52 protein-coding genes and 1 pseudogene (1 of these 53 running past the window's edge) are annotated in these 56,330 nt (G+C 67.7%); 28 read left to right on the top strand and 25 right to left on the bottom strand.

Going from position 1 to position 56,330, the window contains the following annotated elements; translation table 11 throughout:
- The 3 genes from VGR67_02240 to VGR67_02230 form a co-directional block, all read right to left on the bottom strand.
- Positions 1-435, bottom strand: the 5' end (the start) of a protein-coding gene (locus VGR67_02240; protein HEV8335220.1) for a zinc-binding dehydrogenase. It extends 594 nt beyond the left edge of the window; the window shows 435 of its 1,029 coding nt (coding positions 1-435); its start codon is at positions 433-435; its stop codon lies off the left edge, out of view.
- 83 nt (positions 436-518) lie between these two features.
- Positions 519-1,655 carry a GT4 family glycosyltransferase PelF gene (gene pelF, locus VGR67_02235; protein ID HEV8335219.1) on the bottom strand — a complete coding sequence of 379 codons (1,137 nt, stop codon included), beginning with the start codon at positions 1,653-1,655 and terminating at the stop codon, positions 519-521.
- 78 nt (positions 1,656-1,733) lie between these two features.
- The gene (locus tag VGR67_02230; protein ID HEV8335218.1) at positions 1,734-2,522 is read right to left on the bottom strand and encodes an enoyl-CoA hydratase/isomerase family protein; all 789 of its coding nucleotides are present in this window, start codon (positions 2,520-2,522) and stop codon (positions 1,734-1,736) included.
- A 149-nt stretch (positions 2,523-2,671) separates the two neighbouring features.
- Between VGR67_02230 and mutY the strand changes: the two genes are divergently transcribed.
- Positions 2,672-3,817, top strand: a complete 1,146-nt coding sequence (gene mutY, locus VGR67_02225; protein ID HEV8335217.1) for an A/G-specific adenine glycosylase — start codon at positions 2,672-2,674, stop codon at positions 3,815-3,817.
- A gap of 53 nt (positions 3,818-3,870) precedes the next feature.
- On the opposite strand, the gene VGR67_02220 is transcribed toward mutY, so the two are convergent.
- A complete protein-coding gene (locus VGR67_02220) occupies positions 3,871-5,226 on the bottom strand; it encodes a glycosyltransferase family 4 protein (protein ID HEV8335216.1) in 1,356 nt (451 codons plus the stop codon).
- A complete protein-coding gene (locus VGR67_02215) occupies positions 5,223-6,482 on the bottom strand; it encodes a glycosyltransferase family 4 protein (protein ID HEV8335215.1) in 1,260 nt (419 codons plus the stop codon). Before VGR67_02215 ends, VGR67_02220 begins: the two co-directional genes overlap by 4 nt.
- 259 nt (positions 6,483-6,741) lie before the next feature.
- Between VGR67_02215 and VGR67_02210 the strand changes: the two genes are divergently transcribed.
- On the top strand, positions 6,742-7,554 hold the full coding sequence (locus tag VGR67_02210) for an alpha/beta fold hydrolase (protein HEV8335214.1): 813 nt from the start codon (positions 6,742-6,744) through the stop codon (positions 7,552-7,554).
- 97 nt (positions 7,555-7,651) lie between these two features.
- On the opposite strand, the pseudogene VGR67_02205 reads toward VGR67_02210, so the two are convergent.
- Positions 7,652-8,212 (bottom strand): annotated as a pseudogene (locus tag VGR67_02205) (sigma-70 family RNA polymerase sigma factor).
- A 172-nt stretch (positions 8,213-8,384) separates the two neighbouring features.
- Here VGR67_02205 and VGR67_02200 point away from each other — a divergent pair.
- A complete protein-coding gene (locus tag VGR67_02200) occupies positions 8,385-8,960 on the top strand; it encodes a glutathione S-transferase family protein (protein ID HEV8335213.1) in 576 nt (191 codons plus the stop codon).
- Between the two features lie 34 nt (positions 8,961-8,994).
- On the opposite strand, the gene dusB is transcribed toward VGR67_02200, so the two are convergent.
- The gene (dusB, locus tag VGR67_02195) at positions 8,995-9,978 is read right to left on the bottom strand and encodes a tRNA dihydrouridine synthase DusB (GenBank protein ID HEV8335212.1); all 984 of its coding nucleotides are present in this window, start codon (positions 9,976-9,978) and stop codon (positions 8,995-8,997) included.
- Positions 9,979-10,203: 225 nt separating this feature from the next.
- Here dusB and VGR67_02190 point away from each other — a divergent pair, with 225 nt between their 5' ends.
- The 7 genes from VGR67_02190 (at position 10,204) to VGR67_02160 (ending at position 19,321) form a co-directional block, all read left to right on the top strand.
- Complete coding sequence (locus VGR67_02190; GenBank protein HEV8335211.1) at positions 10,204-11,379, top strand: M24 family metallopeptidase; 1,176 nt, start codon at positions 10,204-10,206, stop codon at positions 11,377-11,379.
- A gap of 243 nt (positions 11,380-11,622) precedes the next feature.
- Positions 11,623-13,653 carry an Rne/Rng family ribonuclease gene (locus VGR67_02185; protein ID HEV8335210.1) on the top strand — a complete coding sequence of 677 codons (2,031 nt, stop codon included), beginning with the start codon at positions 11,623-11,625 and terminating at the stop codon, positions 13,651-13,653.
- A gap of 347 nt (positions 13,654-14,000) precedes the next feature.
- Positions 14,001-14,729, top strand: a complete 729-nt coding sequence (locus tag VGR67_02180; GenBank protein ID HEV8335209.1) for a Yip1 family protein — start codon at positions 14,001-14,003, stop codon at positions 14,727-14,729.
- Between the two features lie 31 nt (positions 14,730-14,760).
- On the top strand, positions 14,761-16,161 hold the full coding sequence (locus VGR67_02175; GenBank protein HEV8335208.1) for an efflux RND transporter periplasmic adaptor subunit: 1,401 nt from the start codon (positions 14,761-14,763) through the stop codon (positions 16,159-16,161).
- Between the two features lie 4 nt (positions 16,162-16,165).
- Positions 16,166-16,849, top strand: a complete 684-nt coding sequence (locus tag VGR67_02170) for an ABC transporter ATP-binding protein (GenBank protein HEV8335207.1) — start codon at positions 16,166-16,168, stop codon at positions 16,847-16,849.
- A gap of 2 nt (positions 16,850-16,851) precedes the next feature.
- The gene (locus VGR67_02165; protein HEV8335206.1) at positions 16,852-18,072 is read left to right on the top strand and encodes an ABC transporter permease; all 1,221 of its coding nucleotides are present in this window, start codon (positions 16,852-16,854) and stop codon (positions 18,070-18,072) included.
- Positions 18,065-19,321 carry an ABC transporter permease gene (locus VGR67_02160; GenBank protein HEV8335205.1) on the top strand — a complete coding sequence of 419 codons (1,257 nt, stop codon included), beginning with the start codon at positions 18,065-18,067 and terminating at the stop codon, positions 19,319-19,321. Before VGR67_02165 ends, VGR67_02160 begins: the two co-directional genes overlap by 8 nt.
- Positions 19,322-19,504: 183 nt before the next feature.
- On the opposite strand, the gene VGR67_02155 is transcribed toward VGR67_02160, so the two are convergent.
- Both VGR67_02155 and betB read right to left on the bottom strand, forming a co-directional pair.
- Positions 19,505-20,374: an enoyl-CoA hydratase-related protein gene (locus VGR67_02155; protein ID HEV8335204.1), complete on the bottom strand. Its 870-nt coding sequence runs from the start codon at positions 20,372-20,374 to the stop codon at positions 19,505-19,507.
- Positions 20,371-21,840, bottom strand: a complete 1,470-nt coding sequence (betB, locus tag VGR67_02150; protein ID HEV8335203.1) for a betaine-aldehyde dehydrogenase — start codon at positions 21,838-21,840, stop codon at positions 20,371-20,373. The genes VGR67_02155 and betB overlap by 4 nt, the downstream gene beginning before the upstream one ends.
- A 478-nt stretch (positions 21,841-22,318) precedes the next feature.
- On the opposite strand from betB, the gene VGR67_02145 reads away from it, so the two are divergent.
- From VGR67_02145 to VGR67_02120, 6 genes are read left to right on the top strand one after another with little or no spacing between them, the layout of a single operon-like run.
- Positions 22,319-22,885, top strand: coding sequence for a TlpA disulfide reductase family protein (locus VGR67_02145; GenBank protein ID HEV8335202.1), 567 nt, complete (start codon positions 22,319-22,321; stop codon positions 22,883-22,885).
- Entirely contained in the window at positions 22,882-23,736 is an 855-nt protein-coding gene (locus tag VGR67_02140) for an amidohydrolase family protein (GenBank protein ID HEV8335201.1), read from the top strand. Before VGR67_02145 ends, VGR67_02140 begins: the two co-directional genes overlap by 4 nt.
- A 9-nt stretch (positions 23,737-23,745) precedes the next feature.
- Entirely contained in the window at positions 23,746-24,123 is a 378-nt protein-coding gene (locus VGR67_02135; GenBank protein HEV8335200.1) for a DUF309 domain-containing protein, read from the top strand.
- Positions 24,124-24,162: 39 nt separating this feature from the next.
- A complete protein-coding gene (thiO, locus tag VGR67_02130) occupies positions 24,163-25,329 on the top strand; it encodes a glycine oxidase ThiO (GenBank protein ID HEV8335199.1) in 1,167 nt (388 codons plus the stop codon).
- Positions 25,323-26,195 (top strand): DoxX family protein, encoded by an 873-nt coding sequence (locus VGR67_02125; GenBank protein HEV8335198.1) that lies wholly within the window; start codon positions 25,323-25,325, stop codon positions 26,193-26,195. Before thiO ends, VGR67_02125 begins: the two co-directional genes overlap by 7 nt.
- Positions 26,195-26,998 (top strand): thioredoxin family protein, encoded by an 804-nt coding sequence (locus VGR67_02120; protein ID HEV8335197.1) that lies wholly within the window; start codon positions 26,195-26,197, stop codon positions 26,996-26,998. The genes VGR67_02125 and VGR67_02120 overlap by 1 nt, the downstream gene beginning before the upstream one ends.
- A 25-nt stretch (positions 26,999-27,023) precedes the next feature.
- Here VGR67_02120 and VGR67_02115 read toward each other — a convergent pair whose 3' ends face one another.
- The 6 genes from VGR67_02115 to VGR67_02090 all read right to left on the bottom strand — a co-directional run bounded on the left by VGR67_02115 (position 27,024) and on the right by VGR67_02090 (position 33,647).
- On the bottom strand, positions 27,024-28,253 hold the full coding sequence (locus VGR67_02115; GenBank protein ID HEV8335196.1) for a DegT/DnrJ/EryC1/StrS family aminotransferase: 1,230 nt from the start codon (positions 28,251-28,253) through the stop codon (positions 27,024-27,026).
- Complete coding sequence (locus tag VGR67_02110; GenBank protein ID HEV8335195.1) at positions 28,250-29,374, bottom strand: GNAT family N-acetyltransferase; 1,125 nt, start codon at positions 29,372-29,374, stop codon at positions 28,250-28,252. Before VGR67_02110 ends, VGR67_02115 begins: the two co-directional genes overlap by 4 nt.
- 3 nt (positions 29,375-29,377) lie before the next feature.
- On the bottom strand, positions 29,378-30,583 hold the full coding sequence (locus tag VGR67_02105; GenBank protein ID HEV8335194.1) for a GNAT family N-acetyltransferase: 1,206 nt from the start codon (positions 30,581-30,583) through the stop codon (positions 29,378-29,380).
- Positions 30,584-30,713: 130 nt separating this feature from the next.
- A complete protein-coding gene (locus tag VGR67_02100; GenBank protein HEV8335193.1) occupies positions 30,714-31,247 on the bottom strand; it encodes a ferritin-like domain-containing protein in 534 nt (177 codons plus the stop codon).
- Between the two features lie 152 nt (positions 31,248-31,399).
- Positions 31,400-32,377, bottom strand: a complete 978-nt coding sequence (add, locus tag VGR67_02095; GenBank protein ID HEV8335192.1) for an adenosine deaminase — start codon at positions 32,375-32,377, stop codon at positions 31,400-31,402.
- 103 nt (positions 32,378-32,480) lie between these two features.
- The gene (locus tag VGR67_02090) at positions 32,481-33,647 is read right to left on the bottom strand and encodes an MFS transporter (protein ID HEV8335191.1); all 1,167 of its coding nucleotides are present in this window, start codon (positions 33,645-33,647) and stop codon (positions 32,481-32,483) included.
- A 96-nt stretch (positions 33,648-33,743) separates the two neighbouring features.
- Between VGR67_02090 and VGR67_02085 the strand changes: the two genes are divergently transcribed.
- Genes VGR67_02085 through VGR67_02060 form a run of 6 tightly spaced genes read left to right on the top strand, consistent with a single transcriptional unit; the run spans position 33,744 to position 38,629 of the window.
- Positions 33,744-34,463, top strand: a complete 720-nt coding sequence (locus tag VGR67_02085) for a transglutaminase-like domain-containing protein (protein HEV8335190.1) — start codon at positions 33,744-33,746, stop codon at positions 34,461-34,463.
- A 16-nt stretch (positions 34,464-34,479) separates the two neighbouring features.
- Positions 34,480-35,943, top strand: a complete 1,464-nt coding sequence (gene pyk / locus VGR67_02080) for a pyruvate kinase (GenBank protein ID HEV8335189.1) — start codon at positions 34,480-34,482, stop codon at positions 35,941-35,943.
- 8 nt (positions 35,944-35,951) lie between these two features.
- Complete coding sequence (locus VGR67_02075; protein HEV8335188.1) at positions 35,952-37,058, top strand: LIM domain-containing protein; 1,107 nt, start codon at positions 35,952-35,954, stop codon at positions 37,056-37,058.
- Positions 37,059-37,102: 44 nt separating this feature from the next.
- A complete protein-coding gene (locus VGR67_02070; GenBank protein ID HEV8335187.1) occupies positions 37,103-37,591 on the top strand; it encodes a hypothetical protein in 489 nt (162 codons plus the stop codon).
- Positions 37,588-38,019: a (deoxy)nucleoside triphosphate pyrophosphohydrolase gene (locus VGR67_02065; GenBank protein HEV8335186.1), complete on the top strand. Its 432-nt coding sequence runs from the start codon at positions 37,588-37,590 to the stop codon at positions 38,017-38,019. The genes VGR67_02070 and VGR67_02065 overlap by 4 nt, the downstream gene beginning before the upstream one ends.
- Before the next feature lie 19 nt (positions 38,020-38,038).
- Entirely contained in the window at positions 38,039-38,629 is a 591-nt protein-coding gene (locus tag VGR67_02060; GenBank protein HEV8335185.1) for a flavin reductase family protein, read from the top strand.
- A gap of 15 nt (positions 38,630-38,644) precedes the next feature.
- On the opposite strand, the gene VGR67_02055 is transcribed toward VGR67_02060, so the two are convergent.
- The 4 genes from VGR67_02055 to VGR67_02040 all read right to left on the bottom strand — a co-directional run bounded on the left by VGR67_02055 (position 38,645) and on the right by VGR67_02040 (position 42,068).
- On the bottom strand, positions 38,645-39,718 hold the full coding sequence (locus VGR67_02055; GenBank protein HEV8335184.1) for a HEAT repeat domain-containing protein: 1,074 nt from the start codon (positions 39,716-39,718) through the stop codon (positions 38,645-38,647).
- A gap of 1 nt (position 39,719) precedes the next feature.
- Complete coding sequence (locus tag VGR67_02050) at positions 39,720-40,046, bottom strand: (2Fe-2S) ferredoxin domain-containing protein (protein ID HEV8335183.1); 327 nt, start codon at positions 40,044-40,046, stop codon at positions 39,720-39,722.
- Complete coding sequence (locus VGR67_02045; protein HEV8335182.1) at positions 40,046-41,050, bottom strand: M24 family metallopeptidase; 1,005 nt, start codon at positions 41,048-41,050, stop codon at positions 40,046-40,048. Before VGR67_02045 ends, VGR67_02050 begins: the two co-directional genes overlap by 1 nt.
- Positions 41,051-41,180: 130 nt before the next feature.
- Complete coding sequence (locus VGR67_02040) at positions 41,181-42,068, bottom strand: glycosyltransferase family 2 protein (protein ID HEV8335181.1); 888 nt, start codon at positions 42,066-42,068, stop codon at positions 41,181-41,183.
- Between the two features lie 206 nt (positions 42,069-42,274).
- Between VGR67_02040 and VGR67_02035 the strand changes: the two genes are divergently transcribed.
- Complete coding sequence (locus VGR67_02035) at positions 42,275-43,387, top strand: nucleotidyltransferase family protein (protein HEV8335180.1); 1,113 nt, start codon at positions 42,275-42,277, stop codon at positions 43,385-43,387.
- On the opposite strand, the gene VGR67_02030 is transcribed toward VGR67_02035, so the two are convergent.
- On the bottom strand, positions 43,377-44,099 hold the full coding sequence (locus tag VGR67_02030) for a metal-dependent hydrolase (GenBank protein HEV8335179.1): 723 nt from the start codon (positions 44,097-44,099) through the stop codon (positions 43,377-43,379). The genes VGR67_02035 and VGR67_02030 overlap by 11 nt on opposite strands.
- Before the next feature lie 214 nt (positions 44,100-44,313).
- Here VGR67_02030 and VGR67_02025 point away from each other — a divergent pair, with 214 nt between their 5' ends.
- The 3 genes from VGR67_02025 to VGR67_02015 are packed head-to-tail and all read left to right on the top strand — an operon-like array spanning position 44,314 to position 46,720.
- Positions 44,314-45,531 carry a hypothetical protein gene (locus VGR67_02025; GenBank protein ID HEV8335178.1) on the top strand — a complete coding sequence of 406 codons (1,218 nt, stop codon included), beginning with the start codon at positions 44,314-44,316 and terminating at the stop codon, positions 45,529-45,531.
- Complete coding sequence (locus VGR67_02020) at positions 45,528-45,851, top strand: hypothetical protein (GenBank protein HEV8335177.1); 324 nt, start codon at positions 45,528-45,530, stop codon at positions 45,849-45,851. Before VGR67_02025 ends, VGR67_02020 begins: the two co-directional genes overlap by 4 nt.
- Positions 45,848-46,720 (top strand): hypothetical protein, encoded by an 873-nt coding sequence (locus tag VGR67_02015; GenBank protein ID HEV8335176.1) that lies wholly within the window; start codon positions 45,848-45,850, stop codon positions 46,718-46,720. Before VGR67_02020 ends, VGR67_02015 begins: the two co-directional genes overlap by 4 nt.
- 55 nt (positions 46,721-46,775) lie before the next feature.
- On the opposite strand, the gene VGR67_02010 is transcribed toward VGR67_02015, so the two are convergent.
- From VGR67_02010 to speY, 5 genes are all read right to left on the bottom strand, one after another.
- Positions 46,776-47,786, bottom strand: a complete 1,011-nt coding sequence (locus VGR67_02010) for an isocitrate/isopropylmalate dehydrogenase family protein (protein ID HEV8335175.1) — start codon at positions 47,784-47,786, stop codon at positions 46,776-46,778.
- 17 nt (positions 47,787-47,803) lie between these two features.
- Positions 47,804-49,198, bottom strand: coding sequence for a hypothetical protein (locus VGR67_02005; protein ID HEV8335174.1), 1,395 nt, complete (start codon positions 49,196-49,198; stop codon positions 47,804-47,806).
- Between the two features lie 4 nt (positions 49,199-49,202).
- The gene (locus tag VGR67_02000) at positions 49,203-49,409 is read right to left on the bottom strand and encodes a dodecin (protein HEV8335173.1); all 207 of its coding nucleotides are present in this window, start codon (positions 49,407-49,409) and stop codon (positions 49,203-49,205) included.
- Between the two features lie 305 nt (positions 49,410-49,714).
- Positions 49,715-52,519 (bottom strand): vitamin B12-dependent ribonucleotide reductase, encoded by a 2,805-nt coding sequence (locus VGR67_01995; GenBank protein HEV8335172.1) that lies wholly within the window; start codon positions 52,517-52,519, stop codon positions 49,715-49,717.
- Between the two features lie 265 nt (positions 52,520-52,784).
- Positions 52,785-53,882: a deoxyhypusine synthase gene (gene speY, locus VGR67_01990; protein HEV8335171.1), complete on the bottom strand. Its 1,098-nt coding sequence runs from the start codon at positions 53,880-53,882 to the stop codon at positions 52,785-52,787.
- 186 nt (positions 53,883-54,068) lie between these two features.
- Between speY and VGR67_01985 the strand changes: the two genes are divergently transcribed.
- Together VGR67_01985 and VGR67_01980 are read left to right on the top strand one after the other, a co-directional pair.
- Positions 54,069-55,439, top strand: a complete 1,371-nt coding sequence (locus tag VGR67_01985; GenBank protein HEV8335170.1) for a dipeptidase — start codon at positions 54,069-54,071, stop codon at positions 55,437-55,439.
- Positions 55,440-55,449: 10 nt separating this feature from the next.
- A partial coding sequence (locus tag VGR67_01980) for an FAD-binding protein (GenBank protein HEV8335169.1) occupies positions 55,450-56,330 on the top strand: 881 nt, incomplete at its 3' end.

The following is a 56,330-nucleotide window of genomic DNA, read 5'->3' as shown; positions in this document are numbered from 1 at the left end:
GGCCGCCTCCTCGAAAGAGATCTTGCCAGGAAGCGGAATCAGGTTCCGGGCAGGGAGAGCGATCTCCTCCGCGAACGTCCCGTCGCGGTGCTCGCCGAGGATGCCGTATTCCCGGCAGAGATTGTCGCGGCCCGCCAGGCAGGCCTCGCAGACTCCGCAGGAGACTCCGGGGGCCAGGGCCACGCGATCCCCCGCCGAGAATCGGCTCACGCCGGCGCCGGCCTCCGCGACCACGCCCGCCCCGTCGCAGCCGGGAATCAGGGGAAGCGGATAACGCACCCCGGGAATCCCGCGCCTCACCCACAAATCGAGGTGGTTGAGCGAGGCGGCCCGAAGGCGGACCCGCACCTCACCGGGACCGGGCGCTGGAGAAGGCGCTTCCTCGAAGAGAAGGCGGTCGGGGCCGCCGTGCTCGTGGATTCGGACGACTTTCACGGAGGTCTCCCTGGGCGGACCGAAGAAGTCTAGGGGGAGCGCACGAGCAGGTCAAGGCCGCCGGGGCCGCGCCGCCGTCGCCTTCAGCCTGGCGATCGCCGGGCGGCCTGGGCGTGGACCTCCTGGAACAGATCGCGGAACTTCGCGGCCATCGCGTCGACTCCGAACTCCCCGACGGCCCGGCGGTGCCCCGCCTCTCCGATCGCCCGGCCCCGGTCGGGGAGGAGCAGCACCCGGAGGATGGCCGCGGCGAGGGCCTCGGAGTCCCGCCGCGCGACGAGATGTCCCGTGACCCCTTCGGCGACCAGCTCGCGGCACGCTCCGACGTCCGTCGCGACCACCGGTTTGCGCGCCGCCATCGCCTCCAGGATCACGTTCGGAAGTCCCTCGTCGTCGCTGCACAGGACCAGCAGATCGAGCGCCGCGAGCAGATCCGGAACGTCGTCGCGGCCTCCCGTGAAGATCGCCAGGTCGTCAAGACCCAGCTGGCTCGTCTTCCGCCGCATCGCCTCCATCAGCTCGCCCTTGCCGACGATCAGGAAGCGCGCGCCGGGGAGCTTCTCGGAGACGCGACGCGCCGCTTCCAGGAAGATGTCGACGCGCTTCTGCGCGGTGATCCGGCCGATCAAGCCGACCAGCGGCGCGCCGGGGGGAATGCCCAGCTCCGGCCGGATCGCGGCGGGGAAGAGCGGTGGGGTGAAGCGGGCCGCATCGACCCCGTTCGGGATGACCTTGATCCGCTCGGGCGGGACCCTGAAATGCTCGGCCGTGAATGCCTTCCCCGTCTCGGAGTTGACGACCACCCGGGCGGAGCGCCGGAGCGCCAGGCCGTTGATCCAGCTCACCGGCCCGGCGCCGCCGGGGACGTAGTAGCGGTTGGAGGCGATCAGCCGGCCGGGCCGGCCTCGGAGCGCCAGGTACGCGTAAAGGTTCGCGTGGAACGACAAGGAGTGGACGAGATCGAGGTGATCCTGGCGGAACAGGCGCGCCAGGGCCCGGACCCGCCGCAGCTCCATCCTCCGGCGGCGGGGGATGAAGCGCAGCGGCACGCCGGCCGCGGTGAGCATCGGACCGTACGGCTCGAGGACCTGGGAGAAGCAATAGACGTAAGGGCTGCAGGGGCCGCCGGTGAGGCGCGTGGCCAGCTCGTAAAGCTGCCGCTCGGTCCCGCCGCGGTGGAGCTGGCCGATGATGAAGCCGACGCGGATCGCCTCGGTCATCGAGGCCGACTCTTGCGGACTCCCCGGCGAGGCCTCTGCGTCTCTGATCTCGTCGGACGGGGAGGAGGAGCCGCGCCTTCACCGGGCGGTGAATTTCGCTTCACGTTTCTCCAGATAGGCTTGGATTCCTTCCCGGGCGTCGTCGCTTTCGAAAAGCTGCTGCTGCAGCTCCCGCTCGAGAGCCAGCCCCTCGGCGAAGGAGGCCTCCGCGCCGGAATGCACGGCGCGCTTGATCTTCCCGACCGCCAGCGAGGCCTTGCGGGGGGGGCAGAACTCCCTGGCGAACTCCAGGACGCGGGGGAAGAAATCCTCCGGCTCGAACAGGCGGCTCACGAGGCCGTGGCGCAGCGCCTCGTCGAAGTCGAAAGTCCCTCCGGTCGCCATCAGCTCCAGGGCGCGCGCCTTTCCCAGGAGCCGGACGAGGCGCTGGGTGCCGCCCGTGCCGGGGAGCACGCCCAGCGAGACCTCGGGGAGGCCGATCTTGCCTCCCCCGCGCCGGGCGATCCGGAAGTCGGCGGCCAGCGCAATCTCCAGTCCGCCTCCGACGGCGTGGCCGTTGAGAGCCGCGATCACCAGCTTCGGAGTCTGCTCGAGGCGCGCCAACGTCTCGTTGGCATGGAGGCAGAAGTAGTACTTGAAGCGCGGCGTGGCTGAGGCGAGCATCCGGATGTCGGCGCCCGCCGAAAAGAACTTCTCTCCGGCGCCGCGCAGGACCAGGACGTGCACCGAGTCGTCGAACCGGGCCTGGAGGATGGCGTCGTCCAGCTGCCGCATCATCTCGTGCGTGTAAGTGTTGGCGGGAGGATCGTTCATCTCCACGACGGCGATGCCGCCCTCCACGCGGTAGTCAACCAGTCTCGCGGGCATGTGGGATTCTCCTTGCAGTTGCGGCGGATCGCCGAGTCCGCCGAAAATCCTACCGGTCGGCGGCGGGACTGTCAAAGACCCCGGGAATGGCGCCGGCGCGCCTGCCGGGCTATCCTTCCGCCGGATTCCGATCCTCCGAGGGGCATCAAATGGCACCGCCGACAGGCTCCCGGCGCCGCCTTCCGGCGGCGGCGGGCCCGCGCCTCCTTCTCTGGTACCGCAGGAACGGCAGAGATCTTCCATGGAGAAGGACGGACGATCCTTACCGGATCTGGGTCTCGGAGATCATGCTCCAGCAGACTCAGGTCGGGACGGTCATTCCCTATTACGCGCGCTTCCTGAGACGGTTTCCGACGCTGCGGTCGCTGGCGCGCGCGGCGCTCCCGGAGGTTCTCGCGGCATGGTCGGGGCTGGGCTACTACCGGCGCGCCCGCCACCTGCACGCCGCCGCGCGGCAGGTCATGGAGCGGCTCGGTGGAGCGATCCCGTGCGAGGCCGCGCAGCTGCGCCGGCTGCCGGGGGTGGGCCGGTACACCGCCGGCGCGCTCGCCAGCATCGCCTTCGCCCGGCCCGAGCCGGCGCTCGATGGAAACGGGATGAGAGTCCTGAGCCGGATGCTGGCGCTTCGAGGCCATCCGGAAAGCTCCCCGAATCGCCAAGTCCTGGAGCGCGCGGCCCGCTCCCTTCTGGCGGCGGGGCCGCCGGGGGAGGTGAACCAGGCCCTGATGGATCTTGGCGCCTTGGTGTGCACCCCGCTCGCCCCGAGCTGCGCGCGCTGCCCCGCGAAGCGCGGCTGTCGCGCCCGGGCGGCCGGCCTCGAGGCGGTTCTTCCGGAGCTCCGGCGAGGCCGCGCTCCGATCGAGCTCCAGGCGGCCGTGGCGGTGATCCGCCGCGGCGACGCCTGTCTCCTGGTGCAACGGGCCGACCGCGATCTCATGAAAGGGCTGTGGGAGTTTCCGGGGGGATTTCTGCAGGCGGGAGAGCGGCCCGCCGAGGCTCTGGCGCGGCTGGGCCGCGATTGCCTTGGAGTCGCGCTGCGGGCGGGCGAGAGAATCGCCGAGCTCCGGCAATCGATCACCTACCGGCGCGTCCGGGTAGGCGCCTACGCCGCGATCCTCTCCGAGCCTCTGCCGCGCCGCGCCGGGAGGAGTGCGACGAAGAGGAGATGGGTCCGGCCGTCCGATCTCGTGCGTCTTCCCCACGGATCCGCGACGCGGCGGATCTTCGAGAAACTCGAAAGACCATCCTCCCGATCCGCCTCATCTCCGGCGCGCGGGAGGCGCGCCGGTCGATGACTCGACGCCGCCGGGTGTCTCGACAACCCCGACGTCATTTCCGCGACGCGAGGCTAGCGATGCGGGAGGCCCAGCCGCCAATCGGGATCCACCGTCGGGGGGGGCGTGGCCGGCTCCTCCGGCGGAGGTTGGGAGATGAATCCGGAGCGCCGCCGCAGCAGGACGGCGTAGTAGCGGCCAACGGTCGCCAGCCAGCTGGCGAAGAGGCCCAGACGCGCCAGGCGTCCGGCCGGCCACCGGGCCAAAGCCTCCCGGTACAGGCGCTCGTAGGCCGCGGCCGCCGTCTGGATCAGCAGATGCTCGCGCGCGTAGCTCTCCGAGAACCGGCCGAGCTCCCGGCGGAGCGCCTCGTCCGCCAGCAGCCGGAGCACGCAATCGACCAGGATTTCCCGGCCGGCCAAAGGATTTCCGGAAAGGCGTCCCTTGTCGAAGTTGAACCGGCGGAATCCCTCGATCGTCTCCTCTGAAAGCACCCCGCAGAAGCCGTTCGGCCCGACCGAGATCACCGGCCGGGCGCAAGCCATCCCCTCGAGGGCGGAGCGGGCGCCGTTGGCCGCTACCAGATGGGCCATGGCGAACGCTTCTGGCGTCCGGTGGGAGCTCCCTGGGGCGAGGATGAATTCGCCGCCGGCGAGACGGTGAATCTCGTCGATCCTCGCCAGGATCTCGGCGTGGGCGTTGCCGTCCCCGAACAGGACGATGCGCGCTCGCGGCTCACGGCGGTGAATCTCGGCGGCGGCGTCGAGCAGCGTCAGCACCCCGTCCCGCTTCAGCCGATCGTGGCGGCACACCATGACCAGGACCTTCTGATCGGCGGAGATTCCGAGATCCGCCCGCAGCGTGGCGCCGGAGACCTCGGGCGAAAAGCGCTGCTGGTCGATCCGGGCGATTATGTGACGGAAAGAATCCCGATTCCAGCCGTAACGCGCGACCAGGTCGGCCATCAGCTCGTGGCTGAAGACGTTGACCAGCGGCAGCCGGGGGTGCGGATAGGGGAGATTGAACATGCCGCCGTAGGTGGGGAGCACCGGGCAGCCGGTGAGCAGCCCGGCCGGCACCGCGTCGAGCGTGCAATCGAATCCGTTGGGGCAAAGCAGGGTGATCTGGAAGCGCCTAATCGCCGACATCAGCCGGCGCGCCGCGGCGGGCGAAGGATGCCGGACGTCGGTGTCGACGCGGACGTGGACGATTCCGGCCTCCTGGAGCTGGCCCAGCAGCGGCCCTTCCTGGCTCGCAAAGACGACCAGATGCCCGCGGGCCTGCATCTGACGGGCCACGGTCACCGTCGTCTGCATCGATCCGCCGACGCCGAGAGACTCGACGTAATACAGGATCCGCAGGCGCTCGGCGGCGCTCTTGCCGGACCCGGCGGCGGCCGCGCCGGCGGGAGGCCCGAAAGGCCCGTTCATGCTCCTCCCCGTCGGGCCAGCCGGCGGTAAAGGTCCAGATACTGCGACGCGATGAGGCTCATCGAGAAGCGGCGCTGAATCGTGTCCCGCGCTGCGCGGCCCATGGCGAGCCGCTTCTCCTCGCTCGAAAGCACATCGGCCAGGGCCGCCGTGAGGGCGGCGAGATCGCGGGAAGCGGCGATGCGGCCGTTTCGACCGTCGTCGACGACGTAGTCGAAGACTCCGGGGATGGGGGCGAGGACCGGCGGAACGGCGCAGGCCATCGCCTCGAGAACCACGAGGCCGAGACCTTCATGCTCCGAGAAGAGCGCCAGAAGATCGGAAGCATGCAGGACCTCCCGCTTGCGCTCCGCTTGATCGATTCTTCCCAGAAACACGACGTGGCCCCGGAGATCCGGCGAGAGACTGCGGCGCTTTAGATCGTGCACGTAGGCCTCGTCCATGCCGAAGTCCTCCTCGCGGCTCTTGGGTCCCATCAGGACCAGAACGGCCGACGGATGCTGCGGGAGCAACAGCCGGAAGGCCTCGACGAGGAGGTCCACTTTCTTTCTCGGGGACAGGGTGCCGATGAAAAGCAGCACCGGTCCTTCGTCGTCCCGGCCGGCGAGCTTCCTGAGCTCCCTCCGGCAGCCGGCGTTGCGGCCCGGGACGTAGTAATCGTCGTCGATGCCGCAGGTCAGCTCCACAAGCCGATCGGCGCGGTAGCCGGCCGCGGCGAAAAGCTCCACTTGCCGTGTCGTGGAGGCCGTGATGGCGCGGTAGGAGCGCATCAGCCGCGTCTTCAGCCAACCGAGCGACTGCTCGCGAATCGACCAGGCGTCATCCGAACCCATCAGCGTGCTGGTGTACATCGCCGGAATCCCGCGGGCCCGGGATGCCAGGGGAACCAGGAAGCAAGCCCATCCCGGACTGATGGCGTGGATCAGATCGAACCTCCCCCCCCGGAGCAGGAGATAGCCAAACACTTCGATCGTGAAGGCCAGCCGCGACAGCCGGCCGCCGCCCCTTCCGAGACGAAGAATGCGCACGCCGTCCAGAGTCTCCTGCCGGGACAGCCCTTGAAGGCGCAACGTCAGGACCGTGCCCTCCACGCCCTGCCCGCCCAGCCGGCGCAGCACGTCGTGCTCCTGCTGCGCCGCTCCCGAGTAGACCGGAAGGTAGCGAGTGCCGACCACCAGGACCCGAATGCGGCGGGGCGCGCACCCGCCCGGTTCGCTGGCGCGCAGTGAGCCGTCTCGCGCTGGTTCCTTCACCATCACGAATCCCGATCCCGTTGGTGTGGCCTTGGATCACCCTGCGTTCGAGGGCAGAGACGCGCTTGCCGTGCGGCGGCGTCCGGCGCGCTTACCCTATCATACGCGCCCGCCGCCTCGCCGCCAGGCTCCGCGCAGCCGTCTCGGCGATCCGTGGACCGGCGGTCGTCGAGAATCGACGCCTTTGCCGGCCGGGAAGCTCGCGCCCGGCGGCCGATCGAGGGAGAGGCGGGCAGGATCGAGGTGCGCGGAAGGAAACTGGATGGAGCGACGCCGCGTCCTGTTCCCGGAGCGCTCCGCCGGCGTCGCCACCGCCGGCGTCGCGTATCATGTGCGGCAAGCGTGCCGCTTCAAGGCGGAGGAATTCTCATGCATCGGGTTGGAAAAGACAACCGTGACCGAGGAAAAGCCTGACAGAAAGCCGCCGGCGAGGGGCCGGGGCGTGCCACGGATCGAGACATTGAGCCTCGCCGGTCCCGCGGGGAGCCTCGAGGCAGTGTTTCGGGTGCCGGCGGGCGAGCCGGCTCGAGCGGCGCTGGTGTGCCATCCCCATCCCCTGTACGGAGGCTCGATGCACAACCCCGTCGTCTTTCGGGCGGCCCGGGCGCTCCACCGGCGCGGCTTCGCCACGCTGCGCTTCAATTTCCGCGGCGTCGGAAGATCGGCCGGGAGCTTCGATGGGGGAAAAGGGGAGAGGGGGGACGCCCGCGCCGCGCTCGAGGCGCTCGCCTCGAGGCTTCCCGGCCTGCCCGTCACGCTGCTCGGCTATTCGTTCGGAGCCTGGGTCGGTTTCGAGGCGGCGGCTGCCGATTCGCGCGTCGCCGATCTGATCGGCATCGGCATCCCGCTCACGCTGTGGCCCTTCAGTTTTCTCAAGCGCACCGACAAGCCGGTGCTCGTGGTCCAGGGCTCGGAGGACGCTTTCGGACCGCTTCCGGCGGTGCGACGCCTGATCGCGGAGATCGGTCCGCGGGCGCGGCTGGCGGTCGTGGACGGAGCCGGACATTCCTTCGAAGGGGAGCTCGGAAGCCTCGAGGAGACGCTCGCGGCGGAGCTCCGACCGGCTCCGGCTTAGCCGCAGAGACGTGGGGGAGGCGGGAGGCGCCCGTGGCCTCGAGGGCCGCTCTGCCGACAAGGTGGCGGCGGGCGGCGTAATCGTGGAGCCGTTCCTGGAGGATTCGCCGGCCCCGGTGCAGGCGGGACATCACGGTGCCGATCGGAATCTTCATCGTCCGGGCGATCTCCTTGTAGCTCATCTCCTCCGACAGGGCCATCATCACCACCGGGCGATATTCGGGAGGCAGGATCGCCAGCGCCTCCTCCACCTCGCCGGCGGTGACCGAATCCATCACCTCTTGCTCCGGAGTGCGCGCGACGGAATGGGGGAACGCCGATTCCAGCACGGCGCGGGACTCGGCCGCCTCCGAAAGATCGCCCATCGCCCGGGCTCCCTTCTCCTGCTGGAGTCGGTTCAGGAATTGGTTCTTCAGGATCCGGTACAGCCAGGCGCGGACGTTCGTGCCCGGCTCGAAATGGTGATAGAAGCGATAGGCGCGCAGGTAGGTGTCCTGGACCAGATCCTCCGCGTCCTTCTCGTTGCGGGTGAGCCGCATCGCCAGCCTGAGCAGCGCCCCCAGATGAGGCAGCGCCTGGGACTCGAACTCGTCCCGGCGATCCGGCGCGGCCGGAAAGGCGAGCGGGGCAGGGCGTGACTTGAGCGACGCTTTCAGCATTGAAGACTCCCGGCGAGCATGGCGCCGTCCGACGAGCTTGAGATGCTGCGGCCCCGGCGATAGGTGCAGGCTTTTTGGCGAGCGCGGGGGACGGCCGCGGTTGACCGCCCGTTCCACCATCGACGATAATGCCGTCCCGACCCCTTCTTGATCCGCCCTTCCGGAGATCGGCATGCCGTTGAAACTCTTCCACTTCGAGGCCTGTCCGTACTGCGAGAAAGTCCGCTACGCCATGCGCCGGCTGGATCTTCGCTATGAGAGCGTCGAAATTGATCCGGCCGATCGGTCGGCGGTCAAGGGCGTTTCCGGCCAGGAGAAGGTCCCGGTCCTGGTGGACGGAGAGGTCGTGGTGCACGATTCCACCCGCATCCTCCGCTACCTTGTCCGCACCTACGGGGGGGGGAGGCTGCTGCCCGACGATCCGCGCTCACGCGCGCTGGCCTGGATTCTGGAGGAATACGCCGATGAAGTCCTGGGACCGCTGCTGCACCGGTCGAGACGCGGGATAGACGCCGACGGGCAGCCTGTCGACGAAGCGGGAAAGGCGGCTTTGAAAGCCGACCTGAGCCATCACTTCGAGGCGCTCGAGCAGCTTTTCCTCGGAGACGAGCACGCCCTGGGCTCCCGCGTGACCCTCGCCGACATCGCCCTCTACGCCTTCCTGTCGCGTCTCGAGCTCTACAGCCCCCGCGGCATCCCCGCCGATTACCCCCGGATCAAGGCCTGGTACGCCCGCATGAAGGTCTGAGCGGGGCGGCGCCGGCGTCGCTGGGTTCGCAGAATCAGGCGGCGAGGCTGTCCGGGAAGGCGTCGAAGAAGGCCTCGACCTCGGAGAGGAACGCGTCGACGGTCGCAAGCGAAGAGATTCGTTGCCGGAGGTGCTTGCCGTTCGGCAGGCCGTGCGTGTACCAGCCCGTGAAGGTCCGGATCTTGTGAAGCGCGAAGCGCTCCTCCTCCTGCTCGCGCAGGAGGCGGAAGTGCCCCAGGATCATCTCCCGCCGGTCCTTGATGGTCACCGGCATGGCCTGCGCGCCCTCCAGGACGGCGGCGGTCTGCCGGAAGATCCAGGGATTCTGCAGCGCTCCCCGGCCGATCATCACCCCATCGCAGAGAGTCTCCCGCCGCAACGACAGAGCATCGGACGGGGTCAGGATGTCGCCGTTGCCGCTCACGGGGATCGACACCGTCTCCTTGAGCCGGCGGATCGCGTCCCAGTCGGCACGGCCGGTGAACATCTGGCGGGCGGTGCGGGCGTGCAGGGCGATGGCGTTCACGCCGTTCGTCTCGCAAATTCGCCCCATCTCCAGATAGTTTCTCCGGGCGTCGTCGAGACCGAGGCGGAACTTCACGGTGAGCGGAATCCGGATCCGGTTGCGGCACGCCCGGATGATGATCTCCGCGACCTTCAGATCACCCATCAGCGCCGCGCCGGCGCATCCCTTCAGGATCTTGTTGGCCGGACAGCCCATGTTGATGTCCACGATGTCGGCGCCGATCGCCTCGACGTATTCGGCGGCGTCGGACATCCGCGCGGCGTCGGAGCCGTAGATCTGGATTGCCAGGGGCCTCTCCTCCTCGTGAAACTTCATCATCGCCCGGGTCCGCTCGCTGCCACGCGTGAGGGCCTCGGAGGAGATGAACTCCATGCTCACGACCCCCAGGCCTCCGAGACGTTTGAGGATCCGGCGGAAGTACTGGTCGGTGATCCCGGCCATCGGAGCGAGGATCAGGGGAGGATCGATCGGGACGCTGCCGATCTGGAACATGCTGCGAGTCTCCGTGAAGGCGGTCGCCATCCCGCGCCGGCTCACTATACCGTGAAATCGCCCGCGGAGTCTGCCCCGCCCGCGTGGTTTCCCCGGGCTGCGAGCTTGCTAATAATATGATGGGAGCAAGACGCCGGGAGCTGGCGGGGCGTCATATTCTTCAAGGGTCCGGCGGGGCCCGGTGCTAAGATAGGGCCATCCGTCGTGACGCATGGGGGAACTCCGATGAACGTTTCCGAGATCCAGAAGGCGCTCACTCAAGCCGAGCTGGACGCGTGGCTGCTGTTCGATTTCCACGGGATCAACCCGATCGCCTCTCGAGTGGCCGGCCTCGCCGCAGGTCACATGATCACGCGGCGGTGGTTCGGCCTCCTGCCGGTCCAGGGCGATCCGGTCTGGCTCCACAGCGCCATCGAGGGGCAGGCTTTCGCCGAGTTGCCGGGAACGAAGATCTCGTACGTGGGATGGCGCCAGCTCGAGGAGAAGCTCAGGGAGCTCGTCGGCGGGAGGAAGCGGATCGCCATGGAATACTCCCCGGGCGGGGCGATCCCGTACGTCTCGCGGGTCGACGCCGGGACGTTCGAGATGGTGCGCGCCTGCGGCGTGGAAGTCGTGACCTCGGCCGACCTCGTCCAGTTCTTCGAGGCGCGCTGGAGTCCCGGGGCGCTCGCCTCGCACCGGCGGGCCGCCCGGCACCTGGACGAGATCGTCGTGCGCACCTTCGGCGAGGTGGCCCGGATCGTCGGGGGAGGACGGACCCCGACGGAATACGAGATTCAGCAGTTCATGACGGAGGCTTTCCGGGAGCGGGATCTGGTCACGGAGCCGCCCATCGTGGCGGTCAACGCCAACGCCGGAAATCCCCACTACGAGCCGTCCGCGCAGCACAGCGCCGCGATCCGGAGCGGCGACCTCCTGCTGCTGGATCTCTGGTGCCGGGAAAAGGGCTCGGAGGCGGTCTACGCCGACATCACCTGGATGGGCTTCGTCGGCAAGAGCGTCCCCGGACGCTACGACGACGTCTGGCAGGCGGTGGCCGGGGCCCGAGACGCGGCGATCCGCCACGTGCTGGAGGGATCGAAGGAAGGGGGGCTTTTGCGGGGGTGCGACGTCGACGACGTGGCGCGCGCCTTCATCCGCGACCGGGGCTACGAACGGTTCTTCATCCATCGCACGGGGCACAACGTCGGGCGCGAGGTCCACGGCAACGGGGCGCACCTCGACAATCTCGAGACGCGCGACGAGCGGCGCCTCATTCCGGGGACGGGATTCACCATCGAGCCGGGGATCTACCTTCCCGAATACGGCATCCGCAGCGAGGTCAACCTCTATATATCCGGAAACGGCGCGGAAGTGACCACCTCGGTGCAGGATCGGATCACCCCCATCCTGTCCAGCTGATTTCCACGCCGTAGCGGCGGGCGGGGGAATCGGATATACTCCGCCCCGGCCGGGCGAGCGCCTGAGGACCGGTCGAGGAGAAGATGCAGGGAGCGGGCCGCCCGTGACCGGAAGCCGGCCGCTCCCCCGAACCACGATGAGGCTCCCGCCCGACTCCCGGGCCCGAGGAGCCGCGACGACGTGACGGAGCGCCCCGCAGGACACCGAAGCCGGAGTCCGCGGAGCAGCGCTCCCAGGAGATTCATGGCAAAAGCGATGTTGATCAACGTGACCCACGCGGAAGAGAGCCGCGTGGCGATCGTGGAAAATGGTGTGCTCGACACCTTCGAAATCGAGACTCTCAACCGCGAGAGCATCAAAGGGAACGTCTACAACGGCGTCGTCGAGGGGATCAACACCACCCTCAACGCCGCGTTCGTCCGCTACGGCAACGACCGCCCCGGCTTTCTGCCCATGGACGAGATCAACTTCAAAAACGTCCCGCTCCTGCGGGGGCGGGACGACAACGGCCACCGCCACCAGATCCGGGACCGCCTCGATCGCGGGCAAAGGATCCTGGTGCAGGTGATCAAGGACGGTTTTTCGACGAAGCCCGCCAGCCTGACGACCTATTACTCACTGCCCGGGCGCTACCTCGTCCTGATGCCGGGTTCGGACAGCTCCGGAATCTCCCGGAAGATCGAGGACGCCGAGCAGCGCGAGCGCCTTCGCAAGATCGTCGAGGAGCTGGAGCCGCCGGAAGGGTTCGGGCTGATCGTGCGGACGGCGGGCTTCGACGTGTCGCGCGCCGAGCTCCAGCGCGATCTCAAGTACCTCCTGAAGCTCTGGGAGACGGTCGTCAAGACGGCGAACGATCAACCCGCCCCGTCGATGGTCTACCAGGAGCGCGATCTCGTGATCCGGACCATCCGGGACTACTTCACCCACGACATCGGCGAAATCTTCATCGACAGCAAGGAGATGTTCGAAAAGGCGCGCCTCTTCTTCCAGGAGGTCATGCCTTCCCGCCGGAAGATCCTGAAGCTCTACACCGAGGACCGCCCGATCTTCACCCGCTACAACCTGGAAGAGCAGATCGAGAGCATCTACAAGCGCCGCGTCCTGCTGCGGTCGGGCGGAGAGATCGTCATCGACGGGACCGAGGCGCTCACGGCCATCGACGTCAACTCGGCCAAGTCGCGCCGCGAGTCGAACATCGAGGAGCTCGCGACGGCCACCAACCTCGAGGCGGCGGAGGAGATCGCGCGCCAGCTGCGCATCCGCGACATCGGCGGCCTGATCGTCATCGATTTCATCGACATGCGCTCCCAGAAGAACGTCCGCGAAGTGGAGCGCGCGCTGAAGGAGGCGATGAAGCGGGACAAGGCGAAATACGACGTGACGCGGATCTCCAAGCTCGGCCTCATGGAAATCTCCCGCCAGCGCCTGAAGAGCCAGAAGGCGGCGGGCAGCTACGTGTCGTGCCCCGTGTGCGGCGGGCACGGGCTGGTGCGCACCACCGAGTCGGCCGCGCTCGCCGTCCTGCGGAAGATTCACGCCCGCGTGCCGCGCGGCGACCTCTCGGCCGTGAAGGTCGAGCTTCCCCCGGAGGTCGCCATCTACCTGCTCAACAACAAGCGGGAGGATCTCGCCGGACTGGAGAGGCGCTACAAGACGAAGATCTCGGTCGTCCCCACTCCGGGGATGAGGCCCCACCAATCGGAAATCGAGCTGCTCACGAAAGAAGGAGAGGCGGGCCGGTTCGAGGAGCCGAAGGTGGTCCACGCCCATGAGCGTCGCCCCGCGCGCTCCGATCGCCCGGTCCTTCAGCTCGCCGCTCCGGCCGCGGAGGCCGCCGCGCCGGCGCCGTCTCCGGAGAAAGAGCCCGGAGAACCCGTGCCGGCCGCTTCGCCAGCGACCGCGCCCGCGGAAGGGGAAGTGCGCAAGAGGCGGCGACGCCGCCGTCGACGCCGATCGCGCCACGGTCACGATCGGCAGGACGCGGCGACGGGTCCGGCGCCGCCTGCCGAGGGCCAAGTCTCGGAGCCGGAGCCGCCAGAGGCGACGATTCGCTTTCGCGAGGATTCCGGGGGGGCCGGGCGGAGCGGGCACACCGCCGCGCCCGAGAGCGCGGAGGATACGCCCGCGGAGCCGCGGCCGGAGGCTTCGGCGGCCTCGGGCGACGAGGACAAGCCCCTTAAAAGGGCGAGGCGGCTCTGGTGGCGCAAGAGGAACCTTCGATCCAAGGCTCCGGCGGCAGGGTCCGGCGGGACCGGGGGAGAGGACGCGACTTAGGTGTCGCGTCTCCGAAATCGCGCTACATGAGACGGGTTGACCCGCGGCGGGTTCCCGCCGCCGGGTCCAAACCGGCCCTAATTCGGCAGGCGATGCATCCCGGCTCGCCGCGTTGCGCCTCGTTTGCGTACCGCGTTGGGTACGCGGTACTTCGGCGCGTCTTGCGATCCGGTCGCCTCGGCGGCCTCGATGTTAACGCCATTTCGGAGTCACAAGTCTGGCGCCGCCGGCGAAACCCTGCCGTAAATTCCTGTGAAACAGCGCCGATCTTCCCGCGTACATTTGCACGAGTGGCTCTCCGGTAACGGCCGGTGCCGCGGGAGAGGCCGGCCCGAGGGAGGAGGGAGATGACGGACGTCCAGGTGCAGGCCGCGGCCGAAACCGAGCCGCGCCAGGCGATGAGCTTCCCGGCGAGGGCCGTCGGAATCTTCACGGCGCCATCCCGAGTCTTCGAGGAGATGAAGCGGCGGCCGGCGTGGCTGGCTCCGCTTCTCGTCGTCACGTTGCTGCTCGCGGGCCTCTACGGCGTCCTCTTCGTGACCCCGGAGGGCGCAACGGCGCTTCGCCAGCAGATGCAGGAGGCGAATGAGAAGGCGGGCCGGCAAATCCCTCCGGAAACCGTCGACAAGCAGGTGGCCGTCACGCGCTACTTTTGGCCGGCGAGCATCGTGGTCTTCACGCCCGTCGCCACGCTCCTGCTGGCCGGGCTCGTCTACCTGATCTTCAGCATCGGCCTGGGGGGGGAGGGGACCTTCAAGCAGACCTTCGCCGCCTACTGTCACGTCGGACTGATCGGCCTGATCGGAGGGCTGGTCACGGTGGCCGTGATCTATCTAAAGCAGAGCGTCAGGGCCTCCACCACGCTGACGGCGTTCCTGCCCTTCCTGGACGAGGCCTCCTTCGCGTACAAGTTCTTCCGGTGCATCGACGTCTTCGTGCTGTGGCAGCTGGGAGTTCTTTCGATCGGCATGGGAATCCTGAACAACCTGAGCACAAAGAAGTCGGCAACGGTGCTCTTTTCCCTCTATCTGTCCATCTCCCTGATCATCGCCGTCATCTGGCAGGTGCTGTCCTGAAAGGACGCACCCGTCCTTACAGCGAGGAACGATGTCAGGAAAAACGAAGATCGCCATCGCCGCGGGCGTCGTCCTGGTGGTCGGGGCCCTCGTCGTGGTCAACCTCAAGTTCGATCGGAAGAAGAAGGTCACCGTCCAGACGGAGAAGATCGAATACCGCCGCTTGAAGTCGATCGTCACCGCCTCGGGGAAGATCAAGCCGAAGAAGCAGGTGAACATCAGCGCCAGCACGATCGGCAAGGTGACGAAGCTGGCGGTCGCCGAGGGAGACCTGGTCACCGAAGGCCAGTTTCTCCTGCAGATCGATCCGGCGCCCCTGGCCGCCGAGGTCGCGGCACTGAAGGCTTCGATCGCCGCGGGGAACGCGGCCCTGGCTCAGTCGCACGCCAGCCTGGACCAGTCGCAGCTGGAGCTGCGGCGGCTCACCGAGCTGAAGAAGCACGACCTGGCCACCGACCAGGACATCGATCGGGCGAAGACCAGCGTCCAGGTGGAGACGGCGCGCACCCACGCCGCCGAGCGGGAGGTCGAGAGGCTGGAGGCCAATCTGAGAAGCGCGAGCCACATGCTCTCGCAGGTCACGTTCCGCTCACCTCTGGCAGGACTCATCACCGTCATGAACATCGAGGAAGGGGAGAACGTCGTGACCGGGACGATGAACAACCCCGGGACCGTCCTGATGACGATCGCCGATCTCTCCGAGATCGAGGCGGAGATCGACGTGGACGAGACCGACGTGGTGGGGATCCGGATCGGCCAGCCGGCGACCGTGTCGATCGACGCCTTTCCCGGCAAAAAATTCAAGGCCGAGGTGGTCAAGGTGGGAAACAGCGCCGTGGCCGCCTCGAGCGCCGCCGCGACGGAACAGACGACGAACTTCCGCGTGACCCTGGCGCTGCGCGAGAAGGTGCCGGGGATCAAGCCGGCCCTTTCCTGCTCGGCCGACATCGTCACCGCCGTCCGGGATCGCAGCCTGGCGGTCCCGATCCAATCGATGACGATCCGGACGCTGCCGAAGGAGAAGGCGGCGGCCGGCGCCGGCGGGGATGCCGGCGGCGTGCGCGCCGCTTCCGGTCCGGGTTCCCCGAAGCCGGCGCGGCAGACCGCCGGCTCGTCCTCGGGCGCTTCCGCCGATGCTTCAGCCGACGAGGCTTCCTCCGACGCTTCCGCCGATGCTTCGGATGAAGAGAAATCACGCGGCGAGCTCGAAAAGGAGGGGGCCTTCGTGGTCCGCGACGGGGTGGCTCATTTCGTCACGGTGAAGACGGGCATCAGCGGAGAGCGGTTCTTCGAGGTCCTGGACGGCCTGAAGGCAGGAGACGAGGTGATCACCGGAACCTACCAGGCGATCCGGGACCTCAAGGACGGGGACCCCGTGAAAGTCGACAACACCCCCAAGAAGAAGGAAGGGGAAGAGACCCGGAAAGGGTGAGCCGGTGCTGATCCAGACCCGCGAGCTGACGAAACGCTACGAGGTGGGCGGAGAGGAGATCTACGCCCTCAGGGACGTCGATCTGGAGATCGGCCGCAACGAGTACATGGCGATCACCGGCCCTTCGGGCTCGGGGAAGACGACCTTGATGAACCTCCTCGGCTGCCTCGACTCCCCGACGCGCGGCACCTACCTCTTGAACGACCAGGAGGTGAGCCGCCTCGGCGACGATCGTCTCGCCGAGATCCGCAACCGGGAGATCGGCTTTGTCTTCCAGACCTTCAACCTCCTGCCGAGGGCCACGGCGCTCCACAACGTCGAGCTGCCGCTGGTCTACAGCGGCGTGGGGGCGGAGGAGCGCCACGAGCGGGCCCTCCAGGCCCTGCGCGGCGTGGAGATGGAGGATCGCGCCACCCACCGCCCCAACGAGCTGTCGGGAGGGCAGCGCCAGCGCGTCGCCATCGCCCGCGCCCTGATCAACAACCCCTCGCTGATCCTCGCCGACGAGCCGACGGGCAACCTGGACAGCAAGACGGGGGAGGAGATCCTGCGCCTCTTCGAGCGGCTCCACGCCGGAGGCCAGACGATCATCGTGGTCACCCACGAGAAGACGATCGCCGAAAGGGCCCACCGGGTCGTCTCCATCCACGACGGAAAGATCGCCTCGGACGTCCGCCAGAAAGCCTGACCATGCCCTTTTCGGAAGGCCTCCTCATCGCCCTGAAGGCCCTTTGGGCGAACAAGCTCCGCTCCTTCCTGACCGTCCTGGGGAACATCATCGCCATCACCTCGATCGTGGCGGTTGTCTCCGTGATCCAGGGGATGAACAGTTACGTGGAGGAGAAGGTCGCGGGACTCGGTGCGAACCTGTTTGTGCTCCGGAAAGGGCCCTTCATCATCACGAGCCACGAGGCGGCGGATCAAATCCGCAAACGCCGGCGGATCACGCTGGAGGACCAGGAGGAGGTCCGGAGGTCGGTCGTCTCCGCCCGCTTCATCGGGGCGCACGTCTCCTCCCCGCACAAGGTCCGGTTCCGCGAGCGCTACATCGATGAAGTCGAGATCCAGGGTCAAGGGCTGCCGGTGCTGATCCCCGCCGATTTCGAGGTGGAGCGGGGGAGGCTCTTCTCCACCACCGAGGTGGAGCGGGCGCGGAACGTGGCGGTGCTCGGGTTCGAGGTGGCCGACAAGCTGTTCGCGGGCGCCGACCCGGTCGGCAAGGAAGTGAAGATCGACGAGACCAGCTACACGATCCTGGGCGTCGCCAAGGAGCAGGGCGCGGTGCTCGGAGTGAGCCAGGACAAGATCGTCGCGATTCCCATCTCGGCCTACCAGAAGCAGTTCGGCAACCTCGACTCGGTCGACGTCCCGGTGGAGGGCGCGGACGAAGCGGCCGTCGCCGCGCTCAAGGACGAGATCAGGATGGTGATGCGGGTGCGGCATCACCTGAAGCCCGGCCAGGAGGATGACTTCGCTCTGGAGAGCTCCGAGTCGCTGACCAGCTTCTGGAAGCAGATCTCCGCGGCCATCTTCGGGGCGGCCTCGGGACTCGTGTCGCTGTCGCTGGTCGTCGGCGGGATCGTGATCATGAACATCATGCTGGTCTCCGTCACGGAGAGGACGAAGGAAATCGGCATCCGCAAGGCGCTCGGGGCGAAGCGGCGGCACATCCTCTGGCAGTTCCTGATCGAGTCGATCGCCCTGTCCACCCTGGGGGGAATCCTCGGGGTCCTCGCCGGGTACGGTCTCTGCCTGCTCATCAGGGCGCTCACGCCGCTGCCGACGTCGATGAGCCCCTACTCGATCGTGCTGGCGCTGGGAATCGTCTTCGTCGTGGGCCTGGTCTTCGGGATCTATCCGGCCAACCGAGCCGCGCGGCTCGATCCGATCGAGGCGCTGCGCTATGAGTAGCCCGATCCCGCCGCTCCGGCGGTCTGCCGCCGGCCTGGCCCTCTGGGAGAATTTCCGTATGGCGCTCGCGACGCTGCGGGCGAACAAGCTGCGCTCCGGGCTGACGATCCTCGGCATCGTGATCGGGATCATGGCGGTGGTCGGGATGACTGCGCTCGTGAGGGGGCTCAACACCTCCGTGCAGAGCCTCATCCAGGGCGCCGGGCCGCACATCCTGTTCCTGAGGAAGTTCGAGCCGGCGCTGTTCGTGGGGGGCCTGCCGGAAGAGCTGCGGCACCGCAAGGACTTCAAGGTGGAGGATGCGACGGCGATCCGCGGTCTGCCGTCGATCCGGGAGTCCTGCCCGCTCGTCCCGGCGTTCGGGGTGTTGACGAACGGACGCCGCAAGAGCGAGCCGCTCATCATCATCGGGGCCTCGGAGGCGTTCCTGGACGTCCGTAACGTGCAGATCGCCGACGGGCGGGCGATGACCCGGGAGGACGTTCTGCACCGGCGGAACGTCGCGGTGCTCGCCGAAGGGCCGGTGCTGGCGCTCTTTCCGAACCAGGATCCGATCGGCAGGAAGTTTCGCATCGGCTCCGAGCTGTACACCGTGGTCGGAACGTTCAAGAAATTCCCGAACCCGTTCAGTCGCGATCCGGATCAATACGTGGTGATTCCCTACACGGCCCATCAGAAGCAATTCGGCAAGGGGGAGATCTTCATCGATTCGGTCCCCTGGAGCCCGGCGGTGAAGGACACCGCGATCGAGGAGATCACGCAGCTCATGCGGGTGCGGCGCAAGGTCGGCCTCGGAAAGCCGAACGACTTCTCAGTCCTGACCCAGGAATCCCTCCTGAAGTTCTGGAACGACATCACCAAGGGCCTCTTCGGCGTCATGATCGCCATCTCGTCGATCGCGCTGATGGTGGGCGGCATCGGCGTGATGAACATCATGCTCGTGTCGGTGACGGAGAGGACGCGGGAAATTGGGGTTCGCAAGGCGATCGGCGCACGGCGCCGCGACATCCTCTGGCAGTTCCTCATCGAAGCCTCCATGCTCACCGCGGTCGGCGGAGTCTTCGGAATTTCCCTGGGCGTCGGCCTCGCCTGGGCGGTGGACCTGATCTTCCATTTCCCTGCCTCCACGCCGCTCTGGTCCGTCGTCCTGGCGTTCGTCTCGTCGACCAGCATCGGGCTGTTCTTCGGGATCTATCCCGCCAACCGGGCGGCGCGGCTCGACCCGATCGAGGCGCTGCGGTACGAATAGCCGGAAAGCGAGCCGGGTTGGACCCGACGGCCGTAAATCCGGCCGCGGGTCAACCCGACTCGTGTAATGGGATTCTGGAGACGCGAGCCTTGGCCGTCGGCGCCGGGTTCCGCCAGTACGTCCTCGAGCAGATGGAGCGGATCGCCCCCGTGAACGCCCGCGGCGTGGCGGGAAGAGGAATCGCTAGCGGTCGCTGAATCGGGGAGGTCGCTTCTCCTGAAAGGCGCGGATGCCCTCGGCGGAGTCCGGCGATCCCCAGCAGAGCTCCTGCGCCTGGCGCTCGAAGAGCAGCATGGCGGGCAGCGAGCTGGTGAGGCTGCGGCGCAGCGCCTCGCGGGCGGCCAGGAACGAGCGGCGCGGCAGCGTGGCCAACTGCCGGGCGAACGCCCGCGTCTCGGCCGCAAGCTCTTCCCGGGGGACGACGCGGGTGACCAGGCCGATGGCGAGCGCCTCCGCCGCCGCCACCATCCTTCCGGTGGCGCAGAGATCGAGAGCCCGCCCCGCTCCCACGAGACGGGGCAGGAAGTAGGTCCCGCCCCAGTCGGGATGCAGCCCGATCCGGGCGAACGTCTCGCCGAGGCTGGCGCTCGCCGCGGCGAGACGGAAGTCGCAGGCGAGCGCCAGGTTGCAGCCGGCTCCCGCGGCCGCTCCGGGGAGGCTGGCCAAAGAGGGCTTTGGCAGGGCGGCCAGGGCGGCGGCGATCCGGCCGCCGATCTCCATCAGGCGTCCGAGCCCTTCGAACCCTTCCCCCTCCTCCTTCATCGCGGCCATCACCGACAGGTCCCCGCCCGCGCAGAACGAATCGCCCGCTCCCGTGAGCACCAGGCAACGGACGTCGGCAGCCCCGCCGGCTTCGAGGATCTTCTCGAGCAGATCCTCGCGCATCCGCCCGGAAAGGGCGTTGCTGCGCTCGGGCCGGTTCAGGGTGAGCCAGGCGACGCCCTCTTCGACCCGGTAGACGACGGTCTCGGAGGGGCGAGCGGCGGAAGCGCTCCGGCGGCCGCCCTGTCCGCGGGCTCGCCGCCCAGCCCCCCGCCCAGCCTTTGTCTTCATTCCACGTCGACCCAGACGCTCTTGATCTGCGTGTAGGCCTCCAGGGCGGCGGAGCCCAGCTCGCGGCCGTAGCCGCTGCGCTTGTAGCCGCCGAACGGCAGCGCCGGGTCGTAGCGGTTGTAGGTGTTGATCCAGACCGTCCCGGCCTTCAGGGCCCGGGCGACCCGGTGCGCCTTGGCGACGTCGCGCGTCCAGATCCCGGCCGCCAGGCCGTACGGAGAGGCGTTCGCCTGCGCGACGGCCTCCTCGGGATCGGAGAACTCCAGGGTGGACAGGACCGGGCCGAAGATCTCCTCGCGGGCTATCCTCATCTCGGGCTTCACCTGATCGAAGATGGTGGGCAGCACGAAGTTGCCATTGAGGCCGGCCACTTCCGTCCGCTCGCCGCCGGCCACCAGCCGCGCCCCTTCCTCTTTGCCCGAGGCGATGTAGCGCAGGACCTTCTCCATCTGGGCCTGGCTCACGAGCGCCCCGAAGCGGGTCTTCGGATCGAGCGGATCGCCCGGGACGGTTTTCTTCGCCCGTCCGGCGAGCTTGTCGAGGAACTCCTCGTGAATCCGCTTCTCGACGAACAGTCGCGAGCCGGCGGCGCAGACCTCCCCTTTGCCGTAGAAGATGCCGACGGTCGCGCCGCGGACTGCCGCCTCCAGGTCGGCGTCGGCGAAGACGATGTTCGGCGACTTCCCTCCCAGCTCCAGCGTGATCCGCTTCAGGGTGTCCGAGCCGCTCTTCATGATTTCGACGCCGGTCCGGGTGTCGCCGGTGAAGGCGATCTTGTCGACGCCCGGATGGCGGACGAGAGCCATTCCCGCGACCGAGCCCTTGCCGGTGACGACGTTCAGGACGCCGTCGGGGAGGCCGGCGTCTTTCACGATCTCCGCGAACTTGAGAGCCGAAAGGGGAGTGTTCGAGGAGGGCTTCACGATCACGGTGTTGCCCGCGGCCAAGGCGGGAGCGATCTTCCAGGAGGCGAGAAGCAAGGGAAAGTTCCAGGGGACGATGGCCGCCACGACGCCGAGGGGCTCGCGCAGCGTGTAGGTGAAGGCGCCGGGGCGGGCGGGAATCGTCTCGCCGGTGATCTTCGTGGCCCAGCCGGCGTAATACTGGAAGATCTCGGCGACCAGCGGAATGTCCACCTGGCGCGATTCGAAGATCGGCTTGCCGTTGTCCAGCGTCTCGAGACGCGCCACTTCGTCGGCGCGCTGCATCAGCAGATCGGCGATGCGCCAGAGAACACGCGAGCGGTCGGCGGCGCTCATCTTGGGCCACGGGCCCTGCTCGAAGGCCTTGCGGGCCGCCTGGACCGCGGCGTCGACGTCCGTCTCGTCGGCTTCGGCTACGCGGCAGAGAGCCTGGTTGGTGGCGGGATTGATCGTCTCGAAGGTGCGCCCCGAACGGGCGTCGATCCACACTCCGCCGATGAACAATTTCCCGGCGGGAAGGGAAGAGGTCGCTTCATTGGGCATGTTTAAAGAGCTCCTGTCCGGACATCCGGGCGGTGGAAGGCGGGTTCGCTTCGCGTGCGACGCGGCGGATCATAGCAGCGGAGAATCGAAGGCGTCAATTGAGAAGGCGGAGGGGTTTCGGCGGGCGGGTCGCGACCCACTCCGCGAACCGTTCGGTAACTGCTCGACGATTTTGTAAGTCGCCCGGAATTCGTTTCCGCCCGGCGGCGGGCGGGCGGCGACGACCCCCGGCAGGCAGCATTCCGCAAATGGCCTTCCGGCGAAGCTTGCGAGCGAAGTGGTTTCTTTTGACCCAGCCGCTCGGGGCGGGCATTCGAATTGCTACCTTCTTGAAGTCGCAAGCGGGCCGAGGATGCCTTAGGGGGTGAATAAACGACCGGGTCCCCGTTGCAACCATCCTCGGCCCGCTCCTTTTCATTCCAGCCACGCCGTTTCCCTCGAAATTGACCCGTCCGCCTCTCCCCGTTAGAATCGACCCATGTCGCCGCGCCGCGCCGCGCCGTTCGTCCTTGCGTGGATCCTCCTCGCCGGAGCCTCCGCCTTCGTCCCCGCCGCGCCGGCCGAAGAGCAGGAAGTCGGTCTTTACGACTACGCCATGAACGAGCTCGACGGGAAAGAGACCAACCTCTCCGCCTACAAGGGAAAAGTCCTGGTGGTGGAGTTCTTCGCCACCTGGTGTCCCCCCTGCCGGAAGGATCTCCCGGCCGTGACCGCCCTGGCGCCGAAGTATCCTCCGGAAAAAGTCGCCTTCATCGCGGTTTCGGCCGACGCCGTCTCGAAGACGGTCGAGAAGGTTCCCGCCTTCGTCCGGGAGGCGGAGATCAAGGTGCCGGTGCTGCTCGGAGGCGGGATCTTCATCGACAAGTTCGCGGGGATCGACAAGCGGGGGGGGCGCGAGGTGACCCTGCCACAAACCTACGTGTTTTCCGGAGAGGGAGAGATCCTGATGCGCCTCATCGGGGATCAGAAATCGAAAGCGAAGATCCTCTCCGAGGAGCTCGATCGGATCCTCCGAGAGGCCCGCCCCGCCGGGGCCGCCCCGTGAGCGGCGTCGTCGACGCCCACCTTCACATCCAACCCTGGGAGCAGATGAAGCCGGACGTCCTCGCGACGATGCGCCGGGGGCACCCCGACTTCGAGACGCTCATGCAGTATTCCCGATCCCCGGGAAGCTTTTTGGAGCATCTCGACCGGGAAGGGATCGAAAAGGCGATCCTGGTGAATTACGTGAGCCCCGATCTGATGGGGTTCACCGACGAGGTCAACTCCTACGTCGCCGGCTATTGCCGGGGGCACGCCGATCGGCTGCTGCCGATGGGCTCGGTCCATCCGCGGTTCACGGCCGATCCGGCCGGGGACGTCGATCGCCTGGCGGAGATGGGAATCCGGGCGCTGAAGATTCATCCTCCCCACCAGCTCTTCCATCCCAACGCGTACCGCCACGGAGATCTCCCGGGACTCGCGACGATCTACGAAAAAGCCGCCGAGCATTCGCTGCCGGTGATGTTCCACACCGGCACGTCGATCTTCCCGGGAGCCAGGAACCTCTACGGCGATCCGATCCACCTCGACGACGTGGCAGTCGATTTCCCGAAGCTCACGATCGTGATGGCCCACGGAGGCAGGCCGCTGTGGGGCGATACGGCGTTCTTCCTCCTGAGGCGCTTCCCGAACGTCTTCATGGACATTTCGGGGATTCCGCCCCGCTCGGTGCTGAAGATGTTCCCGCGGCTGGAAGAGATCTCGGGCAAGGTTCTGTTCGGCTCCGACTGGCCCGGGCCCTCGGTGCCCGCGATTTCGAGGAACGTCGAGGAGATCCGGCAGCTGCCGATTTCGGAGCAGGCGCGGCGCCGGATTCTCCGGGAGAACGCGCTGGCGGTGTATCGGTATTCCTGAGGAGAGATCGTGTCCGATTCCCCCGTCGGCCCCGCCATGCTCCTGCCGGGCGCGGAGCATTTCAACCGCGGCGACTATTTCGAGGCCCACGAAGAATGGGAGAAGACCTGGTACGGCACGGAAGGGGAGGAGAACCGCTTCCTGAAAGGGCTGATCCAGGTTGCGGTCGCCTTGTACCACCTCGAATCGGGGAACCTTCCCGGCGCCCGCAAGGTGATGGGGACGGCGCTGGGCTACCTTCAGGAATTCCCCGCGGAACGGGGCGGGGTCGATCTGGACCACTTGCGCTCGCAGGTCCTTCCCCTCTTCCGAGAGATGGAGGCGGGAAGGGATCCCTATCCGATGATGGAGGCGTCCCCTCCCCGAATCATCGTCCGGACGAGCTGAGAGACGGATTTCTCCGAAAACCCGGAGCCGGGAAGGCTCGTGCGCGTCGCGCGATGCGGAGGGACGGTGCAGGACGCAGGAAAGCCCAGGATCGTCGTCGTCGGCGGCGGGATCGTCGGCTGCTCCATCGCCCGGGAGCTGTCGGGATGCGGCTGCCGGGTCGTCCTGGTCGAGCGCGACCGGATCGGAGCGCAGGCCTCCTCCGCTTCGGCGGGTATCCTCTGCCCCCAAGTCGAGGCGGAGGCCCCCTCCCCGCTGCTTGATCTCGGGATGGAGTCGCTCCGCCTCTTTCCCGGGTTCGTGGAGCGGGTCCGGAAGGAGACCGGCATCGATCCCGAGCTGGACACCCCGGGCAGCCTCTTGCTGGACCTCACGCGCGAGGACGAGCAAGCCTCGCAGGCGCAGCGCGCCTGGCAGGAAGAGGCCCGGCTGCCGGTGGAGAAGGTGGGGCCCGACGATCTCGCGCGTCTGGAGCCCGGTCTCGGCCAGGCGATCCGGGGAGGCCTCTATTTCCCCGGAAGCGCGCGCGTCGATCCCCGTGCCCTGACGCGGGGGGTGGCGATGGCGGCGCGGGCGCGGGGCGCGGAGATCCGGGAAGGGGCGCCGGTTGCGGGACTGCAAAGGGCCGGAGACAAGGTGACCGGAGTCGTCCTCGCCGGCGGCGAGATCCTGGAGGCGGACGAGGTCGTCCTCGCCTCGGGAGCCTGGTCGTCGAGCTTGCTCCCCGAAACGGCGCCCGCTATCGTTCCCATCCGCGGGCAGATGATCGTCTTCGACGCGCCGCGCCCCCCGAGAGCGCACGTCCTGATCACCCGCCACGCCTATCTGGTTCCGCGGCGCGACGGGACCGTCCTCGTCGGGAGCACGACCGAGAACGCCGGCTTCAAGAAAGAGGTCACGCCGAAAACGCTGCTCCGGCTTACCGCCGCGGCTCTCGCAATCGACCCGTCGCTTTCGGCCGCGAGCTTCGCGACCGCCTGGTCGGGCCTCAGGCCGGCGGCCGCCGACGGCTTGCCGGTGCTTGGAAGGGTGGGCGCGGGACTCGTCGCCGCGACGGGACATTACCGCAACGGAATCCTCCTGGCTCCGATCACCGCGGCCCTGGTGACGGATCTGATCCTCCGGGGGGCGGCGGGCCGGCCGCTCGACCCCTTCTCGCCGCGGCGGCGCCCGCCTTCGCCCGGCGTCCTTCCCGAACGATGCTGACCCGCCTGGCGCGGAAGATCCCGGCCTGGGGGCTCGGCTTGGTGCTCCTCTCGGCCGGGCTCCTCAAGGGGGCCGATCCCGCCGAGTTCGTGCGGCAGGTCGGAACCTACGGCATCCTCACCGGCAAGGCGGCCGCCACACTGGCCTACCTGCTTATTCCCCTGGAGGTGGTCCTCGGCGCGGCGCTCCTCGCCGGATACCGCACCCGATGGGCGGCCGCGGCCGGATCGATTCTCATGGCCATCTTCATGGCGGCGACCGCCTACGCCTGGTCCCAGGGGAAGGTGGAGGGGTGTGGATGCTTCGGGTCCCTCGCTTCGCGGACCCCCGGCCAGGTCCTGGTCGAAGACTCGGTCTTTCTCGGCCTGGGAATCGCCGCCTTCTTTCTGGCTCCCCCGCGGGCGGCGGGGCCGCGATGGCGGATCGTCCCGGTCCTTACCGCCCTCGCGGCGGCCGTCCTCCTGTCGCTGACCGCCTACGCCCTGCCGCTCGATCCTCTCGTCACCGACCTGAGGATCGGGCAGGGGATCGAGAAACTGCCGTTGCGGGTCTCCCCGGTCGACTTGAGCACGGGGGACCACCTGGCCGCCCTTCTGGATCTGGATTCCACGGAGTCCCGCAAGATCGTGAGCGCCCTCAACGCGCTGTCGGGCGCCGGGGTGAGCGTGATCGCCTTCTACGGGGGCGAAGTGGATGAGAAGATCATTTTCTGCTTTAATTACAGTCCAGGCTTCGATGTGGTCGCGGTTCCCCGCCCGGAGCTGAAGCGTCTCTTCCGCAAGCTGCCGCGGTTCTTCCGAATCCGGGAGGGAAGGGTCGCGGGCATCTGGGAAGGGAGCCCGCCGAAGATCGAGGAGTTGCGCTGATGCTCCGATTCGCCCTCATTTCGCTCGTATTGGCCTCCGCCTGGGCTTTCCCGGCCGGGGCGATGCCCATCCCGCCGACCGAGCCCATTCCGCTCGCCCCGACGTCGACGTTCCGTGTCGAGGTGGACGGCGCCGAGGTCCGCGCCCCGGAAACCTATCTGGTGGGGCGAGGCGGTCTGCTCATCATGAAGTGCGCGCTCAAGGGACCGGTCTTCGTCATGACCTCCGATCAGACGGTCCGCTACATCCCTCCCCAGAACGTCATCCGGGACGCGGAGGGAAACGTGAGCCTGAAGGGAGCTCCGTCGGATCCAATCTGCAGCTATCAAGTCAACGCGGGGCAGATCCTGTTCCAGGCGGAGGGGCGCAAGGTGCGCCTCAGCCCGCGGGCGCCGCTGGTGGGACCGCGGACGCTGGAGGAGATCATCGAGTTCGACCCTGACTACGAGAGTCGCATCAAAGGGTACAAACCCGACGCGGAGGCGGTGGCGTTCCTGAGCAAGTATTCGAAGAAGACCGACATCCAGATCTATTTCGGAAGCTGGTGCAGCCACTGCGAAGCCTGGGTCCCGCGCCTGATCAAGGCGATCCAGTCGGCCGCGAACGCCTCGCTCGAAACCCACTTCGTCGCCCTGCCGATGAACATCCCGAGCGACCCAGCCGCCCGCGCCAAAGGAATCCAGGGCGTGCCGACGATCCTGCTCGTTCAGGATGGACGGGAAGTCGGACGACTCAACGGCCCTCCCGAGGCGGGAAGCTTCGAGGGGGCGGTCGTGAAGCTCCTGCGCAACAACGGCACCTGATTCCCCGACAATCCGGAAAGCCCTCTCAGGCTCCGCTCTCTGCGGGCGGCACGTCGGCCGCGGAGAGATCGGGACCCGGCTCGGCGGCCGGCCAGGAGGTCGCCGCGGCCCCGCGGCCGTCGCCGGCCGTGTCGCGGAGAATCGTCACGACCCGGCGCAAGATGGAAATCGGAATGTCCTGGTGACAGGGGATTTCGAGGATGCTGCGCCGCAGATGCGCCACCTCGGGAAACTCGGTGAGATCGCACAGGGGGTGCGATCCCCGCCAGAAGTCCACCGCCTCGATCCCCATGGCGTTGAGCTGGCGCGCGGCGAGTCGGTTGTCTTCGACGACGAAGGGATAGAAGAAGGGGGACACTCCCGGGGTGAGGCGGGGGAACAGCGGCTCCGAGACGTCGCGCAGGCCCTCCAGCAAGCAAAGGTAGTTGCGCCGTTGGGCGGCGCGGATCCGATCGAAATCCTGGGAGAGGGCGATGCGCAGGGAGACGGAGCTCATGCCAAGATCGAGGTGGTCCCGGCTGAAGTGCTCGCTGCCGGTGAGCACCGGAGACACGCCGGAGGCCCGGAGCGTTCCTTTCCCGAGCCGCAGGGCGAGCCGCCGCGCCGCGCGCCCGGGCCTACCGCCCCGCAGGGCCAGGCGCCTCAGGAGCGAGGAAGCCATGAGGCTGAAGGTCGAAGCGAGAGGCGCCGGACGCGGCTCGGGGACGTTCGGGAGCTCCGCATTGTTGATCACCAGCGCCCCGCCGTTCGGCACGGGGAGCCCTTTGTAGAGGCAGAAGATTGCCGCGTCTCCCGTGCGGCCCAGCGGCTCGCCGGCGTCCAGCGTCAGCAATGCGTGGGCGCAGTCCTCGATCAGGTAAAGGCCGCGCCGGCGCGCCATCTCCTTCATCTCACGGGCGGGCCCCGGGAAGCCCGCGAAGTGGGTCAGGTGCAGGGCCCGCGTGGCGGGCCGGATCCGCCGCTCCACGTCGTCGAGGTCGACTTCCATGCGACGCCCGATCCGGTAGAAGCTCACCCGGGCGCCGGCGTCGAGCAGGGCCTCCACCTCCACGCCATGATGATAGGCGGGGAGGAGCACCTCCCGGCCCTCCAGGCGGAGGATCTTGACGAGGCGCCAGAGCGCGTTGCGCGCGAAATAGAAATAGCGGACCGAGGAGGAAGAGAAGGGGTGCGGCGGCCGCCGGCGCGGGCGGCGGAGCAGCATGCCGGGCGAGAGCGTGGTGAACGCCGGGACGAAAAGATCGGGTCCCCTCATTCCGGCCTCCGGAGCTCCCAGAGCCGCTTGACGCGCGGCAGCCAGTCGAACTTCGCTTTCTTCAGCAGCCGCCCCACGGCATTGTCCCGGAACACGAACAGCCAATCGTGGCGCCGCACCCCGCTGCTCCAGCGCAGCTTCCACTCGTCGTCCGAGCCGAGGAAATCGAGGCGGCGCAGGCGGCGCGCCAGCGCATCCTGCAGGACGGAGTCGATCAGCACGAGCCCCGGGCTGAACCGCCCGAACGCCTCGTCGTACCCCAGCTTGGGCAGGAAGTAGGCCCCCGCGTAGGTCAATCCGTAGTGAAAGGCGATCGTTCTGCCGTCGAGCTTCAGACGGAAGAAGGAGAGGTGGCCCGACCGGGACGCCTCCTCGGCGAGCCGGGTGTAGAACAGGGCGGTGTCCTCGTCCTGGGCGCACGCCGTCCCTTGGCGCCCTTTCCAGCCGAGGCCCTCCATCTCGAAGAACTCGTTCAGAGCCTCTCTGATCCCCTCCGTCGTCAGGCGCTCCAGGCGAAGCTCCCCCTGCTCGAGGAGCTGCCGGCGCCGCCGGCGCACGAGCGACTGAAGCTGGCCGGATCCCCACCTCGGCAGCCGGCCGTCTTCGGGGGACAGGTCGAGATAGGGGCTGCGCTGCGATTCCCATGAGGCCGCCGGGAAGCCGGCCCTCCGGGCGGCGCGGACCAGGTGATGCGCCTGCCCGTCCTCCGGGACGTCGATCAGCTTCAGGACGTCCCAGCTGCCGTCGTTGCCGAGGTAATCGAAGAACAGCTTGCCCGCCGCCGCTCCCGCTTCGGCGAGGAGATCCCACCGGCAGGAATGGCTGTTCGCGGTCGCGACCAGCTCGCGAACCGGAAGTCCGTGGAGCGATCCGTAGCGCTGCATCAGGGGGAGCGCGGCGGTGAGCCGCCCCGCCGCGTCGCGTCCCGTGAGGATCCGGAGCCGCGCATCCTTCGCGAAACTCTCCATCCAGATTCGCAGGAACTCGTGGCGGTGAAAGAACTCGTTGGTGGTCGCCTCGACGAGCGCGTTCCATTCGCGCTCCAGCTCCTTGAAGGCGGGCAGATCGTTCACCTCGCCGATCTCGAGCGCCGCCAAGGGATGCGCGGAGTGCGCCCGCATGGCTCAGGATCCTCCTTCGCTGGCGGAGCCGAGGAGCGGGCCCCTATGGAAGAACGACCCGATCATCCGGCGGGCCGCGGGAGCCCAGGTGAACTTCGCCCCTCTCAGGGCGCGTCCCCAGGAATCGTTCCGGAACATGAATAGCCAGCTGTGGGAGCGCGAGCTCTCGGTCCAGGCCCGCTTCCATTCGAGATCGCAGCCGAGGAAATCGAACTCCCGGACGCCCTCCGCGAGGCAGTCGCGCAAGACCTCCTCCACCAGGAGGTGCCCGGGGCTGCACTCCCGGAAGGACTCGTCATAGCTCGTGAGGAGGAGGGAGTAGACGCGGCGGCGCGTCAGGCCGTAATGAAAGGCGATCAACTTGCCGTCGAGCTTCAGCAGGGACAAGGAGAAAGAGCCGCCGCTGCGCTCGGCGAGGGAACGGTAGAAGCTGCCGATCCGCGGGTCGCGTTGCGCGCTGTCGCCGTGCTTTCCCTTCCAGCCGCGCCCTTCCAGCCGGAAGCACGCGTCGAGGATCTTCGCGAGCCCCGGGCCGGCCCCGACGCGCTCCACCTCGACGCGGCCGCGGCGCTCGAGGAGCCGGCGGCGGCGCCGGAGATTGGAGCGGAATTTCGAGCTCCACAGGCCGGCCAGATCGTCGAACGAGGCGGGGAGCGGAAGGTAGGGACTCTTCTGCGCCGGATAGATCCCGGCCGGCCAGCCGGCCCCGCAGGCCGCGTCATAGAGATGCCAGGCGCTCCCCTGGGGAGGGACGTCGGCGAGCCGGAGCAAGTCCCATTCTCTCTGGGCGGCCAGCCGGGCGAGAAAAAACGGCGCCGCCGCGGCGGGATCCAGAGCCAGAAAGTCGAAACGGAAGGAATGCACGTTCGTCGGGGAGGACCATTCGCGCACGCCCAGGCCGAGGAGCCGGGAGCGCCGCTCGATCAGGGGGAGCAGCGCGACCAGCCGATCCCGCTCGTCCCGGCCCGTGAGAATCCGGAGGGACGCGCCGGGGGCGAAGCTCTCGATCCAGCTTCGCACGTATTCATGGCGATGGAAGGGCTCGTCGTGGGTCGATTCCGCCAGAGCGTTCCACTCCTTCTTCAGGCGGAGGAAGGCCGAAGGCTCCGTCACCAGGCTCACGCGCAACTGGGCCCCTGGCGCGACGCTCCGGACCGCGTCGCGAGCGCCGGCGATGCTCGAGTCGGGCATCCTCGTGGCCTGCGCCATCGGGCGTCCTCGGAAATGATCGGGCCGGGTCCCCCGGCACCGGGTTCACCTTTCATGATATGAACCCGGTCTGCCGGCTGAAAATCAGGAATCTCCTGGATTGCCGGCGGAAAATCCCCGACCCGCGCCGCTACATCCGGTGCCGCTCGGCCGTCCGCGCCGTCATTTGAGGCTGCAGGTCGGCATCGACATTGACCGACGTCTCCGCCAACTCGGTGAGGATCTTGTCGGTGTCGCCTTCCTCGTCGAGAGTCTGCTGGAGCAGCTCGGCCTGATCTTCGAACGTGAGCAGTCTGGCCCAGGTCCGGACCGTTCCGTAACCGGCCATCTCGTAGTGCTCGACGTGCTGGGCGGCCGAGATCAATCCGGCGTCGAGCACGCCGGGCTCGGGATCCTCCTGGATCAGCTCGGCGCCCTCCTTCAGGAGGCCCTCCATGCCGACGCACTTCTTGCCTTTCGGGCTCACTTCCAGGCCCTTGAAAATCTGCTCCAGCCGCTCCACGTGGGTTTGCGTCTGCCGCTCGTGCGCCGAGAAAGCCTCCTTCAGCTTCTGGTGACCGGCGGCCTTGATCATCTTGGGGAGCGCCTTGAGAATCTGCTTCTCGGCGCTGTAAAGGTCCTTGAGCTGCTCGACATACAGAGCTTCAAGAGTAGCGAGTTCCATGGCGAACCTCCAGGGGGGTTGATGGATTGGCGCCGGCGTTGCGCCTCGAACCCGGCGACATTTCCATCCTAGGAGCGGGGCGGGGGTGAGCCAATGGGGTGAATCCCTACCGGGCCCAGGGGATGAATCGGCCCAGGGTGAATCGGCCAGAGTCAGGCGACGCGCGGCTTCGGGCGTCTCGCGATGTAGGAATAATCGCGAGCTTGGGCGTGGATCCGCCGGATGTCGGCGAGGCTGAAGTAGCGGGACAGGAGAGCCGTCTCCTTCGTTTGATCGGTCCCCGAGACGGTGGTGTTGTCGGTGCAGATCGCCACCGGAACGCCGCGCTGGACGAATTCCGCGATGGGATGCGGCGCGCCGCGCCGGACCGCGCCGGTCTGATAGTTGGAGGTCGGACAGCACTCCACCAGGATCTTGTCCCGGGCCAGCCGGCGCATCAGCGAGCGATCCCGCACGGCCGAGCAGGCATGGCCGATCCGCGACACGCCGAGATCGTCGATCGTCTGCCAGACCACTTCCGGGCCGACCTCCTCGCCCGAATGAGCCGTGACCCCCAGGCCCCCCCGGGAGGCGACTTCATACGCTTCGCGGAACAGGCGCGGCGGCGTGGAGCGCTCGGGTCCCGCGATGTCGAAGCCGACGACGCCGCAGCGCTCGTGAAGGTGCTGCGCCTCCGAGATCGCCTGGCGCGCGACGATCTTGGCAATGTGAGGGCCGTGCTGGCGCATGGCGATGATGATCAGGCCGCAGCGCACGCCGTGCCGCTTCGAGGCCCGATTCAATCCGCTCAGGACGGCGCGGATCGCCTGGCGCAGCGTCAGCCCGGCGTAGGTGTGGATGACCGGCGAATAACGCAATTCCAGCGTCTCCACCCCGTGGCGCGCCGCTTCGGCGACGATCCCTTCGGTGAGGACCTGGATGTTCTCGTAGAACTGGGTGATCCAGAGCGGGTAGTGGAACTTGTCGAGGTAGGTGAGGAGGGTCCCCTCTTCTCCCGGCTGAATCGTCAGGAGCTGGCGCATCGCCGAAAGGGTCGGAACGGGATTCAGGCGGTGCCGCCGCATCATGGCCCAGATCTTCCCCGGCGGGATCGAGCCGTCGACGTGCTGGTGGAGCTCGGTCTTCCTCATGCGTCGGATGGCTTCGGCGGCAGCGCGCAAGCTCCCCCCTCCTCGGCGAAACCGGCGGGGATTCTAGCCCACGGCGCCGCGGAAAGATAGAGTGCGGAGCGCCCTAGCGCGCCTCTTCGCGGGACAGGCTGCGCGACAGGCTGCGCGACAGGAGCAGGCCGAGAAAGGCCACCGCCGAGGAGGCGCCGAAAAGGCCTTGGAGGCCGATTCTCTCGACGAGCGCCGCGGCGCCGAAGAAACCGGCGAGGTTGCCGAGACCGTAGGTCAGGGAGCTGTAGAGACTCTGGCCGGAGCTGCGCAGCGCCGGCGGAAAGAGACGGTGCGTGTGACCGACCGCGGCGACGTGAAACAGCCCGAACGTGAAGGCGTGCAAGAGCTGGGCGAGCAGCAGGAGAGGGACAGCGGCGGAGGCGGTCAGGATCAACCAGCGCACGACGGCGGCCGCCAGGCAGATGGCCAGCAGAGGGGGCGCTTTCAGGCGGACCAGGAGGGGGCGCGAGGCGAGCATCATCACGACCTCGGCGACCACCGCCAGGTTCCAGAACCCTCCGATGAGGCTGCGGGAGTACCCGAGCCGGTCGAGGTAGATCGAGTAGTAGGCGTAATAGGCGCCATGACTCGCCTGCATCAGCGCCGTGACGGCGAAGAAGGCGATCACCGGACGCCGCCACAGCTCGCGGCCCAGGCTGCGGTGGGAAGGGGGCGGGCCGGGGGGGGATTCTCCCTGCAGGGCGAACGCCGGGAAGACGGCCAGGACGGAGATGCCGAGAATCCCGGCCAGCACCGCGCGCGCCGGTGCGACGTCCAGGATCCAGCCGAAGACGAGCGTGGCGGCGATGTACCCGATCGAGCCCCAGAGGCGCAGTCGCCCGTAGTCGAAGCCCCGCTTCTCCGCCTCCTCCTGCACGATCCCCTCCACCAGGGGCACCGCCGGAACGAGGAGGAAGCCGTAAAGGAACATCACCCCCGCCATCCTGGCGAAATCATGCAGGGCGAAGAGGAGGGAGAAGACCCCGGCGCCGGCGATCTGCGAGAGGATGACCAAGAGCCGGCGTCTTCCCGTACGATCGGCCCAGAGACCCCAGAAGACGGGGAAAAGGAAGCGGCTCACGGGCGCCAGGGCCATCAGCACGCCGATCTCCGTGCCGCCGAAGCCGAGCGACTTCAAGTAGAGCGGGAAGAAGGGGACGTAGATGCCGAGAACGGAGAACTGGGCGAAGTAGAACGCTCCCAGGGCGAGGTATTGTCTGCGGCGCTCCAAAGCGATCATCAATTTCGGATATCATAGGAGAACTCGCGGCGGCGTCGCAACGGCGCCGGGAGAGGGAGGGAAATCCTGGAGCAGGTCCTGACCGAACTCCAGCAGATGGTCCACGCGCCCGGCGGGGCGCTGCCGCTCGACCGGGGCGCTCTGTTGATCGCCCGCTCCGAGTATCCGGATCTCGACCACGCGCGCTACCTTGCCGAGTTCGACCGTCTCTCCGCCATGACCCGGCGCCGCCTGCCGGCCTCACGCGACGCCCTGAAAACCCTCGAGGCGCTCAACGCCGTTCTCTTCGGGGAGGAAGGGTATCGCGGCAACCAGGAGGATTACTACGATCCCAGGAATTCGTACATCAACGACGTGATGGATCGAAAGCTGGGGATTCCGATCACGCTGTCGGTCCTGTATCTCGAAGTGGCCCGGCGCCTCGCTCTTCCCCTGACGGGGGTCTCCTTCCCGGGCCACTTCCTGCTCCGGCTCCGGGACAAGGAGCGCGAGCTGTTCGTCGACCCCTTCAACGCCGGGGAGATCCTTCTTCCCGGGGATCTGCCGGGGCGCCTGTCGACCCTCTTCGGGGCGAAAGCGGCCGAGGAGGTCCTGAGGAAGAACGAGAACCGGCTTCCGCCGGCCTTCCTCGCCGACGCCGGCCCCCGGGAGATCTTGATCCGGATGCTCACGAACCTCCGCGAGATCCACCTGCGCCGGAGGGATCTCGGGCGCGGCCGCCGGATCGTGGCGATGCTGCTTGTCCTGGCCCCCGGCGAAGAGCAGACTCTCAGCTCACTTTCCGCCATCCGCAAGATCGAGGCAGCGCTCAATTAGGAGCCCATCGCCGCCGATGCCGATCGCCCGCCGTCCGCCGCGCATGGCCAAGATCATCGCCACGATCGGACCCGCCTCGGAATCGATCGAGACGCTGTCGCGGCTCCTCCAGGCCGGCGTGGACGTCGTGCGCCTTAACTTCTCGCACGGCACCCGGGAGGACCATCTGCGCCGGATGCGGCGGGTGCGGCGCATCGCGCGCGGCCTGGGCAAGACCGTCGGGGTCCTCGTCGACCTGCCGGGGCCGAAGATCCGCACCGGAGATCTGGTGGACGGCGCGCCCATCGTCCTGGCTCCGGGGACGCGCGTCGTCGTGACGACGCGCCAGGTCGCGGGCCGCAAGGGCCTGATCTCCACGCGGTATCGCCACCTGCCCCGCGACGTCGCGCGCGGCAGCCGGATCCTGCTGGACGACGGCAACATGGAGCTGGAGGTCCGGCGCGTGCAGGGGACCGAGATCCTCTGCCGGGTCCTGGTGGGCGGCATCCTGTCGGAGCACAAGGGGATCAACCTCCCCGGGACTCCGATGGCCGCCTCCTCTCCGACCTCCAAGGATCTTGCCGATCTGCGGTTCGCCATCGACCAGGGGGCCGACTGGATCGCGCTCTCCTTCGTGAAGCGGGCCCGCGATCTGGTGCGCGCCCGCACCGCCATGGAGCGCCAGGGGCGCTGCCTTCCCCTGGTGGCGAAGATCGAGCGTCGCGAAGGGGTCGAGGCCCTCGATGAGATCCTGGCGCACGCCGACGGGCTCATGGTCGCGCGCGGCGATCTGGCGGTCGAGATCTCGCCGCAGGAGGTTCCCGTCCTGCAGAAGCGGATCATCCGGAGCGCGAACCACGAGCGGGCCGTGGTGATCACCGCCACGCAGATGCTGGAGTCGATGATGGACAGCCCGCGCCCGACCCGGGCGGAGGCTTCCGACGTCGCGAACGCCGTGTTCGACGGCAGCGACGCCGTGATGCTTTCGGGCGAGACCGCCACCGGCCGCTATCCGGTCGAATCGGTCCGGATGATGGACGCGATCATCCGCGAGGCCGAGGCCAGCGGCCTGGTGACCGCGCATTCCGCCCCCTTCGATCCGGAGAAGGAGGAGGACCTGCACGCCGTGGTGCACGCCGCGAGTCAGGCGGCGCTCGATTCCCGGGCCGCCGCGGTCGCCGTCTACACCCAGACCGGCCGGACCGCCCGGTTCCTTTCCAAGCAACGGCCCGCCTGCCGGATCATCGCCCTGACGTTCCAGGACTCGGTCGAGAGGGAGATGGCGCTGTACTGGGGCGTGACTCCCGTCAAGATCCGCTTCGCGCACGACACCGACGCCATGCTCGCGGAAGGGGAGCGGGTGATGCTGGAGCGCGGCCTGTTGTCCCGCTCCGATCGGGTCATCATCGTGTCGGGAAGCACTTCGTATCCGGGGGGAACCAACATGATGAAGATCCACCAGGTCGGGAAACCGGCCCATCCCGTCCGGCGCCGGGCCTGAGGCGCGGTATGCGCCGGCGTTTTCTCGGGCTCCTCCTCCTTGGCCTCCTTCTGCCGCTCCCCGTCCTCACGGAAACCGCCGCCGAGGACCGGCTGCACTGCGCCGTCTGCGGGAAGTCGATCGAAGGGAAATACATCGAGGATCAGGGCGAGGCCTACCATCGCGAGTGCTACGAGCAGTACCGCGCGCCGCGTTGCGCGGCCTGCGGCAAAGCGATCTTGGGATCGCGCATCGACTTCGAGGGGAAGAGCTATCACGAGGAATGTTACCGGGAGTCGGCGCAGCCCCGCTGCGACGCCTGCGGAAAGCCGATTGAGGGCACCTACATCGTCGCTTCCGGAAAGAAGTACCATCCCGCCTGCCACCGCGGGCTGGCGGTGCGCTGCGTCGTCTGCGGCGAGCCTCTGGAAAAGTCGTACCTGGAAGACGGCTGGGGAAACGCCTTCCACGCACGACATGGGAAGGAGAGCCTGTGTCCCTTCTGCGGGCGCGTCATGGCTCTTTCCACGACGCACGGCAGCTTCCTGAGCACCGCCAACGGAATCCGCATCTGCGCGCTTTGCGCCCGCCGGGCGGTTTCCCGGCGTGATGAGGTGGCGGCCATCCTGGAGCGGGTCCGCGTGCGGCTGCAGGAGATCTTCCCCGTGCCCCCGGGAAGCTTCAGCTGGGAGCTGGTGGACCGCGACCATCTGATGCGGCGGCTCTCCCCGGGCCGTTTCGTCGGCAACGAGCTCGGCATTACCGTCGGCGAGTTTCGCCGCTCCGGCAGGGCGGTGAGCCGGCGCGTGAGCGTCGCTCTGCTGACCGGGGTCCCCGACTGGCTGCTCGCGGGGGTCGCGGCGCACGAGCTGGCGCACGTCTGGCAGCAGCTGCATGACCTGAGCGACCTGCCTCCCGATCAAGCGGAAGGATCCGCGGAGTATGCCGCCTACCTTCTTCTGGAAGAGGCCGGGACGGAAGAGGGAAGAGTGAAAATCGAGGCGATGAAGCGGTCGGAGGACCCCGCCTACGGCGCCGGCTTCCGGCGGGCGCTGGAGATCGCGCACGGCCAGGGCTCGGCCGCGGGCCTGAGGAAAGCGCTTCAGGGAGGCAAGGGCTGGTCGCGGGGCTCGTGAACGGCATGTCCGAACGCTCCTGCGGTCCGGATGGGAAAGCGGCGATGGGCGGCTGGTGGCTCTTGGGCGGTTACCTGGCTCTCTGGCTCCTGGGGCTCGCTTCCCCTTTCCTGCGCGGCAGGATCCTGCTGCTTCCCGGCGCCCGGCTCGCTTCGGTCCACCTTCTCTTCGCGGCGGTCCTCCTGGCCGACGCCGCCGTCTTTCCGGCGGGAATCCCGGCGCTCCCGGTCCCCGCCGGCGTTGCGGCGCTGCTCGCGGCGCTCGGCGCCGCGTGGCGCGACACCTGGGTCGTCCTGGGGACCCGGCCGGCGCGGGTCGCGGAGTCGCTCGCCGAGACTTGCCAGGAGCGCGGCATCGAGACGGCATGGGAAGGGGGAAGGCTGATCCTGAAGCGGCTCGGCACCGCCTTGAGAGTCGTCCCGGCGGGACCGGGCGTGAGCCTCGTCCGTCTCGATCGCCGCCGGCGGGAAGCGGAAGTGGACGCCCTGGGCGAGGCGTGGCGGAGGCGGCTCGCCCGCGGGGCCGGCCGGTGATCCGGGTGGCGGCGGCAATCCTGTGGCGCTCCCGCGAAATCCTGATCTGCCAGCGGCGCCAGGGGGGAGGATTCGCGCTGAAGTGGGAGTTCCCGGGGGGGAAAGTGAAGGAGGGCGAGACCGTCGCCTCCGCGCTGGTCCGGGAGCTGGAAGAGGAGCTCGGGATCGCCGTCCCCGCCGGCCGGCTCGCGGCGGTGGAAACGATCCGCCACCGCTACCCCGGCGGGCCGGAAGTCGAGATTCACTTCTTCGCGGTGAGCGAATTCTCGGGTGAGCCGCTGAACCGGGCCTTCGAGAAGATCGCCTGGGTCGCGCCCGCCGATCTGCCGGGGTACGATTTTCTCGAGGCGGACCGGCCGCTGGTTGGACGAATCGCGGCGGGCGGAGTAGTCTGCCCCGTTCCGGGCGAAGCGTCGGAGCCGACCTGAGAAAGAAAGCGAGGAGCGCTTGGAGATCGATCCCGCGAAGCTCGACCGCAAAGAAGCTTACAAGCTGATGATCAGCTTGATAGTCCCCCGCCCGATCGCCTTCGTCACAAGCGTTTCCCAAACCGGGCACGCCAACCTTGCCCCCTTCTCCTTCTTCAACGGAGTCTCCTCCCATCCGCCCATCGTCATGATCGCCGTCGGGGGCCGGAAGGACGGCCGCAAGGACACCTGGAACAACATCGAAGCGACGGGAGAGTTCGTGGTGAACGTGGTCGTGCCCGAGATCGTGGATGCCATGGTCCTCGCGTCGCGCGACTATCCGCCCGAGGTCGACGAGATCGCGGTGACCGGCCTGACGCCGGTGCCGAGCCGGACGGTCAAGCCGCCGCGGATCGCCGAGTCGCCCGTCCAGATGGAGTGCAGGCTGGAGAAACTGGTGGAGGTGGCCGGAACGGCGGTGATCCTCGGCCGCGTCCTGCTCTATCACGTGCAGGATACTCTGCTCGAGGACGGGGCGGTCGCTCCCGACAAGCTGCGTCCCGTGGCGCGACTGGGCGGCGATCTCTACGCCCACCTCGGGGAGATCTTCGCCAAATCGCGCCCCCGCTGAGGCCCTCGATCGCGGTCAGGACTTCGTCGCCGGCTTCGGCGGTTCGGCCTTCGGCGGGGGAACCCCTTTCTTCACGGCGCTCCACCAAGCCCGCCATTTCTCGGGATCCCTGCCGTACTTTTCTCCCGATATCGTGGTCAGCAGCGTCAGGGAATGCTCGCGCTGGGTGGGCTGCTTGGCGCTCACCATCCGCACGAGGACGTCGCCCGCCTTGTCGCGAATGGCGACGCGGTTCTCCGGCTCGCCGGCGAGGTGCAACAGGAGCGCGGCCGCCTTGGTGCGATCCGAGGATGTCGGATAGTGCAGCTCGTCGAGAATCGGGTCCAGCGGGAACGGCATCGACTGGTGGACCGACAGATAGGCGATCGGAATCAGGGAGCGGGCGGCGCTGGAGCGCACCTGGACGTCGGGATCCTTCAGCGCCTCCTCCAACGGGGCGATGACCGCCTTCTTGTCCTTGGCCCATCCCAAGAGGGTCGCGCACAGGGTTCTTTTTTCGGGATCCTTGTCCTCCCGGAGCGCCTTCACCAGGACGTCGTAATGGGCCGGGACCATTTCCAGCATCTTTTCCTCGTATTCCCGGAGTCCCGGATCGCTGTCGAGATAATGCCCCTCGTTGATGTCCTTCAGCCTCTTCGGATTGACCTGAAACATCTGGAACTGGGCCTTCTCGTAGCGCCTCACCCAATCCAGGACGTCGGCGGGAACTTCGACCGAACCGGCCGGATTGGAGTTCAGCTTGAAGCGTCCTTCGTCCCCCTTCTCGACGACGTCGACGGTTAGATAGCTCTTCCGATCGCCGTACGCCGTGCTGCTGACTTTGGCGTAGGCGAACCTCCCGGAGCCGCGGAGCTTCTCGTCCAGCCGCGTGACCACTTCTGGAGTGATCTCGTCCCCTTCCTTGATCGGCACCATGGCGAGGAGATCGGCGTCCGAGGTCCGGCTGTTGCCGAAGAGATCGATCCCCGCGAGGGTGTAGGGGGCCGCTTTCGCGGGCGCCCCCGCCTGGGCGGAGGCCGGCGCGGCCTGGATCGCGGGAAGCGCCAGGAGGAGAAGGACGGCAGGAAGCGGAATCGAAGATCGGGTCATCTCAGGCAGGCTCCTTCTTGTCCCCCGCCGCGGGGGAGATCATCTCCGAAAGATGCCGGGATAGGATGCGGTCGACGTCGTGCACGGTCACTCCACCATACCAGCAGAACTCCGGCAGGACCACCACCGTCGTCCCGCGGGAGCACTGGTCGAGGCAGCCCGATTTGGAGACCCGGACGCGCCGCGCCAGCCCGTGCTCCTTGACCCAGCCCTTCAAGCGCGCGAGGACCTCGGCGGAGCCGCGCGGCAGGCAGCTCTCCCGCCCATCGGTGCGCTCGTTCAGGCAGACGAGGATCAGCTTCTCGAAACCGGTGTCCAGCTCCTGCATCAGGGAATCTCCAGAAAAATGGGGAAGCGGGTGAGCCGGAGGTGACCCCGCCGGGTCACCAGGGCCACGTCCTCGATGCGGATTCCGCCGAGGTCGCGGTAATAGAGCCCGGGCTCGATCGTGACGACCTGCCCCGCCTCGAGCCGGCACTTCCGGGCGCTGACGGGAGGGAACTCGTGGAGGTCGAGGCCGAGGCCGTGACCGGTGCCGTGAATGAACCCTTCGCGCGCCGCGCCCCGGCCGCGGTTGGCGAAACCGGCCCGCGTGAAGAATTCGCAGACGCGGCGGTGGATCCGGGCGCCGTCCGTTCCGGCCCGGAGCATCGCCAGGGCCAGCCTCTGGGCGGCGGCCACGGCGAGAAAGGCGGCCCGGGTCCTGGCGTCGGCGCGGCCCTTCACCACGGTGCGCGTGATGTCGCCATGGAACCCGGATCGCCTCGAGCGCGGGAAGAAATCGAGGACGATGGGGCGGTGCGCCGGCAGAGGCCCCGTCCCTTTCTCGTGCGGGTCCGATCCCTGGATGCCGCCCGCGACGATCGTCTGAAACGGCGCCGCCCCGGCGGCGAAGATGGCCCGCTCGGCGCCGTCGCGCAGCGCTTCCGAGGTCAGCCGCCTTCCCGCAAGGTGAAGATAGCCGTCGCGGCCGATCCGGCTCGCCGCGAGAGTCAGGATGGCGGTGGCCATCCCGGCCTCCGCCGCGCGCAGGGCCTGGCGGATCGACCGGACCTCGGCCGGCGTCTTGCGGGCCCGCTCGGGCAGGAAGGGATCGGGAAGGACGCGCGTCCGGATGCCCCGCTCGCCGAGACGGGCCACGCCCCCGGCGGGGAACGACTCGGGGATCCGGACCGCTCGGACGCCGCGCTCGGCGAGGGCCGCGGCGAGAGCCTGGAAGAAATCGGGTGAGGCGATCCCCTCCTTCTGGAGGCCGCGATAGTAACGGGAGAGGGGAAGTACGACGCGTGCCCGGGAGAGCTCGCGGGCCCCTTGAAATTCGAGATCGTTCACCAGGAGGTGGGTGCGCCCGCCGATCTGGAACCAGGCGGTCGGATCGGCGCAGGGATAGCCGGAAGCATGCAGGAGGTCGCCGTTCGACTGGGAGACGCCCGCGATCGCCCGGGCGCCGTGCCGCGGACCCCTAGTAATAGAGCCTCCCTTCGATCTCCCGGAGTCGCATCAGGACCTGGGGCGGAATCCTATCCTCGCGCCGGCGGCGCCGGATTCCCGCGAGTCCCGAGGCCAGCGCGGCCAGAAAGACATCGGGACGCCCGATCGACAGCGCTTCCTTGAGAAAATAGCCGCTCCAGAGCGCCATCTGGGAGAGGAACATCGTCCACGGGAGATAGCGCGCGCTGATCCAGATCTTGTTGCGATAAAAGAAATAGGTTCTCCGCCACGCCGGGCGCCCGGCGCGGGAGAGGCGGTGCAGAACGACGATGTCGGGCCGGTAGAAGATGCGGAAGCCCCGGATGACGGCCCGATAACAGAAATCGAGCTCCTCGAATCCGTATGTCAGCGACGGGTCCATCCCGCCGGCGGCGTCGAAGACCTTCCGGCGGACGGCGCAGCCGGCCGAGATGAAGTAGGAGGTCTCGCAGGGCTCCATCGCCAGATCCTTGCGCCGCCGCGGGACCTCGAAGGAGCGCGGCCGCCGGGTGACGGGATCGAGGATGCGAAACGCGATCGCCCCGGCCTCCGGCGTTTCCAGGAAAGCGCGGCGGACGCGATCGAGGAATTCGGGATCCTCCACCCGGCAGTCATCGTCCAGGAAGACGAGGATCTCGCCCCGGGTCGCCGCCGCGCCGGCGTTGCGGGCGGCGGGAGCGCCGCGGTTCTCGGGGAAAGGCAGGACGAGGGCGCGCGGGAAGCTCCGCCGCAGGCGCGCCGCCGTGCCGTCGGTCGAGCCGTTGTCGACGACCGCGATCTCGTCCCCGGCGCGCCAGGAGAGGCGCGCCAGGTCCGACAGGAGATCGATCACCTCGTCCTTGCGGTTCCGCGTCGCCACGACGACGCTGAGAGTGGGCATCAAGGCTCTCGCGGTGGGATCGGCGCAGGGAGGAAGCGCCGCCGAAGTCCCTTGGAAGTCTAGCGAAGGGCTTCCGGAAAAGCAACGCCGCTTCGACCGGAAACCGGCGTCTCCCAACGAGTTGCGTTTGACTCGGGCGAAGGCGAGGACATAAGATCCGGCCGTATCCCCCCCGCGACGGATGGGCCGGAGCCGAGCTGTCCCCGATGGATTCCTTCGCCACCGAGAGACTCCTGCTCGCCTTCCTCCGAGGAGAAAGGCCGGCGCCCAGTCTGTCGCCGCCGGCCTCGTTTCTCGAGCTTTGCCGCCGGCATCGCGTCGGGCCGCTGGTTTTTCAGGCGGCCGCGCGGCAGCCGGATGCCGTCCCCGCGGACCTTCTTCCGGGCCTGAAGGAAGCGTCGCGAAAGACTCTGGTGGACAACCTCGTCCTTCTGCGGGCGCTGCGCGAGGTGGCCTCGGCCCTCGCCGAGGAAGGGACGGGATTCGTGCTGCTCAAGGGGGTAAGCCTCCTGAGCTTTCTGTATCCCGAGATCCATCTGCGGCCGATGACCGATCTCGACCTGCTGATCCGGGAGAAGGATTGGCCGAAAGTGGCCGAGACGCTGGGGGCTCGCGGCTGCCGCCTTCCGAGCGACGAGGAGGAGCGCTACTACCGGGAACGATGGTACCACCAGCTCGTCGAGACTCCGGGCCCGCCGTCCTGCTACGTGGAGTTCCATTGGAACCTGGAGTCGGTGGAGCGTAGCCGCATCGATCCCGACGAGCTGATTCGCGACGCCGTGCCGTGCGAGATCGAAGGGCAGCGGTTCCTTCGGCTATGTGACGACCATCTGCTCCTGCATCTGGCCACCCACCTGGCGCACCACCATGCCGATCCGGCGCTCCTGTGGACCGAGGATCTGCGGCGCCTCTTGCAGCGCGGCAATCTGGATTGGGAGCGGCTCCGGAAGACGGCGCGCGCCTGGGGAGTGGCGAACTGTGTGGCTTACAGCCTGCAGTACGTGGAGAAGATCTATCCGGGAACAGTCCCGCCGCCGGCCCGCCGCTTCACGCTCTCGCCGGCGCGCCGCGCGATCCTCCGGGGCGTCGGCACCGCGAACCCGATTCTGCCGCATCGCGCCCTGGCGGGAAGCGCCGCCCGCCACGCCGTCAGCATGGCGCTGCTGGATCGCTGGAGCGACGCGGCGCGCTACGTCGCGGCACACTCCGTCTCCCGCGTCGGACGCGCTCTCGGGCTCCTGCGGGGGACTCCGGCGGGCGCCGGCGATGCCGCGGCGGTGGAGAAAGTCCGCGCCGCCCGGCCCGGCGTCAGGCGCTGAGCTCCCAGCTCCCGCCGGGCTTCAGCTCGACGATCTCCATCTCCGGAATCTCCGAGGTGAGGGCGCGCAGGTCGGCCGGCGTGCCGGTCAGCGCCGGGAAGGTCCCGTAGTGTTTCGGAATCACGCGCCGCGGGCGCATCAGGCGGCAGGCGAGCGCCGCCTCCTTCGGCCCCATCGTGAACAGGTCGCCGATCGGCAGCAGCGTCAGGTCAGGCCGATAGAGCTCGGCGAGGAGCTTCATGTCGCCGAACACAGCCGTGTCCCCCGCCTCGTAGATCTTGAATCCGTCCTCGAACTCCACGATATAGCCGCACGCCTCGCCGCCGGGGAGGATCTGGCCGTTCCAGGCGATGCTGCTGGTATGCGCGGCGGGCACCATCGTCACGCGCATCCCGTCGACCGTCTGAGTGCCTCCTTTGTTCATGGCGCAGGCGCCGGAGATCCCCTGGGCTTCCAGGAACGCGCAGATCTCGAAATTGGCCACGATCCGGGGGCGCAGGGATCGTCCCAGGGCGACGGCGTCCTCGAAGTGATCGAAGTGCCCATGGGTGAGCAGCATCAAATCGATTTGCTCGAGAGTCTTCAGAGGACCGGGACAGGAAGGATTGTTGGCCAGCCAGGGGTCGATGAGGACGATCTTCCCCCGGGCCGACCGGATCTTGAAGGTGGAATGGCCGAGCCAGGTGATGCGGATTCCCGACGTACGGTTCATCGCCAGAGTCCTCCCGGAAAGCCCGGAAACGCCCCCGAAACGCCGTTGACCGTGCCCGGAGTATATGGAATACTCCGACCCCGGTAAAGGAAACGCTCATGGTCCACGCGATGCGATCCGAATCGGCCGCGATGCGGGCCGCGGTGCGCGGGCCCTCGACGGGCGGGGCGGCTCGCGGCTGAGCCCCGCCGCCCCGGGAGCTCCAGGACTGCCTGTGACGATCCGGAAGAAGCCCTCGAAAGAGCACGAGAAGAAGAAGGAGTCGCGGGACGCCGCCCTGATGAAGGGGACGGAAGATCTCCTCGCCCTGGGCGTGGATCTGGAGGCCCTCGAGCCGAGCGACGACTCGGTGGCCGTCCTCTCCGGCCTCCGGCCCCCCTCGCCGGAGGCGGAGCGGGCCATGGCGTGCTGGCTCGGCTTCGCCGAGATCGAGAAGTCCGCCGAGCTGCTGGCGAAGATGGAATTGGAGGCGCGCGACAAGGAGCTCAAAAAGGAGATCCGCCGATCCCTCTTCCGCCTGGAGCAGCGAGGTGTCGCGGCGGCCCGCCGGGCGCTCGACACGGCCGCTCCCCCCGTCTTGTCAAGGGAGCAGGATCGAGGCTATCTCTCGCACGTCGACGGCCGCGGAGACCAGGTGATCTGGTACGTCCGGCCGGAGAGGAGCGGGGATTATTACATCCTCTCGGGGGTCGTCAACGACCGGAAGGGGCTCCTGGAAGCCGACGCGGGGCGGGTGGCGCGGCCGGGTCTGAGGGATCTGCTCGAGGGGACGCGCCGCCGCTTCTCGATCCGACTGGTGCCCGGAGATCCGCTCTGGTGCGATCTCGTCGTGCACGAGGCGTACCGCAAGAGCGACGCGCAGCGACGCAACCCGGGGGTCGCGCGGTTCCCCTCGTACCGAATGGAGATCTCGCACCGGGTCCCGGAGAGAGTCCCCTGTCCGGTGCACGCTCATTTCGGCGCGCTCCCGTCCGAGGAGCGGGAGCGTCTCGTCGAGTCTTCGGCGCGCCTCCTCGACGAGCCGGAGATGGCGGGATGGATCCTCGACGCCGACTGGATCGCCCCGCACCTCCCGGCGCTGCTGGAAATCTCCGAATCGCCCCTCGTGTTGAACCGCTTCCAGAAGGAGGAGCGCCGGGAAAAGGCGCTGCAGGAGGCGCTTTCGGCGATCCTGTCCGGGGAGGCCGCGGAAATCTACCGCCGGCGGATGGAGTCGGCGTCCTACTTTTTCCTGCAGGACGGCCGGGAAGAGCCGGCCCGCCGCGCTCTCGCCGTCCATTTGGCGCTTGCCGATCTCGCCGGGCCGCCCGAGGCAATCCCGTTTCTCAGGGCCTTGGCGACCAAGTCCCTGGCCGCGGCGGAGGAGGCGCACCGGCAGCGCCAGGCCGAGGAGAAACGCTCGTCGCTCATCCTCAAGCCGGGAGAGCGATGAACGATCTCCGCCGCCTCCTCCTGTGGATGGCCGCGCTCGGCTTCCTGGCGATCGGCATCTGGGGACTCCAGTGGGACGAGAGCTCCGGCGCGCGCCCCAACGCCCCCGAGTTCAGGAGTTTTCGCACGAATCACCGTCTCGAGGCGTTCGGCAAGGTCTTCCACGTTCCGCTGGCCAGGATGGCCTGCGGCTGGGGGGCGATTCTCTGCGCCGCCGTGGCGCTCTGGCCGCTGGCGTCCGCGGAACGCGCCTCCCGCTGGCTGGGACGGTGGGAGCGATCGACGAGCCGGACGCCCGCCGATCGAGGAGGAGGCCGTTGATCTCGTCCGGAAGGAACCGCTGGCTGGCGATTCTGGCGGGGCTGCTCCTCGCGCCGGGGGCGGCCCTCGCGCGGCCGGCGGCCGCGCCGGGAGAAAAGGAGGAGCCCGCGCCGCTCGAGGCCGCCGAGGCCGAGCGGATTTTCCTCGACTACATCGGCGATCCCGCCAACCTGATCCGCAACTGCACTTTTCTGGGAGGGGTGCGCGTCGAGGAGGTCTCGGCCGAGAACGATCTGGCGACCGCCAAGATCCGCTACCGGATCGAATGCGTTCCGGAGGAGATCACGATGCCGCCGCTTACCCGCACCTTGCGGGAGAGCTTCGTGTATCGCCGGCGGGAAGGTCATTGGGAGATGCTGGGGCGAGCCTCGGAAGTTTCGCCCCGGATCCTCGAGGGAAGCGCCCCAGAGGGGCGGGCGCCCACCTCGCGCCCTCCCGATCCGCGCGCCGCGGACCGCAAGGCGATCGCCGAAAAGATCCTCGCCTGGGCGGTCCTCGGCAAGCGTCCGGACGGAATGAAGAAGCCGTTCCCCGGCGGGGAGAAGGTGGCGCGCAAGGCGCCCGTCCTGGTGAGCCGGGAAAACCTGGACGGTGTGGAAGCCCTGGCGCTGCCGGGGGTCCAGATACTTCTTCTTTCTCCCGAAGCCCTGCTCCAACGCACCGCGCTGGAGCAGGGCGGCGTCTGGTTTCGCTTCGAGGCCTTCGATTTCTCGGAAGGCTCCGCCCGGGTCGTGATCGGGCTCGTCGGCGCCGTGCTTCCGACGCCGCGTCCCGGAGCCGACCGGACGCGCCTCCTTACCCGGTTGGAAGCGGTCTTCCTGCGGCAGGAGCGCGCCTGGGTGCTGACGTCCTTCCAACCGCTGAGCTGAATGCGATCGCGCCGGGCCCGGCGCGGCTTCGATGCCGGCCGGGACGGCGCCGGGATCAGGAGAGCCGCGCGATCACGGCGCGGGTGAAATCGTCGGTCCCCGCCGCGCCACCAATATCGCGCGTCACTTCGTGCGGATTCCCTTCCCGGAGCACGGCGTCGTAGGCGGCGCGGATGCGCGCCGCCGCCGCGGTCTCGCCGAGATGATTGAGCATCATCACAGCGCTCATCAGCAGGGCGAGAGGATTGGCGACTCCTTTGCCGGCGATGTCGGGCGCGCTGCCGTGCACCGCCTCGAAGATGGCGCAGTCATCGCCGATGTTCGCGCCCGGCACGACCCCCAGCCCGCCGACCAGCCCGGCGCAAAGATCGCTCACGACGTCACCGTACAGGTTCTCAAGGAGCAGCACATCGAAGCGCGAGGGGTCGCGCACCAGCTGCATGCAGCCGTTGTCGATGATCAGCTCCTCGTAGGCGATGCCGGGCGCCTCGGATTCATGCACCTGCCGGGCGCAGTCGAGAAGCAGGCCGTCCGTGAGCTTCATGATGTTCGCCTTGTGGAAGACCGTGACCTTCCGCCGGTTCCGGTCGCGCGCGTAGCGGAAGGCGAAACGGGCGATGCGCTCGCAGCCGGTCCGCGTCGCCACCTTGACGCTCTCAACGACTCCGGGCGCCACTTCGTGCTCGATCCCGGAATAGAGCCCCTCGGTGTTCTCGCGAATGATGACGATCTCGACGTCGTCGTAGCGCGTCTTGACTCCCGGAAGCGAGCGGACCGGACGGACCGCGGCGTAGAGGTTGAAGCGCTTCCTGAGCTGCACGTTGACGCTGCTGAATCCGCGCCCGACGGGCGTCGTCAGCGGCCCCTTGAGCGCGATGCGGTGCGTCTGGATGGCCTCGAGGGTGGCGGGAGGCAGGGTGTCGCCCTGGCGTTCGAGGGCCTCGGCGCCGGCGTGGAGGGGAATCCACCGGATGGGCGCCTCCGCGGCGTCCAGGACGCGCGTCACCGCTTGCGTGACTTCGGGTCCGATCCCGTCGCCCGGAAGCAGACAGACGTCGTGCGGCATCCTTCACCCGGCGGCAATCAATCCAGGGAAGAGGGGAGCCGGGGCGACGAGAGGAGCTTGGCGAACTCCTCCCATCGCTTCTGCGGCTGTTCCTCGGTGCCGCCCCGCTTCTCGATATGGGAACGCACCAGGTCCTTCCCCAGGTTGTAGTTGATGACGTAGCTCCGATACTGGTCCATGAAGCGGACGCGCTGGCGGGCCTGCTCGGGGAGCATCATCGCGAAGCGCGTGAGCCACTCGGCCGCCTGGCCCGCGTCGATCGCGCCGTCGAGGTAGCGGCGCGCCGCCTCGTTGCGCGCGTAGTCGAGCGCCTGGACCAGGTCCATGACCTGGTGATAATCGGCGGCGCCGCGCGGATCCAATCCGGCCAGGGGAAACAGAGCCTCGCGCTCGAAACGCAGGCGCTCTTCTCCCGGAAAGGCCACCTCGATGCCGAAATTGGCGCTCCCCTCGGCGATCAGCGACTGCGGGCTGAACAGGGGATAGACGGTGAATTCCTGCCAGCCGCGCTCCCGCACCAGGTGCTGCTCGAGGAGCACGTTGTAGACGTGGTGCCCCGGGTACCCCTCGTGGGCCGCGAGATCCACCGCCCGGTCGATGAAGACGGGCAGGTCGGTGTTGATCTGGATGAGACTCCGGGCGCCGCCCTGGTACCAGTTGTAGCCGCTCCACGACTTGCCGGTGACGTATTCGACCGTGAAGCTCTCTTTCTCCGGAAGCTGCAGGTGCTCGAGGGTGCGCCGGCGGGCCTCCCGGATGGCGGCCTGGAAGACGGCGTCGAGCTTCTCCCGCGGGATGACGAAGCCGCGCTTGAACTTCTCGTAGCGCTCCGGAAGTGGTCCCTTGCCGGGCAGCGCCCGGTCGAGCTTGTCCAGGATTTCCCGGAAGTGGCCCTCCGGATAGGAGGGCGCCACGGCGTCGTAAAGGGCCTTCGACTCCTCGTCGAACGTCATCTTTTTTCCGCCCAGAATGTCGATCCGGGCCACAAGGGCCTGCAGCTGGCGCAGGAGGTAGTCGCGCCGCAGCCGGATCATCTCCTCCTGCCCGGAGAGATCGAGCCCCTCCAGCTTCTCGATCACCGGCAAGGCCGCTTCCTTCACCGCGGCGGCCGGCTTCTTCTCCGCCTTCACCTGCTCGCGCCATTGCGGCGGGCCGTAATAGGCGTCGACGTAGTCGGGATCGTGCTCCCCCAGCGCCAGGACCAGCTTGACGTACTTCTCGGCGAGGCCGTCCAGCGCCTTGGCCGGGGACGGCTCCTGTTCCGCGGCCACCTCGCCGCGCTCGACGACACGGCATCCGAAACCGGACGCCGCGAGGACGAAGGCCAATACCAAGCCGGAGAGCCGGGCGAATCGCTCGCCGGGGTGTGGGTCGCGCTGCCGCACGAAGACTCCGCCTGAGAGGTTCGGCACCATCCTACTCCAGGGTGAAGCCGATCTTCAGCGTCACCTGCCAATAGGCCACTTTTCCTTTCTCGAGGTACCCGCGCGTCTGCACCACCTCGAACCAGCGCATGTTCCGCACCGTCTGGCTCGCCTTCGCGATCGCGGTCTCAATGGCGTGCTCGATCCCCTTCTTCGAGGATCCCGTCAGCTCGATCGTCTTGTACACGTGCTCGTTCATGTCGCGCTCCTTAGAGCTGTCGCGTCGCTGTGGGCCCTTCACGCTCGTATCGATCGACACCAAGGCTTGTACTGACACGGCCGGGAAGTCCTTCACGCAACATTTGCCTCACGATATCCGAGTGTCCCCAGGAGCGCGGAAAGGATCTTCAAGCGCTCCTTGCGTTGAACATGAAGAAGAGAAACAAAGTGAAAAGGGGGAGTCCGGAGTTCGGCATCCCCCTTTTCATCGCCTCGCAAGAGAATTCTTTCGTCAGGCCGGAGTCGTGTGCATTGCCTCCAAGGTCCTACGGCTCGTTATCCAGCTCAAGAACATCCACTCGTCGCGCCGCAATTCAAACATTTGTAGCAGCTGCCGCTGCGCACCATGATCGCGCCGCAGTCGTGGCACGAGGGGGCGTCGTCCTGGGCCTGGAACGTGAAGACCGCCGCCGACGAGGTCGGAGGCAGGGCGGCGGGAGTCACGAGTCGCAGCGCCGGCGACTTGGCGGCCGGCTCGGCCGGCGCGGGCGATTCCTTCTCCCGGACGTCCTCCTCCCGGTGGATCAAGCCGATCTGCACCTTCTCGTCCTCGCTCAGGAACTTGCTCCCCAGCCAGCGGAAGATGTAGTCCATGATCGACTTGGCCATCGGGATCTCGGGGTTCTTGGTGAAGCCCGAGGGCTCGAAGCGCATGTGGATGAACTTGTCGACCAGCGCCTTGAGGGGAACGCCGTACTGCAGCGACATCGATATCGAGGTGGCGAAGGCGTCCATCAGGCCGGAGACGGTGCTCCCTTCCTTCGCCATCACCAGGAAGAGCTCGCCAGGGGCGCCGTCCTCGTACATTCCGACGGTGAGATACCCCTGGTGGCCGGCGATCTCGAACTTGTGGGTGATCGCCTTCCGCTCGTCGGGCAGGCGGTGGCGCTGCGGTCCGGCCGCGGCGTCCGGCTTCCTCGCCGCCTCCCCCTTGCCGGTGTTCAGCGGCTGGGTCCTCTTGGACCCGTCCCGGTAGATGGCGATCGCCTTGAGGCCGAGCCGCCACGAATCGACGTAGGCCTGGCCGATGTCCTCCGGCGAGGCCTCGGCCGGCACGTTCACCGTCTTGGAGATCGCGCCGGAGATGAACGGCTGCGCGGCCGCCATCATCTTGATGTGGCCGCTGTAATGGATGGAGCGGCTGCCGCTGCGCGGCTTGAAGGCGCAGTCGAAGACGGGCAGATCGCGGTCCTTCAGGTGCGGTGCCCCCTCGATCGTGTCGTGCTCCTCGAGGTACTCCAGGATCTCCTGGACTTCCTTGGCCTCGTAGCCGAGGCGCCGCAACGCCTCGGGGACGGTCTGGTTGACGATCTTGATCATGCCGCCGCCCACCAGCTTCTTGTACTTGATGAGGGCGATGTCGGGCTCGATGCCGGTCGTGTCGCAGTCCATCATGAATCCGATCGTCCCGGTCGGCGCGATCACCGTGGCCTGCGCGTTCCGGTAGCCGTGCTGCTCGCCCAGCGCGACCGTCTCGTCCCACGCCTCGCGGGCCGCGGAGAGGAGATCGAGCGGGACGTGGGCCGAATCGATCCGGGAGACGTGGGCCCGGTGCTTGTTCATGACGCGCAAGAAAGGGGTGCCGTTCTTCTCGTAGCCGGCGAAGGGGCCGGTGACCTCGCGGGCGATCCGGGCCGACGTGGCGTACGCCTCTCCGGTCATCAGGGCGGTGATGGCGGCGCCGTAGTCGCGCCCCTCGTCGGAGTCGTACGGCAGGCCGCGGGCCATCAAGAGGGCGCCCAGGTTCGCGTATCCCAGTCCGAGCGGCCTAAAGTCATGGCTGTTCCGCTCGATCGACGGCGTGGGATAGGAGGCGTTGTCGACGATGATCTCCTGGGCGGTGATCAGGATTTGCACCGCCCGCCGGAAGGGCTCGGGGTCGAACTCGCCGTCCTCCCGCCGGAACTTCATCAGGTTGAGGGAGGCGAGGTTGCAGGCCGAGTCGTCCAGGAACATGTACTCGCTGCACGGATTGCTGGCGTTGATCCGACCGGTGGCGGGACAAGTGTGCCAGTCGTTGATGGTGGTGTCGAACTGCATCCCGGGATCGCCGCAGACGTGCGTGCTGGCGGCGATCTGGTGCAGGAGATCGCGGGCCCGGTAGGTGGCCACGACCTGGTTCGAGGTGACCGAACGGGTATGCCACTCCCGATCCTCCAGGACGGCCTTCATGAAGTCGTCCGGGACGCGCACCGAGTTGTTGGAGTTCTGGAAGAAGACCGAGGCGTAGGCGGGCCCGGTGAACGAGCCGTCGTAGCCGGCGTCCATGAGCGTCCAGGCCTTCTTCTCCTCCTCGACCTTGCAGTTGATGAACTCCTCGATGTCGGGGTGATCGGCGTTGAGGATGACCATCTTGGCGGCGCGGCGGGTCTTGCCGCCGCTCTTGATCACGCCGGCGAACGCATCGAACCCCTTCATGAAGGAGACGGGGCCGGACGCGGTCCCGCCGCCGGCCAGGTTTTCCCGGGAGGAGCGGATGGGGGAGAGGTTCGTGCCGGTGCCCGAGCCGAACTTGAAGAGCATCCCTTCCGTCTTGGCCAGGGTCAGGATCGACTCCATCGTGTCCTTGACGGAGTTGATGAAACAGGCGGAACACTGCGGGTGCGGCTCGAGGCCGCAGTTGAACCAGACCGGGGAGTTGAAGGACGCCTTCTGATAGATGAGGAGGTGGGCGAGCTCCTCGGAGAAGTTTCGCGCGTCGCCGTCGGTGGCGAAGTAGCCGCCCTGGCGTCCCCAGCGCGTGATCGTGTCGACGACGCGGCCGATCAACTGGCGGACGCTGCGCTCGCGCTCCGGCGCTCCCAGGGTTCCCCGGAAGTATTTGGAGGCGACGATGTTCGTGGCGGTCTGGGACCAGAACGCGGGGACTTCCACGTCATCCTGCTCGAAGACCATCTCGCCTTTCTCATTGCCGATGCTGGCGGTCCGCACGTCCCACGAGATCTCGTCGAAGGGATGGCTGCCCTCGCGCGTGAAGAAGCGGGGGAAGGCTAAGCCCTTCTTCTCTCCGGTCCTGGCTTTCCGGGTCGTCTCGGACGTTGCGGAGGTCGGTTCGATGTTTCCGTTGGTTTCCTGGGTGCGCGGGTCCATGACGGTTGACCCTCCGGGTTGAAAAAAAGAAAAGAAGTCCCAAGCGCCTTTGGAACGCGGTTCGCTGAGCTGGGTTAGAGGTCCGTGCTGAAGATCCTGGTCCTGCCTCTTTCCGGTCGACTCCCTCGCGCGACGCGGGCCGCTAAGAAATCCGGCACGACCCACAGTAAACCCCATCGCGCCCGGGCTGTCAAGAATAAAAATACCAGATATTGTGGAGGCCGGGCGCGCGACAACAAGGCCTGGGGATGTCGCTTGTTATCAGTCAGTTCCGTTCTTTCTTGAGGAAAGCGTCGCGCATCCGCGAAAGCATCTGGTCGCGGCGGTCATAGAGGCGCCGCAAGGGGCGGGCCGGGTGCTTGGAGAGAGCGTAAATGGTCAGCAGGGGAAGGGCGACGGTGGAGTCGAGATAGGCAACGATGGAGTCGGGCAGCTTGTCGGGATCGATCTTGCCCCACGAGACCGCTTCTCCGGGAGTGGCGCCCGACAGGCCTCCCGTGTCGGCCCGCGCGTCGGTGAACTGGATGAAATAGTCGTGCCCCTTCTCCGTCAGGCCGAGGACCTCCTGGATCTGCGGCTCGGTCTGCAGGACGAAGTTTTTGGGAGAGCCGCCCCCGACGATCAGCACGCCGCTGCGCCCGCCCGTCGTTTTGGCCTCGAAGATGATGGCGGCGGTCTCGTTGACGTCGAGCGACACGTCGATCCGCGGGCCCCGCTCCCGCAAGGCCAGCTCCGCCACGTTCATGCCGATGGAGGAGTCGCCCGGGGAGGAGGTGTAGAGCGGCACGCCGGCGCGGTAGGCGACGGTCAGCAGGCAGCTGTCCTTGATCTTGAGCTCATCCTCCCGGGCGGCGAGGTATCTCCCCAGCAGGTGGTGGAGCTCCGCCGTGCCCATCGCCTTCTGGAACGGCGCCTCCTCCATGATGCGGCGCAGGAAGGCGTCGGTGGAGAGGAGCACATCGTAGTCGAACAGGATGTCGTAAATCCGCACCACCCCCTCGCGCCGCAGGACGGTGTCGTCGATCTCGTGGCTCCCGCGGTGCATGTACAGGCCGAGCCCGGCGTGCGCGTCGTGGTAGAGGTTCGCGCCGGTGCTGGTGATCCAATCGACGAAGCCGCTCTGCATCAACGGGACGATCGCCGATCGTCCGATTCCGGCCGGGGTCATCGCTCCGGAAAGCGACATGCCCACGATCACGTCGGGCTCGAGCATCTTCTCGGTGAACAGGCTGCAGGCCTTCTGCAGGCGTCCCGCGTTGTACGCCAGGAAGGCCTGATCGATCATCTCGTCCACCCGGGCGCCGGCTTTCAGCGGCTCCGGATAGATTCTCTGGCCCTGGAGGAATCGGCGCTTCTCGTTCATCGGCCCCTCCTTCGTGAAATCGGCGCGCATCGTAGCACGCGCCTGTCGTTCCTTTCAACGCGATTCGCGGTTCCGGCGCGCCCGGACGCGTTGATACGACGACGGACGGGTGATAAGATCCGCCGCCGTCAAGCGCGACTCCGAGGCCCCCGTCGTGGAGCAGCCGCCTCTCCGCAGGAGCGTACCATGGAAAAAGTGGTCTCATTCATCCGCCAGAACAAGGATCGCTACGTCGCCGACCTCGTAGAATTCCTGAAGATTCCCTCCATCAGCAGCTCCTCGCAGCACAACGCCGACACCGAGCGCTGCGCCCATTTCGTCGCCGATCTGATGCGCAAGTCAGGGCTGATGCGCGCCGAAATCTTCAAGACGCCCGGACATCCGATCGTGTTCGGGGAATGGGACGGCGCGCCAGGACGCCCGACCATCCTGGTTTACGGCCATTACGACGTCCAGCCGGTCGATCCGCTGAACCTGTGGGAGTCGGGTCCGTTCGATCCCACGATCCGGGACGGACAGCTGTACGCCCGCGGGTCGGCCGACGATAAGGGGCAAATCTACATCCACTTCGCGGCGGTCGAGGCGCACCTGAAGCAGCACGGAACGCTCCCGGTGAACGTGAAGTTCCTGATCGAGGGGGAGGAGGAGGTCGGCAGCGAGCACCTCGACAAGTTCGTGGCCTCCCACAAGGACCTCCTCAAGGCCGACGTCGTCCTGATCTCCGACACGGCGATGTTCCAGCGCGGCCTCCCCTCGATCTGCTACGGCCTGCGCGGGCTGATCTACTACCAGATCGATCTCCGCGGCAGCAGCAGCGATCTCCATTCCGGCTCCTTCGGCGGCGCGGTCGCCAACCCAGCCTTCGTCCTGGCCGAGATGCTATCCGCCACGAAGGTCCGCGGCCGGGTCACGATTCCCGGCTTCTACAAGGACGTGAAGCCCCTGACGGCGAGGGAGCGCAAGGAGTTCAAGCGCCTGCCCTTCTCCGACAGGCAATATGCCAAGGAGCTCGGGGCGCCGGCGCTGAGCGGCGAGAAAGGCTACTCGACGCTGGAGCGCACCTGGGCCCGGCCCACCTTCGAGGTGAACGGGATCCTCTCGGGTTTCACGGGCGAGGGCGCCAAGACGGTGATCCCGGCCGTGGCGATGGCCAAAGTCTCGATGCGCCTCGTCCCGAACCAGGATCCCGACAAGGTCGCCAAGCTCTTCGAGAAGCACCTCCGGAAGATCTGCCCGAAGACGGTCGAGATGACGGTCACGCGCATGCACGGCGGGGAGCCCTGGGTCGCGCCGATCGATCATCCCGCCATCCAGGCGGCGGCGAAGGCCTTCGAGAAGGGTTTCGGGAAGCGCCCGGTCTACACGCGGGAAGGAGGCTCCATCCCCGTCGTCGCCACGTTCGCCGACGTCCTGAAGATCCCGTCGGTCCTCATGGGAATCGGCGTTCCCGACGAGAACGCTCACGCTCCCAACGAGAAGCTGGACCTCGGGAATTTTCAGGGTGGAATCCTCAGCTCCGCGCACTTCCTCGATCTGATGGGCCAGGGAATCCGGTAGGGCAGGAGCGATGCCGGAGCCGCGATTCATCGTCGTGGGAGGAGGACTCGCCGGGCTGATGGCGGCGATCCAGATCGCCGAGGCGGGGCACGCGCTCGATCTCTTCTCCGTGGTGCCGGTGAGGCGCTCCCATTCCGTCTGCGCCCAGGGGGGGATCAACGGCGCCGTCAACATCCGGGGAGAGAACGACTCCCCGGAGATCCACTTCATCGACTCCGTCAAAGGCGGCGACTTCCTCGCCGATCAGCCGCTGTGCAAGGCGATGTGCTATGCCGCGCCGGATCTGATCTACCTCCTGGATCGGATGGGCGTGCAGTTCAACCGGACGCCGGAAGGGAACCTCGATTTCCGCCGGTTCGGCGGAACGCTCTACCACCGCACCGCCTTCGCCGGCGCCACCACGGGCCAGCAGCTCCTCTACGCCCTCGACGAGCAGGTGCGGCGCCACGAGGCCGCCGGCCTGGTACAGAAGTTCGAGACCTGGGAGTTCTGCTCGGCGATCCTCGACGAGGCGGGGCGCTGCCGCGGGATCACGGCGCTCGACCTCCGGCGGATGGAGGTGCGCGCGTTCCCGGCCGGAGCCGTGATGCTCGCGACCGGCGGCCCCGGCATCGTGTTCGGCAAGAGCACCAACTCGGTGGTGAACACGGGCAGCGCGGCCGCCGCCGCCTACCAGCAGGGCGTGTACTACGCCAACGGCGAGTTCATCCAGGTGCATCCGACGGCCATCCCGGGCGCCGACAAGCTCAGGCTCATCTCCGAGAGCGCGCGCGGCGAGGGCGGACGCGTCTGGGTCCCGAAAGACCAGAAGGACAAGCGCCACCCCAACGACATCCCCGAGAAAGACCGCGACTACATTCTCGAGCGCATGTACCCGGGCTACGGAAACCT

The sequence above is a fragment of the Candidatus Polarisedimenticolia bacterium genome (genome assembly GCA_036004685.1).
Classification (GTDB): Bacteria; Acidobacteriota; Polarisedimenticolia; order Gp22-AA2; family AA152; genus DASYRE01.
Note: the sequence above shows the minus strand (reverse complement) of the source record. Positions and strands in the feature narration are given on the sequence as shown.

Excerpts from the sequence above, each read along its gene's own strand:
- pelF (HEV8335219.1), bottom strand. The coding sequence starts at position 1,655 with ATGACCGAGGCGATCCGCGTCGGCTTCATCATCGGCCAGCTCCACCGC.
- VGR67_02230 (HEV8335218.1), bottom strand. The coding sequence starts at position 2,522 with ATGCCCGCGAGACTGGTTGACTACCGCGTGGAGGGCGGCATCGCCGTC.
- mutY (HEV8335217.1), top strand. The coding sequence starts at position 2,672 with ATGGCACCGCCGACAGGCTCCCGGCGCCGCCTTCCGGCGGCGGCGGGC.
- VGR67_02220 (HEV8335216.1), bottom strand. The coding sequence starts at position 5,226 with ATGAACGGGCCTTTCGGGCCTCCCGCCGGCGCGGCCGCCGCCGGGTCC.
- VGR67_02215 (HEV8335215.1), bottom strand. The coding sequence starts at position 6,482 with ATGGTGAAGGAACCAGCGCGAGACGGCTCACTGCGCGCCAGCGAACCG.
- VGR67_02210 (HEV8335214.1), top strand. The coding sequence starts at position 6,742 with ATGGAGCGACGCCGCGTCCTGTTCCCGGAGCGCTCCGCCGGCGTCGCC.
- VGR67_02200 (HEV8335213.1), top strand. The coding sequence starts at position 8,385 with ATGCCGTTGAAACTCTTCCACTTCGAGGCCTGTCCGTACTGCGAGAAA.
- dusB (HEV8335212.1), bottom strand. The coding sequence starts at position 9,978 with ATGTTCCAGATCGGCAGCGTCCCGATCGATCCTCCCCTGATCCTCGCT.
- VGR67_02190 (HEV8335211.1), top strand. The coding sequence starts at position 10,204 with ATGAACGTTTCCGAGATCCAGAAGGCGCTCACTCAAGCCGAGCTGGAC.
- VGR67_02185 (HEV8335210.1), top strand. The coding sequence starts at position 11,623 with ATGGCAAAAGCGATGTTGATCAACGTGACCCACGCGGAAGAGAGCCGC.
- VGR67_02180 (HEV8335209.1), top strand. The coding sequence starts at position 14,001 with ATGACGGACGTCCAGGTGCAGGCCGCGGCCGAAACCGAGCCGCGCCAG.
- VGR67_02175 (HEV8335208.1), top strand. The coding sequence starts at position 14,761 with ATGTCAGGAAAAACGAAGATCGCCATCGCCGCGGGCGTCGTCCTGGTG.
- VGR67_02165 (HEV8335206.1), top strand. The coding sequence starts at position 16,852 with ATGCCCTTTTCGGAAGGCCTCCTCATCGCCCTGAAGGCCCTTTGGGCG.
- VGR67_02160 (HEV8335205.1), top strand. The coding sequence starts at position 18,065 with ATGAGTAGCCCGATCCCGCCGCTCCGGCGGTCTGCCGCCGGCCTGGCC.
- VGR67_02155 (HEV8335204.1), bottom strand. The coding sequence starts at position 20,374 with ATGAAGACAAAGGCTGGGCGGGGGGCTGGGCGGCGAGCCCGCGGACAG.
- betB (HEV8335203.1), bottom strand. The coding sequence starts at position 21,840 with ATGCCCAATGAAGCGACCTCTTCCCTTCCCGCCGGGAAATTGTTCATC.
- VGR67_02145 (HEV8335202.1), top strand. The coding sequence starts at position 22,319 with ATGTCGCCGCGCCGCGCCGCGCCGTTCGTCCTTGCGTGGATCCTCCTC.
- VGR67_02125 (HEV8335198.1), top strand. The coding sequence starts at position 25,323 with ATGCTGACCCGCCTGGCGCGGAAGATCCCGGCCTGGGGGCTCGGCTTG.
- VGR67_02120 (HEV8335197.1), top strand. The coding sequence starts at position 26,195 with ATGCTCCGATTCGCCCTCATTTCGCTCGTATTGGCCTCCGCCTGGGCT.
- VGR67_02115 (HEV8335196.1), bottom strand. The coding sequence starts at position 28,253 with ATGAGGGGACCCGATCTTTTCGTCCCGGCGTTCACCACGCTCTCGCCC.
- VGR67_02110 (HEV8335195.1), bottom strand. The coding sequence starts at position 29,374 with ATGCGGGCGCACTCCGCGCATCCCTTGGCGGCGCTCGAGATCGGCGAG.
- VGR67_02105 (HEV8335194.1), bottom strand. The coding sequence starts at position 30,583 with ATGGCGCAGGCCACGAGGATGCCCGACTCGAGCATCGCCGGCGCTCGC.
- VGR67_02100 (HEV8335193.1), bottom strand. The coding sequence starts at position 31,247 with ATGGAACTCGCTACTCTTGAAGCTCTGTATGTCGAGCAGCTCAAGGAC.
- add (HEV8335192.1), bottom strand. The coding sequence starts at position 32,377 with ATGAGGAAGACCGAGCTCCACCAGCACGTCGACGGCTCGATCCCGCCG.
- VGR67_02090 (HEV8335191.1), bottom strand. The coding sequence starts at position 33,647 with ATGATCGCTTTGGAGCGCCGCAGACAATACCTCGCCCTGGGAGCGTTC.
- VGR67_02085 (HEV8335190.1), top strand. The coding sequence starts at position 33,744 with ATGGTCCACGCGCCCGGCGGGGCGCTGCCGCTCGACCGGGGCGCTCTG.
- pyk (HEV8335189.1), top strand. The coding sequence starts at position 34,480 with ATGCCGATCGCCCGCCGTCCGCCGCGCATGGCCAAGATCATCGCCACG.
- VGR67_02075 (HEV8335188.1), top strand. The coding sequence starts at position 35,952 with ATGCGCCGGCGTTTTCTCGGGCTCCTCCTCCTTGGCCTCCTTCTGCCG.
- VGR67_02070 (HEV8335187.1), top strand. The coding sequence starts at position 37,103 with ATGGGCGGCTGGTGGCTCTTGGGCGGTTACCTGGCTCTCTGGCTCCTG.
- VGR67_02055 (HEV8335184.1), bottom strand. The coding sequence starts at position 39,718 with ATGACCCGATCTTCGATTCCGCTTCCTGCCGTCCTTCTCCTCCTGGCG.
- VGR67_02050 (HEV8335183.1), bottom strand. The coding sequence starts at position 40,046 with ATGCAGGAGCTGGACACCGGTTTCGAGAAGCTGATCCTCGTCTGCCTG.
- VGR67_02040 (HEV8335181.1), bottom strand. The coding sequence starts at position 42,068 with ATGCCCACTCTCAGCGTCGTCGTGGCGACGCGGAACCGCAAGGACGAG.
- VGR67_02035 (HEV8335180.1), top strand. The coding sequence starts at position 42,275 with ATGGATTCCTTCGCCACCGAGAGACTCCTGCTCGCCTTCCTCCGAGGA.
- VGR67_02030 (HEV8335179.1), bottom strand. The coding sequence starts at position 44,099 with ATGAACCGTACGTCGGGAATCCGCATCACCTGGCTCGGCCATTCCACC.
- VGR67_02020 (HEV8335177.1), top strand. The coding sequence starts at position 45,528 with ATGAACGATCTCCGCCGCCTCCTCCTGTGGATGGCCGCGCTCGGCTTC.
- VGR67_02010 (HEV8335175.1), bottom strand. The coding sequence starts at position 47,786 with ATGCCGCACGACGTCTGTCTGCTTCCGGGCGACGGGATCGGACCCGAA.
- VGR67_02000 (HEV8335173.1), bottom strand. The coding sequence starts at position 49,409 with ATGAACGAGCACGTGTACAAGACGATCGAGCTGACGGGATCCTCGAAG.
- VGR67_01995 (HEV8335172.1), bottom strand. The coding sequence starts at position 52,519 with ATGGACCCGCGCACCCAGGAAACCAACGGAAACATCGAACCGACCTCC.
- speY (HEV8335171.1), bottom strand. The coding sequence starts at position 53,882 with ATGAACGAGAAGCGCCGATTCCTCCAGGGCCAGAGAATCTATCCGGAG.
- VGR67_01985 (HEV8335170.1), top strand. The coding sequence starts at position 54,069 with ATGGAAAAAGTGGTCTCATTCATCCGCCAGAACAAGGATCGCTACGTC.